Source organism: Caballeronia arationis, assembly GCF_001544975.2.
Classification (GTDB): Bacteria; Pseudomonadota; Gammaproteobacteria; order Burkholderiales; family Burkholderiaceae; genus Caballeronia; species Caballeronia arationis.
The window spans coordinates 1-50905 of the sequence record NZ_FCOG02000047.1 but is presented as its reverse complement, the minus strand read 5'-3'; the positions used below and the strand labels follow the sequence as shown (position 1 = coordinate 50905).

46 protein-coding genes and 1 pseudogene are annotated in these 50905 nt (G+C 63.9%); 17 read left to right on the top strand and 30 right to left on the bottom strand.

Translation table 11 applies throughout. The features are described from left to right. Positions 1-349 precede the first annotated feature (349 nt). The gene (locus AWB81_RS24525) at positions 350-1975 is read left to right on the top strand and encodes an NAD(P)/FAD-dependent oxidoreductase (protein ID WP_062639141.1); all 1626 of its coding nucleotides are present in this window, start codon (positions 350-352) and stop codon (positions 1973-1975) included. A 181-nt stretch (positions 1976-2156) separates the two neighbouring features. On the opposite strand, the gene AWB81_RS24520 is transcribed toward AWB81_RS24525, so the two are convergent. The 3 genes from AWB81_RS24520 to AWB81_RS24510 form a co-directional block, all read right to left on the bottom strand. Further along, on the bottom strand, positions 2157-3698 hold the full coding sequence (locus tag AWB81_RS24520) for a D-arabinonate dehydratase (protein WP_062639140.1): 1542 nt from the start codon (positions 3696-3698) through the stop codon (positions 2157-2159). A 5-nt stretch (positions 3699-3703) separates the two neighbouring features. Further along, positions 3704-4996, bottom strand: coding sequence for an MFS transporter (locus tag AWB81_RS24515; protein WP_062639139.1), 1293 nt, complete (start codon positions 4994-4996; stop codon positions 3704-3706). Between the two features lie 120 nt (positions 4997-5116). Beyond that, entirely contained in the window at positions 5117-6235 is a 1119-nt protein-coding gene (locus tag AWB81_RS24510; protein WP_062639138.1) for a mannitol dehydrogenase family protein, read from the bottom strand. Positions 6236-6433: 198 nt separating this feature from the next. Here AWB81_RS24510 and AWB81_RS24505 point away from each other — a divergent pair, with 198 nt between their 5' ends. Further along, entirely contained in the window at positions 6434-7135 is a 702-nt protein-coding gene (locus AWB81_RS24505; protein ID WP_062639137.1) for a FadR/GntR family transcriptional regulator, read from the top strand. A gap of 60 nt (positions 7136-7195) precedes the next feature. On the opposite strand, the gene AWB81_RS24500 is transcribed toward AWB81_RS24505, so the two are convergent. Beyond that, positions 7196-7516, bottom strand: a complete 321-nt coding sequence (locus AWB81_RS24500; RefSeq protein WP_062639146.1) for a hypothetical protein — start codon at positions 7514-7516, stop codon at positions 7196-7198. Positions 7517-7959: 443 nt separating this feature from the next. On the opposite strand from AWB81_RS24500, the gene AWB81_RS24495 reads away from it, so the two are divergent. Continuing rightward, a complete protein-coding gene (locus AWB81_RS24495; protein ID WP_062639136.1) occupies positions 7960-8829 on the top strand; it encodes a class I SAM-dependent methyltransferase in 870 nt (289 codons plus the stop codon). Positions 8830-8835: 6 nt separating this feature from the next. Here AWB81_RS24495 and AWB81_RS24490 read toward each other — a convergent pair whose 3' ends face one another. Together AWB81_RS24490 and AWB81_RS24485 are read right to left on the bottom strand one after the other, a co-directional pair. After that, positions 8836-9393 (bottom strand): DUF1415 domain-containing protein, encoded by a 558-nt coding sequence (locus AWB81_RS24490; RefSeq protein WP_062639135.1) that lies wholly within the window; start codon positions 9391-9393, stop codon positions 8836-8838. After that, on the bottom strand, positions 9390-10070 hold the full coding sequence (locus tag AWB81_RS24485) for a TetR/AcrR family transcriptional regulator (RefSeq protein WP_235025894.1): 681 nt from the start codon (positions 10068-10070) through the stop codon (positions 9390-9392). The genes AWB81_RS24490 and AWB81_RS24485 overlap by 4 nt, the downstream gene beginning before the upstream one ends. Before the next feature lie 97 nt (positions 10071-10167). Between AWB81_RS24485 and AWB81_RS24480 the strand changes: the two genes are divergently transcribed. After that, entirely contained in the window at positions 10168-11451 is a 1284-nt protein-coding gene (locus AWB81_RS24480) for an MFS transporter (RefSeq protein WP_062639133.1), read from the top strand. A 126-nt stretch (positions 11452-11577) separates the two neighbouring features. Beyond that, positions 11578-12171, top strand: coding sequence for a nitroreductase family protein (locus AWB81_RS24475; protein WP_062639132.1), 594 nt, complete (start codon positions 11578-11580; stop codon positions 12169-12171). Positions 12172-12187: 16 nt separating this feature from the next. Here AWB81_RS24475 and AWB81_RS24470 read toward each other — a convergent pair whose 3' ends face one another. Beyond that, on the bottom strand, positions 12188-13693 hold the full coding sequence (locus tag AWB81_RS24470) for an MFS transporter (protein ID WP_235025893.1): 1506 nt from the start codon (positions 13691-13693) through the stop codon (positions 12188-12190). A gap of 202 nt (positions 13694-13895) precedes the next feature. Between AWB81_RS24470 and AWB81_RS24465 the strand changes: the two genes are divergently transcribed. After that, positions 13896-15146: an Hsp70 family protein gene (locus AWB81_RS24465; protein WP_062639131.1), complete on the top strand. Its 1251-nt coding sequence runs from the start codon at positions 13896-13898 to the stop codon at positions 15144-15146. A 97-nt stretch (positions 15147-15243) separates the two neighbouring features. Here AWB81_RS24465 and AWB81_RS24460 read toward each other — a convergent pair whose 3' ends face one another. After that, on the bottom strand, positions 15244-15447 hold the full coding sequence (locus AWB81_RS24460; RefSeq protein ID WP_035936159.1) for a cold-shock protein: 204 nt from the start codon (positions 15445-15447) through the stop codon (positions 15244-15246). Between the two features lie 441 nt (positions 15448-15888). Between AWB81_RS24460 and AWB81_RS24455 the strand changes: the two are divergent. Continuing rightward, positions 15889-17467, top strand: a pseudogene (locus AWB81_RS24455) (APC family permease). A gap of 74 nt (positions 17468-17541) precedes the next feature. Here AWB81_RS24455 and AWB81_RS24450 read toward each other — a convergent pair. The 7 genes from AWB81_RS24450 to AWB81_RS24420 all read right to left on the bottom strand — a co-directional run bounded on the left by AWB81_RS24450 (position 17542) and on the right by AWB81_RS24420 (position 23598). Next, positions 17542-18327, bottom strand: coding sequence for a DODA-type extradiol aromatic ring-opening family dioxygenase (locus tag AWB81_RS24450; RefSeq protein WP_062639130.1), 786 nt, complete (start codon positions 18325-18327; stop codon positions 17542-17544). A gap of 94 nt (positions 18328-18421) precedes the next feature. Further along, positions 18422-19021 carry a UbiX family flavin prenyltransferase gene (locus AWB81_RS24445; RefSeq protein WP_062639129.1) on the bottom strand — a complete coding sequence of 200 codons (600 nt, stop codon included), beginning with the start codon at positions 19019-19021 and terminating at the stop codon, positions 18422-18424. A gap of 13 nt (positions 19022-19034) precedes the next feature. Beyond that, on the bottom strand, positions 19035-19346 hold the full coding sequence (gene grxD / locus AWB81_RS24440) for a Grx4 family monothiol glutaredoxin (protein ID WP_062639128.1): 312 nt from the start codon (positions 19344-19346) through the stop codon (positions 19035-19037). Positions 19347-19455: 109 nt separating this feature from the next. Further along, a complete protein-coding gene (gene prmC, locus AWB81_RS24435; protein WP_062639127.1) occupies positions 19456-20292 on the bottom strand; it encodes a peptide chain release factor N(5)-glutamine methyltransferase in 837 nt (278 codons plus the stop codon). Beyond that, positions 20289-21371 carry a peptide chain release factor 1 gene (gene prfA / locus AWB81_RS24430; RefSeq protein ID WP_062639126.1) on the bottom strand — a complete coding sequence of 361 codons (1083 nt, stop codon included), beginning with the start codon at positions 21369-21371 and terminating at the stop codon, positions 20289-20291. The genes prmC and prfA overlap by 4 nt, the downstream gene beginning before the upstream one ends. Positions 21372-21470: 99 nt before the next feature. Continuing rightward, positions 21471-22793: a glutamyl-tRNA reductase gene (hemA, locus tag AWB81_RS24425; protein WP_062639125.1), complete on the bottom strand. Its 1323-nt coding sequence runs from the start codon at positions 22791-22793 to the stop codon at positions 21471-21473. 40 nt (positions 22794-22833) lie between these two features. Next, positions 22834-23598, bottom strand: coding sequence for a response regulator transcription factor (locus AWB81_RS24420; RefSeq protein WP_087135171.1), 765 nt, complete (start codon positions 23596-23598; stop codon positions 22834-22836). Positions 23599-23804: 206 nt separating this feature from the next. Here AWB81_RS24420 and AWB81_RS24415 point away from each other — a divergent pair, with 206 nt between their 5' ends. From AWB81_RS24415 to AWB81_RS24405, 3 genes are all read left to right on the top strand, one after another. Beyond that, positions 23805-24074: a hypothetical protein gene (locus AWB81_RS24415; RefSeq protein WP_062639124.1), complete on the top strand. Its 270-nt coding sequence runs from the start codon at positions 23805-23807 to the stop codon at positions 24072-24074. 106 nt (positions 24075-24180) lie between these two features. Beyond that, entirely contained in the window at positions 24181-26001 is a 1821-nt protein-coding gene (locus AWB81_RS24410; RefSeq protein WP_062639123.1) for an aminopeptidase P family protein, read from the top strand. Positions 26002-26018: 17 nt separating this feature from the next. Next, positions 26019-26642 carry an HAD family hydrolase gene (locus tag AWB81_RS24405; RefSeq protein WP_062639122.1) on the top strand — a complete coding sequence of 208 codons (624 nt, stop codon included), beginning with the start codon at positions 26019-26021 and terminating at the stop codon, positions 26640-26642. A gap of 13 nt (positions 26643-26655) precedes the next feature. Here the strand turns inward: AWB81_RS24405 and AWB81_RS24400 are convergent, their stop codons facing one another. The 3 genes from AWB81_RS24400 to ychF form a co-directional block, all read right to left on the bottom strand. Then, positions 26656-27783, bottom strand: coding sequence for a DUF748 domain-containing protein (locus tag AWB81_RS24400; RefSeq protein ID WP_062639121.1), 1128 nt, complete (start codon positions 27781-27783; stop codon positions 26656-26658). A 181-nt stretch (positions 27784-27964) separates the two neighbouring features. Continuing rightward, the gene (gene ettA, locus AWB81_RS24395; RefSeq protein WP_062639120.1) at positions 27965-29632 is read right to left on the bottom strand and encodes an energy-dependent translational throttle protein EttA; all 1668 of its coding nucleotides are present in this window, start codon (positions 29630-29632) and stop codon (positions 27965-27967) included. Between the two features lie 461 nt (positions 29633-30093). After that, on the bottom strand, positions 30094-31188 hold the full coding sequence (gene ychF, locus AWB81_RS24385) for a redox-regulated ATPase YchF (protein ID WP_062639119.1): 1095 nt from the start codon (positions 31186-31188) through the stop codon (positions 30094-30096). A gap of 241 nt (positions 31189-31429) precedes the next feature. Here ychF and AWB81_RS24380 point away from each other — a divergent pair, with 241 nt between their 5' ends. The 4 genes from AWB81_RS24380 to AWB81_RS24365 all read left to right on the top strand — a co-directional run bounded on the left by AWB81_RS24380 (position 31430) and on the right by AWB81_RS24365 (position 36046). Then, positions 31430-32602: a UbiH/UbiF family hydroxylase gene (locus AWB81_RS24380; protein WP_062639144.1), complete on the top strand. Its 1173-nt coding sequence runs from the start codon at positions 31430-31432 to the stop codon at positions 32600-32602. 55 nt (positions 32603-32657) lie between these two features. Continuing rightward, positions 32658-33386 (top strand): DsbC family protein, encoded by a 729-nt coding sequence (locus AWB81_RS24375; protein ID WP_062639118.1) that lies wholly within the window; start codon positions 32658-32660, stop codon positions 33384-33386. A gap of 110 nt (positions 33387-33496) precedes the next feature. Next, positions 33497-35296, top strand: coding sequence for a M61 family metallopeptidase (locus AWB81_RS24370; RefSeq protein ID WP_062639143.1), 1800 nt, complete (start codon positions 33497-33499; stop codon positions 35294-35296). Between the two features lie 153 nt (positions 35297-35449). Further along, positions 35450-36046 (top strand): FMN-dependent NADH-azoreductase, encoded by a 597-nt coding sequence (locus AWB81_RS24365; RefSeq protein ID WP_062639117.1) that lies wholly within the window; start codon positions 35450-35452, stop codon positions 36044-36046. Between the two features lie 79 nt (positions 36047-36125). Here the strand turns inward: AWB81_RS24365 and AWB81_RS24360 are convergent, their stop codons facing one another. The 8 genes from AWB81_RS24360 to rpe form a co-directional block, all read right to left on the bottom strand. Then, positions 36126-36887: a uracil-DNA glycosylase gene (locus tag AWB81_RS24360; protein ID WP_062639116.1), complete on the bottom strand. Its 762-nt coding sequence runs from the start codon at positions 36885-36887 to the stop codon at positions 36126-36128. Next, positions 36884-37540, bottom strand: a complete 657-nt coding sequence (locus AWB81_RS24355) for a CYTH domain-containing protein (protein WP_062639115.1) — start codon at positions 37538-37540, stop codon at positions 36884-36886. The genes AWB81_RS24360 and AWB81_RS24355 overlap by 4 nt, the downstream gene beginning before the upstream one ends. 17 nt (positions 37541-37557) lie before the next feature. Continuing rightward, complete coding sequence (gene trpC, locus AWB81_RS24350; protein WP_062639114.1) at positions 37558-38343, bottom strand: indole-3-glycerol phosphate synthase TrpC; 786 nt, start codon at positions 38341-38343, stop codon at positions 37558-37560. 14 nt (positions 38344-38357) lie between these two features. Beyond that, on the bottom strand, positions 38358-39389 hold the full coding sequence (trpD, locus tag AWB81_RS24345; protein ID WP_062639142.1) for an anthranilate phosphoribosyltransferase: 1032 nt from the start codon (positions 39387-39389) through the stop codon (positions 38358-38360). A gap of 14 nt (positions 39390-39403) precedes the next feature. Further along, the gene (locus AWB81_RS24340) at positions 39404-39988 is read right to left on the bottom strand and encodes an aminodeoxychorismate/anthranilate synthase component II (protein WP_062639113.1); all 585 of its coding nucleotides are present in this window, start codon (positions 39986-39988) and stop codon (positions 39404-39406) included. Positions 39989-40001: 13 nt separating this feature from the next. Then, positions 40002-41498 (bottom strand): anthranilate synthase component I, encoded by a 1497-nt coding sequence (gene trpE / locus AWB81_RS24335; protein ID WP_062639112.1) that lies wholly within the window; start codon positions 41496-41498, stop codon positions 40002-40004. A 395-nt stretch (positions 41499-41893) separates the two neighbouring features. Next, entirely contained in the window at positions 41894-42634 is a 741-nt protein-coding gene (locus AWB81_RS24330; protein ID WP_062639111.1) for a phosphoglycolate phosphatase, read from the bottom strand. After that, positions 42631-43317, bottom strand: a complete 687-nt coding sequence (gene rpe / locus AWB81_RS24325; RefSeq protein ID WP_062639110.1) for a ribulose-phosphate 3-epimerase — start codon at positions 43315-43317, stop codon at positions 42631-42633. The genes AWB81_RS24330 and rpe overlap by 4 nt, the downstream gene beginning before the upstream one ends. Before the next feature lie 211 nt (positions 43318-43528). On the opposite strand from rpe, the gene apaG reads away from it, so the two are divergent. Both apaG and mltA read left to right on the top strand, forming a co-directional pair. Continuing rightward, positions 43529-43903 carry a Co2+/Mg2+ efflux facilitator ApaG/CorD gene (apaG, locus tag AWB81_RS24320; RefSeq protein WP_062639109.1) on the top strand — a complete coding sequence of 125 codons (375 nt, stop codon included), beginning with the start codon at positions 43529-43531 and terminating at the stop codon, positions 43901-43903. A gap of 71 nt (positions 43904-43974) precedes the next feature. After that, entirely contained in the window at positions 43975-45231 is a 1257-nt protein-coding gene (mltA, locus tag AWB81_RS24315) for a murein transglycosylase A (RefSeq protein ID WP_200822543.1), read from the top strand. 57 nt (positions 45232-45288) lie between these two features. Here the strand turns inward: mltA and paaK are convergent, their stop codons facing one another. The 4 genes from paaK to paaN form a co-directional block, all read right to left on the bottom strand. After that, positions 45289-46590 carry a phenylacetate--CoA ligase PaaK gene (paaK, locus tag AWB81_RS24310; protein ID WP_062639107.1) on the bottom strand — a complete coding sequence of 434 codons (1302 nt, stop codon included), beginning with the start codon at positions 46588-46590 and terminating at the stop codon, positions 45289-45291. Between the two features lie 70 nt (positions 46591-46660). After that, the gene (gene paaI / locus AWB81_RS24305; RefSeq protein ID WP_235025895.1) at positions 46661-47047 is read right to left on the bottom strand and encodes a hydroxyphenylacetyl-CoA thioesterase PaaI; all 387 of its coding nucleotides are present in this window, start codon (positions 47045-47047) and stop codon (positions 46661-46663) included. A gap of 54 nt (positions 47048-47101) precedes the next feature. Beyond that, positions 47102-47893: a 2-(1,2-epoxy-1,2-dihydrophenyl)acetyl-CoA isomerase PaaG gene (gene paaG, locus AWB81_RS24300; protein ID WP_062639105.1), complete on the bottom strand. Its 792-nt coding sequence runs from the start codon at positions 47891-47893 to the stop codon at positions 47102-47104. Between the two features lie 115 nt (positions 47894-48008). Further along, on the bottom strand, positions 48009-49718 hold the full coding sequence (gene paaN / locus AWB81_RS24295; RefSeq protein ID WP_062639104.1) for a phenylacetic acid degradation protein PaaN: 1710 nt from the start codon (positions 49716-49718) through the stop codon (positions 48009-48011). A gap of 144 nt (positions 49719-49862) precedes the next feature. Between paaN and AWB81_RS24290 the strand changes: the two genes are divergently transcribed. Beyond that, on the top strand, positions 49863-50639 hold the full coding sequence (locus tag AWB81_RS24290; protein ID WP_062639103.1) for an enoyl-CoA hydratase: 777 nt from the start codon (positions 49863-49865) through the stop codon (positions 50637-50639). Positions 50640-50905 lie beyond the last annotated feature (266 nt).

The following is a 50905-nucleotide window of genomic DNA, read 5'->3' as shown; positions in this document are numbered from 1 at the left end:
TCCTCATGCAGCAAAACAAAAACCCCACCCCCCAAAGGTGGGGTTTTTGCGTTCAGTTCAGCGTCTCAAACGGACTCCATCGCACTGAGCGCGTACCAAGCGTCTGTCCTGCATAGACACATCTGTCGCCTCGGGCCGACGCGCTCCACAACGAATACGGCCCATTGTTTCGGTAATCCTGGGGTCGTTCACGAAAGGTCGCGCCGCGATAACGCCGCCGGCGGCGGTCTCAAAGACCGGACGGACCCCGCAATGGAGCGTTCTCCGGCCTGCCTTGCGCTGCTCCAACGCCAAACGCATTAAAATCGGGCGCAGGCCGACTCTCCGCGGCCGTCGAATACAGGTTCTCATGCTACGTTTAAGCGAAGTCAAACTCCCGCTCGATCACGTCGAGGCTGATCTTGAAGCCGCGATTCGCTCGCGCCTGAAGACGAGCGGCGTGCCGGCAGGCGATCTCGTTCGCTACACCGTGTTTCGCCGCGCGCACGATGCGCGCAAGCGTTCGGACATCAAGCTCACCTATATCATCGACGTCGAAGTGAAGGACGAAGCGTCCGTGAAACGACGTCTCGACGCGCATCCGCATTGCAGCGTGACGCCCGACATGGCGTACCACTTCGTCGCGAAGGCGCCGGAGAAGTCGGATTTGCCGCGGCCCGTCGTGGTCGGCATGGGGCCGTGCGGGCTGTTCGCAGGTCTGATCCTTGCGCAGATGGGCTTCCGGCCGATCATCCTCGAGCGCGGGAAGGCCGTGCGCGAACGCACCAAGGACACTTGGGGCCTTTGGCGCAAGAACGTGCTGAATCCGGAATCGAATGTGCAGTTTGGCGAAGGCGGCGCCGGCACCTTCTCCGACGGAAAGCTCTACAGCCAGATCAAGGATCCGAAGCACTACGGCCGCAAAGTACTCGACGAATTCGTCAAGGCCGGCGCGCCCGAGGACATCCTGTATCTCAGTCGTCCGCACATCGGCACCTTCAGGCTCGTGAGCATGGTCGAGAAGATGCGCGCGACCATCCATCAACTCGGCGGCGAAGTGCGCTTCGAGAGCCGGGTCGAGGATATCGAGATCGAGCAGGGCAAGGTACGCGCACTCCGCCTTGCAAACGGCGAGACGCTGCGCTGCGATCATGTCGTGCTCGCGGTTGGCCATAGCGCGCGCGATACCTTCCAGATGCTGCACGATCGCGGCGTCTACATGGAAGCAAAGCCATTTTCGCTCGGTTTTCGCATCGAGCATCCGCAGGGCGTCATCGATCGGGCACGCTTCGGCAAGTTCGCCGGACACGAGTTGCTGGGCGCCGCGGACTACAAGGTCGTGCATCACTGCAGCAACGGCCGCGCGGTCTACAGCTTCTGCATGTGCCCGGGCGGCACCGTCGTCGCGGCGACTTCCGAGCCCGGCCGCGTCGTGACTAATGGCATGAGCCAGTACTCGCGCAACGAGCGCAATGCGAACGCGGGAATCGTCGTCGGCATTACGCCGGACGATTTTCCCGGCGGCCCGCTCGCGGGCATCGCCTTCCAGCGCAAGTGGGAGGAGCGCGCGTTCGAACTCGGTGGCGGCGATTACTGCGCGCCCGGGCAACTGGTCGGAGACTTCATCGCGGGTAGGCCTTCGACGTCGCTAGGTTCGGTCGAGCCGTCCTACAAGCCCGGCGTGCGTCCGACCGATCTCAGCACCGCGCTGCCGGACTACGTGATCGAAGCGATTCGCGAAGCGCTGCCGCAACTCGACCGGAAGATTCCCGGTTTCGCGATGCACGACGCGGTGCTCACGGGTGTCGAAACGCGCACGTCATCGCCGATTCGGGTGCGTCGCAAGGACGATTATCAGAGCGTCAATATCGACGGCCTGTATCCGGCGGGCGAGGGCGCGGGTTATGCCGGCGGGATCTACTCGGCGGCGATCGATGGCATCGAGGTTGCCGAGGCGCTCGCGCTGAACATGGTCGGGCAGCAGGCGGCGGTTTGAGGTCCAAGACAAGCACGGCCTGATTCAAATCCTCGCGCTACTTCGAGAGGTTCGTCGCCGGACAGATGGTCACCGAAAGACCAAAGGCGCAAAGTCGGGCACTTGGCCCCCGCCATTCGACAATAAAAAAACGCGCCGACCAAAACCAGTCCGCGCGTCTTCACGATCGGCATCACGTCGATCAGGTCACCACACCCACCTGCCAGGGCACGAACTCGTTCTGTCCATATCCATGCAGTTCGCTCTTGGAGGGCACGCCTGAAGCGCAGTCGAGCATCATCCGGAAAATCGCTTCGCCGAGCTCCTCGATGGAAGCCGTTCCGTCGATCACGCCGCCGCAGTTGATATCGATATCGTCTTCCTGCCGGTCCCAGAGCGCCGTGTTCGTCGCGAGCTTCAACGACGGCGACGGCGCGCAGCCATAAGCCGATCCGCGTCCCGTCGTGAAGCAGATCAGGTTCGCACCGGAGGCCACCTGTCCGGTCGCGGACATCGGATCGTAGCCGGGCGAGTCCATGAACACGAAGCCCTTCGCATCGATGCGCTGCGCATATTCGTAGACCTCGACCAGATTCGTGGTGCCACCTTTCGCCACTGCGCCGAGCGATTTTTCGAGGATCGTCGTGAGCCCGCCGACCTTGTTGCCCGCCGACGGATTGTTGTCCATCGCCGCGCCGTTGCGCGCGCAATAGTCTTCCCACCAGGCGATGCGCGCGAGCAGCTTCTCGCCGACTTCGCGGCTCACCGCGCGACGCGTCAGCAGATGCTCTGCGCCGTAAACTTCGGGCGTCTCGGAGAGAATCGCCGTGCCGCCGTGCCGCACGAGCCGGTCGACTGCGGCGCCCAGCGCGGGATTCGCCGAAATGCCGGAATAGCCGTCCGATCCGCCGCATTGCAGTCCGACCACGATATGCGACGCCGGCAGCGGCTCGCGCGCGACGCGGTTGGCATCGGCGAGCATCTCCTTGACCATCGCGATGCCGCGCTCGATCGTCTTCTTCGAGCCGCCGCTGTCCTGAATCGTGAAGCTCCTCAGGCGCTCGCCCTCCGTGAGCCCGCTCGATTCGAGCACGCCTGCGATCTGGTTCGTCTCGCAGCCGAGGCCGACGAAAAGCACCGAATGGAAGTTCGGATGCACCGCGTAGCCTGCGAGCGTGCGCCGCAGGATCGCGAGGCCTTCGCCCTGCATGTCGATGCCGCAGCCGAGTCCATGCGTCAGCGCGATCACGCCGTCGACGTTCGGATAGTCGGCGAGCACTTCCGGATGCACGTCGCGCCGGAAATAGTCGGCGATCGCGCGCGCGACGGTGGCCGAGCAGTTCACGCTCGTCAGCACGCCGATGAAGTTGCGCGTTGCCACACGCCCGTCGTCGCGCCTGATTCCCATGAACGTCGCGGGCGTCGCGACGAATTCGGTCGGATGGCGGTCCACGCCGAACTCATGCTCGCGAGCGAACTCGGCCATGCCGAGGTTCTGCACGTGCACGTGATGCCCGCGCGCAATCGCCTCGCGCGCCACGCCGATGATCTGGTTGTAGCGCTTGACCGGTTCGCCTTTCGCGATGTCGCGCGTCGCGATCTTGTGGCCCGGCGGAATCAGCCCGGTCACGACGAGGTCTTCCGACGCGATGCGCGCGCCGGACATCAACTGGCGCGTCGCGATCACGACGTCGTCGTTGGGATGAAGCCGTATCACGGCATGATCGGTGGCAGTGGTGGACATGATGTTTATACGGTTGAGGGCGCACGGCGCCCGGTGACGGACGTCGAATCGTCGTCGTCCTTGGTGGTGAGCGGTTCGATCTTGCCGACGATCACGAGATAGCTGAACGCGCCGAGGAAGCAGAAGCCGCCCGCGACACACAGCGGAATCGTGAACGAGCCTTTCGTCATCTCGACCATGAAGCCGGTGAACGTCGTGATGACGATGCCCGCGAGGTTCGAGGCGAAGTTCTGGATGCCGCCGATCGATGCGACGTGATCGGGCGTCGGCGCGACGTCGCCGGGCAGCGACCAGATGCTGGCGGCCGCGAAGGCGAGGCTGCCATACGCGATACCGAAGAATCCGAGCATCAGGTAGATGTTGGTCGTGAACGCGGAGAGCGTGATGATCGACGAAAGCAGCATGCCACCGACCATGCAGGTCTTGCGCGCAGCGGTGAGGCTCCAGCCGCGGCGATAGAGCGAGTCGGACACGAAGCCGCCAAGCCAGCCGCCGGGAATCGAGATGAGCGCCGGAATCATGCCGAGCGTGCCGAGCGACTTCAGCGAGAAGCCGTGCGTCTGCACGAGATAGCTCGGGAACCAGGTGATGAAGAAGTAGATCACGAAGTTCAGGCAGAAGAAGCCGAGCATCATGCCCCACAGCGTGCGGTACCTGAAGAGCGAGCCCCACGTAACCTTGTTCTTCGGGGCGGCCTTGACTTGCGGCACCGCGTCGACGGAACCCGTGAGGTCGCCGCGCGACGGATTCCGGTAGATCAGGAACCAGCCGAGAATCCACACGGCGCCGAGGGCGCCGGTGATGACGAACGACGCTTCCCAGCCGAACGAACTGATGATGAGCGCGACGACTGGAATCGAGAGCGCGGAGCCGACGCGCGAGCCGCTATCGAAGATGCTGGTTGCGAGTGCGCGTTGCTCCGGCTTGAACCATTGCGAAACGAGCTTCGCGCACGACGGATACGCGCCCGCTTCGCCGACGCCGAGCATGAGGCGGCAGCCGAACATGCCCGCGACGCTTGTGGCGGTCGCGGTGAGCGCGGTGAAGAGCGACCACCAGCCAACTGCCAGCGGCAGCGCGATGCGCGCGCCGACGCGATCCACGAACCAGCCGAAGGGCATTTGCATGAGCGCGTAGGTCCAGAAGAAGCCGCTCATCACGAGGCCCATTTCAGCCGGGCCGATGCCGAGCGCCTTTTCGATCTGCGGTGCCGCGACCGCGAGATTCGCGCGGTCGATGTAATTTACCGCGATCGCCAGAAAACATAGAAATATCACTACCCAACGCATCTTGCGCATCGTCAGTCTCCTCCAAGGGGCGGAATGCCAGTAGTCGGACCTGCGCCGCGATGACGATGTCGCGGGCGGGATCGTTTGCAGCCGTGCGCGGCCCGCTTCTCGCGGCGAGCCTGCGCACTGTTACGCGAGCGCCGCGCGCAGCCCAGGCTGCTCGAGCGTCAGATTCAGTTCACGCGCGAGTTCGATGACCGGACGCAGGCGCCGCTCTTTCTTCTCTTCGTGATTGCGGGCGATGTCCGCGAGCCGGTGCACGAGGAACGGATTCTCGAAGCGGTCGCGCACGTCGGCGAGATAGGCGCGCGCGGTGTCGTGCTGGCCGAGCGCATCGAAGACGGGGAGCACTTCGTTCTCCCACACGGCTTCGAGCGCGTCGCGACAGGTGGCGTCGCGCATCGCGTCGAGCACGATCATCTCGGGCGCTCCGCCTTGTTTGACCCACGACTCGACGAGCAACGTGTGGCCGAGATTCAGCAGCATCAGCTTGAGGCGCTCGAAATGCGCGAGATCGTCGGTGACGACGATGTCTTCGTGTTCGCACGGCAGCGTCATGCCCGGCTTGCGCTCGATGGCCCAAAGCGCGTACGGTTCCGCAATTGCGCCAACCGGATGGATCGGCTCCGACACGATGCGGTCCACCAGCGAATTCACCCAGATGCAGCGCTCGGTGAGGTAATCGATGAACGCGTCGTCGGCGTGCCAGCTGCGCGCGACGCCCGTCACCAGATCGCGCAGCGTGTCGCCGTTATGCGAAATCAGCTCGCACGGCAGCAGCGTGATCGACTCGCCGCCCGCGCAGTAGCGCTCGTGCAGCAACACCGCGAGCTTCGCCGCGAAGCCGCGCGGCGTACGCTGTCCTTCGAGCAGCTCTGCGGTGTCGTCGTCGAAAAGGGCGTAGCCGGTGTCGGCGGTATTGGAGACGATCGTCTGCACGTCGCGCGCCACGCGCTCGCGCAGGATCTGCCAGTCGTCGTCCGCGTGCAGCGCCTCGCTGATCGCGTCGCATTCGACCGTCATGTCGACCGTTTCGCCGTGACGCCGGCCGCGTATGCGCACCGGATAGCGACCACTTGCGCGCAACGCGTCGATGCGCGCACGGCTCTCGGCGCTGGCAGTCGTCTGCACGACGGTGATCTTGCCGAGTGCGCGCGACGGCTCGCGCCGCGCGGCCTGCGCGACGAAGAAATCGACGTGCGCTTGCAGAAATCGGCTCGTGCCGAATTGCAGAATGGGATTGCTCATCGCTGATCCGCCGAGTTCGTATGTGGGGCTAGAATGAAGCTGTGTTTTGGCCTTACCGGATCGCATGTTAGTGTCAATAAAACGAACTGGTCAAGCCACTTGTAAGTGATCAGCGAAGGGCGGTTGCGGCCCGTGCCGCCCGTCAACGCTTCCGCTGATTACAATCCACGTTTTCCCGAGCCTTCGAGGAGCCACCACGTGAGCGTGAAACCCGGCGAGACGCGCCGTCTCTATCTGCAGATCGCGGACAAACTGCGCGACCTGATCGAGCAGCAGGGATTCGCGCCGAACGGCCGCTTGCCGTCCGAGCGCGAGCTGGCGCAGACGCTCGGGGTGTCGCGGCCGTCGGTGCGGGAAGCGCTGGTTGCGCTCGAACTGGAAGGGCGCGTGGAAATCCGCATGGGGTCGGGCGTGTACATCTGCGCGACGCCGGGCACGGTCGCCGCGCGGAAAGTCGATGCCGAACTCGGGGAAAGCCCGCAGGAGATCATGACGGCGCGCCTCGTGATCGAGGGCGCGATCGCCGCGAGCGTGGCGTCATTCGCCAAGCCGAAGGCGCTCAAGGCGCTTCGCGCGCTTTACGAAACGATGGCGCGCGAAGTGGCGAACGGCCAGGTGCCGATGGCCGCCGACCGCGCGTTCCATCTGGCGATCGCACAGCTATCCGGCAACGACGTGCTGGTGAGAACGGTCGCGAGTCTTTTCGACGAGCGGCACAGTCCGTTGTCATCGACGCTAAGAGGGCATTTCGAGGGAGAAGATACGTGGGCCGCGGCACTCGCGGAGCATCGGGAGATTCTGGAAGCGCTGGAAGAACATGACGCCGTTCAGGCCCAGGCTGCGATGCAACGGCATATGAAGGCCTCGTGCGCACGCCTGATGACGCGTCGCAAGGGGTGAGCGGCCCGCTCGGGAAAACGGGCCGCCAGGTCGAGCCGGTTCAGTTCGATGTCGCCTGGGTCAGCCGGGGTAGGCTTCGTCGACCTTCAGGCCCGCGAGCTTGAAGATCACGCGCAGGGTCTGCGGCGCTATCTCGCGCCGCGAGGCAAGCGTGGTCAAAACGAAATCCATCACCTTGGCGTACTTGAGCATCGTCAGGCACGATTCGATGTCGGTGCTGCCGTCACGCATCGATTCCGCGAGACGCAACATTTCCACCGATATCTCTCGGGCCATCTCGAGTTCTAGTTGCTGCTTTTCTGTCCAAGCAGGCATCGCGGTCAGCGCCGCGAGCATTTCCTGAAACTGCTTTTCGGCTTTCTTGTCCGGGATCGCGTCCATCGCCGTCCTCTCATGTTCATGGCGTACGAGTCGCATCGTCGCGCTATGCGTTAGGTATTTCGCAACAAACCTCTCGCGGATGACGACGTCGAAATCGTCGAGCGGCGCGGTTTGCCACCAGCTTGTCGGTCCTGCATGCACAGGCGCCTTGCAGCACGCCACGCGCGGTTTCGTCGTTTCAACTGGCCTCAATTGTCCGACGATGCACAAAGTGTTCCATCCCCCAGTCCTGGCCGGCACCGGCGGACGGAACGAGAGCGTCTGTGCGCTTTTAGGTAAACTTCCTCTTTTGCAACCACCGAACGAGCGGTTAGCGCACATAGCCGCCAACTTGTTCCACTTGATCCAGCGTTGCGTGTTGCTCAGTGCGGCTCGCTGCGGGTTATCCCGCCCACTCACCTCCCGAATTCACATCGGCGTTCATACGGTAAGGCAACATCACGATGGCCAAGAAGTCCTCCGCGTCCGCGACCGGCCCAGCCGACGCATCCACCAAACACGACATCCGTCCCGGCCAGTCCATCGAACTGCTGAAGGAACTGCACATCCTCACGCGCGACGGCAAGATGAATCAGGACAGCCGACGCAAACTGAAGCAGGTCTACCATCTGTTCCAGTTCATCGAGCCGCTGCTTGCCGATGTCCACACACGTGAGGGCGCGGTCACCCTTGCCGACCACGGTGCCGGCAAGTCTTATCTGGGCTTCATTCTCTACGATCTGTTCTTCAAGACTCTGCGGGATCGGTCACATATCTACGGCATTGAGACGCGTGAAGATCTTGTGACAAAATCGCAGGAATTGGCTAAAAGACTGGGTTTTGAGGGAATGTCTTTTCTGAATCTGTCGGTGGCCGAATCGATTACGTCTGATCAGTTGCCTGAATCGATCGATATCGTCACCGCGCTTCATGCCTGCAACACGGCCACCGACGACGCAATCCATTTCGCCCTGCAGAAGAAAGCGAAGTACATCGTGGTCGTGCCGTGCTGTCAGGCGGAGGTAGCCACGGTGCTTCGCAAGCACAAGGGGCACTCGCTGTCGAAAAATGTGCTCACCGAAATGTGGCGTCATCCGCTGCACACGCGCGAGTTCGGCAGCCAGATCACGAACGTGCTGCGCTGCCTGCAACTCGAGTCGCATGGCTATCAGGTGAGCGTGACGGAACTCGTCGGCTGGGAGCACTCGATGAAGAACGAATTGATCATCGCCCAGTTCAAGGATCTGCCGCGCGGCAGGCCCGCGCAGCGACTGTCGGATGTGCTCGAAACGCTCGGCCTCGAAGCGTTGAGCGAGCGTTTCTTTACGCACTGAAGTCCGTCAGGACTGCTGGTTCATCCAGTCCTTCCAGCCTTCGTGGCCGAGCCGCCGCAGCGTGTCCATGTTGCGTTCATAGATGTCGGCGGCATCGGGAAAGGCCTCGACCGCGCGCTCGATGCTCGCTTCGCGCAGCACATGGAAGATCGGAAACGGCGCACGGTTTGTATAGTTTTCAATGTCGTCGGGGCCGGTACCTTCGAATCGATAAGCTGGATGAAAGCTTGCGATCTGCACGACCCCTGTCAATCCCATTTGCTCCAGCAAGCGGTCTGCAAAAAAAAGTGCGTCGTTGTACTCGATGAAATCGGCCAGCGCGTGGGGCACGATCAGAAGGGTCGTATCGATGCGTTGCGGGTCGCTTTCTTCGAGCATGCGCAGTTCGTTCGACAGGTCGACAACTGCGTCCTCCAGCGTGCGCGCCTCGCTCACGACATAGCGGATCTGGTCCTTCACGTGCACGCTCTTCGCGAACGGGCACAGGTTCAGGCCGATCACGGCGCGTGTCAGCCAGTGCTGCGTGGCCGCGACGACGTCGTCGCGGGTACTGCGTTCGATCATGGCGATTCCTTGCGATGGGTCTGGCATGCGGCGTCGACGACGAGCGCCGCGATGCGCGGTGCCGCGAGCATCGGTCCGCTGCCGGGGCCATAAGTCTGGCTCGTCGCGTAGACGCCGTCCACCAGGAGTGCGAGCGAATCGGCGAGTTCGACGGCGTTCGCTGCTCCCGCCGCCGTCGCGATTTCGACGAGCCGGCACATCAGATACTGCTTGTTGCGCGTGACGGCCTGACGCGCCGGATGCGCCGGGTCGGAAAATTCGCACGCCACGTTCACGAACGGACAGCCGCGATAATCCGGCGCCGACGCGCGCCTGATCAGATCTTCGATAGCCTGCACCAGTTGCTTCGCCGGTTCGTCCGGATGTTTCGCGAAGCTCGCCTCGATGCGCCGCCGGAACCGTTCGTCCATCCGGTTCAGATACGCGACGACCAATTCCTCTTTCGACGAGAATTGCCGGTACAGGCTCATCTTGTTGACGCCCGCGCGCTCGACCACCGCGTCCACGCCGATCGCGCGGATGCCTTCGCGGTAAAAGAGGTCCTGCGCGGCGTCGAGCAGTTGCTCCTGCGCGGTGGCGCCGTCCGTGCGGGTGGCCTTTCCGGCGGCACGCTTTCCTGCTTCAACCGATGCGCGTGTCAAAGTCATCTCCTCGAATGACGACAGGATACTTGACATGTTACCGATCGGTAACTAAGCTCGCAACACTATTGTGACCGGTGGGTAACGACAAATTGCCGCACGGTACGACATCGATCAGAAAACTGGAGCAGCGATGAATTGGGTAGCGAGGCGGTTCGAGGGCCGAGTGCATTACGGGTGGGTGGTGGTCGGCGTGGTGTTTTTCGTGCTGCTCGCCGCGGCGGGCACGCGCGCGACGCCGAGTGTGATGATGCTGCCGCTCGAACATCAGTTCGGCTGGAGCCGCGGCACGATCTCCCTCGCCATCTCGATCAATCTGGCGTTATACGGCCTTGCCGGGCCGTTCGCGGCGGCAGCCATGCAGCGGTTCGGCGTGCGTCCGACGCTCCTCGTCGCGCTCGCCACGCTGGCGGCGGGCGTCGGATTGTCGTCGATGATGACTTCGCCCTGGCAGATGGTCGCGATCTGGGGCGTGCTGGTCGGCGGGGCGACAGGCGTCGCGGCTCTGACGCTCTCGGCGACGATCGTGAACCGCTGGTTCACGACTCATCGAGGCCTCGCGATGGGCGTCCTCACGGCGAGCTCGGCCACCGGCCAGCTCGTCTTCCTGCCGGTTCTGGCGGCCATTTCGGAGCGCTTCGGCTGGCGGCCGGTCGTGTTGATCGTGGCTGGCGCGGCGCTTCTCGTCATCCCGCTCGTCGCGTGGCTGCTGCCCGAGCGGCCCGCGAGTCTCGCGCTTCGTCCGATCGGCGAAACGGCCGAGCAGCCGCCGGCATCGACAGCGCCGCCTAAAAATCCGATCAAGGTCGCGTTCAGCACGCTCGGCTCCGCCAGCAAGACGCGCGATTTCTGGCTGCTGTTTTTCAGCTTCTTCATCTGCGGCGCAAGCACGAATGGTTATGTCGGCACCCACTTGATCGCGATGTGCGCCGACTACGGCATGACGCAGGTGCAAGGCGCGTCGCTGCTCGCGGCGATGGGCATCTTCGACCTGTTCGGCACGACGCTCTCGGGCTGGCTTTCCGACCGTTTCAACGCGCGTTATCTGCTCTTCTGGTACTACGGGCTGCGCGGACTGTCGCTGATCTACCTGCCGTATGCGTTCGGCATCGACTTCTTCGGCCTGCCGCTCTTTGCCGTCTTTTACGGCCTCGACTGGATTGCGACCGTGCCGCCGACCGTGCGCCTCGCCACCGACGTGTACGGCAAGGAATCGGCGCCGATCGTGTTCGGCTGGGTGGTCGCGGGGCATCAGCTGGGCGCGGCATTCGCGGCGCTCGGCGGCGGCATGCTGCGTTCGAGCCTCGGCACCTACACCGTCGCGACGATGATCTCCGGCGGCCTTTGCCTGATCGCGTCGTTTCTCGTGCTGCGCATCAACCGGCCGGCAAGGCGCGTGGGCGTTGCGGCGACCTGAAGGTAAACCGGGCTGCGCGGGGACATCCGGCGCGCGGCGGCATCCTTGGTTATCCTTGTTCTTCGCGGCGCTGGTCGAAGCCGGCCGGCGCCGCAGCCATCACGTCAAACGAACAGGGATTCATCCATGACCGCAAAGAAAGCTCCGACCGAAGTCGACATCCACGAATTGATCGCCGGCCGCTGGAGCCCGCGCGCGTATTCCGACCAGCCGGTGACGCGCGAACAGTTGCATCAGGTGCTGGAGGCCGCACGCTGGGCGCCGTCGTCGAGCAACCTGCAGCCGTGGCGCTTCGTCACGTTCGACCGCAATCGCGACGAAGCCGCGTTCAAACGGGCATTCGACACCCTCGTGCCCTTCAATCAGGGCTGGAACGCCAACGTGCCGGTGCTGATCTGCGTCGCGGCCCAGACGGTCACGGCGAAGGGCGACGTGAACCGCAGCGCGCTCTACGACACGGGCGCGGCCGCGATGGCGCTCGTCCTGCAGGCGCACGCGCTCGGGCTTGCTGCGCACCAGATGGGCGGCTTCGACGGCCCCGCGTTCCGCGAGAAGTTCGCGGTGCCGGAGGACGTTCAGGTGATCGCGATGATCTCGATCGGCCACTACGGCGACGCCAGCACGCTCGACGACAAGCTGCGCGAACGCGAAGCGGCGCCGCGCTCGCGCGTTCCGTTGGCCGACATCGCGTTCGACGGCGCGTGGGGCAAGGCATTCTGACCAAGGACGCGATGCGCTAATCGTCGGCCACTGACGAAAGCGGCCGCGCCACGTCCTCCAGCGACTTGCGCTCGGCCGCGACACCCCAGATCCCCGCGACGACCGCCGCCGCGATCATCAGCGCCGAGCCGATCAGATAGCCGGCGAAGACCGCGCTGCGCTCGTGCGTATCGATGAGATACCCGAACAGCGTCGGTCCGATGATGCCGCCGAGCGCCGTGCCGAACGCGTAGAACACGGCAATCGCGAGCGCGCGTATTTCGAGCGGGAAAGTCTCGCTGACGGTGAGATACGCCGAACTCGCCGCCGACGACGCGAAGAAAAAGATCACCATCCACGAGACGGTTTGCGTCGTCACGGTCAGCATGCCGTGCGAGAACATATAGCCGGAGATCGTGAGCAGCACGCCCGAGATCGCGTAGGTGAAGGCGATCATGCGGCGCCGGCCGAGCACGTCGAACAGCTTGCCGAGCATGATCGGTCCGAGGAAATTGCCCGCCGCGAAGGGCAGCACGTACCAGCCGATATGATCGCCCGGCACGCCGTAGAAATCGGTCAGCACGAGTGCGTAGGTGAAGAAGATCGCGTTGTAGAAGAACGCCTGGGCCGTCATCAGCGTGAGGCCGACGAGCGAACGCTGCAGATGCGCGCGAAACAGCGTATCGACGACTTCGCTCAGTTTCGTGTGCTCGCGCGCGTGCAGTCGCAGCAGTCTGACCGGCGTGTCGGGCAAACTCACGCCGTGTTCGCGAAAACGCGCCTCGATCCCTTCGACGATTTCTTTCGCCTCCTCCGCGCGATTGTGCGTGATCAGCCAGCGCGGACTCTCGGGCACCCACATGCGCATCAGCAGAATCCCGAGCCCGAGCACCGCTCCGATCAGAAAGCATGCGCGCCAGCCCCAGTCGGGCGGCAGCAGGGCCGGATCGAGCAAGACAAGCGATCCCGCCGCGCCAATGCCCGCGCCAATCCAGAACGTGCCGTTGATCGCAAGATCGGTCCAGCCGCGCACGCGAGCGGGTGTGAATTCCTGGATCGTCGAATTGATCGCCGTGTATTCGCCGCCGATACCCGCGCCCGTCAGGAAGCGAAACAGCACGAAAGTGGCGAGATTCCACGAGAACGCGGTGGCCGCCGTCGCCGCGACGTAGAGAAAAAGCGTGATGAAGAAGAGCTTGCGCCGCCCGAGGCGGTCAGTCAGCCAGCCGAAGCCGAGCGCGCCCAGCACCGCGCCCGCGATATACGCACTGCCCGCAATACCGACGTCCGCGTTCGAGAACTGCAGCACGTGGCTCGTCTTGAGCGCGCTCGCGACCGCGCCCGCCAGCGTCACTTCGAGCCCATCGAGCAGCCACGTGATGCCTAGCGCGAGTACGATCAGCGTGTGGAAGCGGCCCCACGGCAGCCGGTCGAGCCGCGCCGGCAAGTCGGTCTCGATGATCGACGTCGGCTCTCCCTTGACGATGTCGGTTCGGGTCGGCTCGCGGTGGATCGAATCATGCTCCGTTGGAATCTGCGTCATTGCGTGGATGTCGCCGTCTCGATGTTGTAGGAAGAAAGTCGCCGGCATCACTGCCGCGCGAGCACAAATTACCGGCCATTCGAGCAAGTTCTGTTCCGCCGGCGCGGATTTATGCGCATCGGTTGATGGCTTCCCCGGATCGTGATAAAAACGCGCTCCACTTTTTGTTTGCGACGACGGCTTTTGCCGCGCCGCTACGTCCATGACCTATTGCGCGATCGATTTCGGCACGTCGAATTCCGCCGTCGCACTGCCCGCTGGCGAATCGATCCGGCTGGCGCCGGTCGAAGGCGAGGCGCTGACGCTGCCCACCGCTGTCTTCTTCAACACCGACGAGGATAACCAGTCCTACGGGCGCGCGGCGCTCGAGGCGTACATCGACGGCTTCGACGGCCGCCTGATGCGCTCGATGAAGAGCATCCTCGGTTCTCCGCTGGCCGACCAGAGCACGGATCTCGGCGACGGCTCGGCCATCAAGTACACCGACGTCATCACGCTCTTCCTGCAGCACCTGAAGCAGAAGGCGCAAGTGCTCGCCGCAGAGCCTCTGGCGCGCGCGGTGCTGGGCCGCCCGGTCTTCTTCGTCGACGACGACCCGCGCGCGGACCACCTGGCGCAAAAGCAGCTCGAAGCGTGCGCGCACGCGGTCGGACTGCGCGAGATCCACTTCCAGTACGAGCCTATCGCCGCCGCTTTCGACTATGAAGCGCGGCTCACGCGCGAGGAACTCGTGCTGGTGGCGGACATCGGCGGCGGTACGTCGGACTTTTCGCTCGTGCGCGTCGGACCCGAGCGCGCGAAGCTGCTGGACCGCAAGAGCGACGTGCTCGCGCATTACGGCGTGCACGTCGCGGGCACGGACTTCGACCGGCGTGTCGAACTCTCGACCATCCTGCGCGAGCTCGGCTACCAGTCGCTCGATCCGGAGGGGCGCGAAGTGCCGAATCGCGTGTATTTCGACCTCGCGACGTGGCATCTGATCAACACCGTGTACGGGCCGAAGCGCGTCGGCGAATTGCAGCTGATGCGCCATCTCTACACGGAGCCGCGTCACCATCAGCGGCTGATGCGTGTCGTGGACCGGCGGCTCGGCCACGCGCTCACCGCGCACGCCGAAGAGGCGAAGATCGACGTCGCGGCGGGTGGCGTGACCGAAATCGACATGGAAGAGGTGGAAGAAGCGCTGCGCATCGCCTTCGACGAACCGCAACTGATCGAAGCGGGCCGGGACGAGATGCGCAGGATCGTCGAGGCGGCGCAGGAGACGGTTCGTCGCGCTGGCATCGATGCTGGCGGCGTCGGCGCCGTTTATTTCACGGGCGGCTCGACCGGGCTGAAGTTTTTGTCCGATTCGCTCGCGGCAGCGTTCCCGGATGCACAGCCGGTTTTCGGCGACCGGCTCGCCAGCGTGGCGACGGGACTCGGCATTTATGCGCAACGCGTTTTTGCCTGAGGATTAATTTGGCGCACACGAATTAATCCGCGCCACAAAATAAAAAACCCCGCCGAGGCGGGGTTTTTCTTACGCAATCTGGGCGAATCCAGCAGGCTTAGGCCGGCTTGATGTTCGCAGCTTGCTTGCCCTTCGGGCCAGTCTTCACTTCGAAGGTAACCTTTTGGTTTTCCTGAAGCGTCTTGAAGCCTTCCACGCGGATTTCCGAGAAATGCGCGAACAGATCTTCGCCGCCGCCGTCCGGCGTGATGAATCCAAAGCCCTTTGCGTCATTGAACCACTTGACGGTACCGGTTTCCATGTTACTTGTTCCTGAAGAAGTTGAATAAGGCCGAAGCCCGGGTGTGCATGAAAATCAAGGAAGGGGCAATGGGACCAACCGGAGTACCGTGATGGCGAACTACGAAAGACCAATTCACTCGCCACTTGAAATCCTGCAAGAAGCTTTATACGGCGAAACAATCGGAAGGTCAATAAATCCGACCGCAACGAAGGGGCTTTTTTGAGATTGTGCGGGAGCCGGCTTACGAAACTTGCATTTTCGGTCAACTTTGTATCCACTCACGCATTTTTTTTGCGGTTTCAGTGGGTTTCTCCTCTGCATTGTGCAGGTGCAACCGTTAAACTACGCGACTTTTGACGGGTTGCACCAGTCGCCGGATTTCTTTCGGATGCCCGGCTGGTGAGGCTTTCAGCCGGGTAACGAAACCCGGCGAAAGCTTTACGAGATGAGGAGAATCAAGTGACGAGTTCTATTCAACGGAACATTGGCCCGATCGCGCGCTGCTGCTGACCGGGCTCGGTTCCATCATCGGCTCGGGCTGGCTTTTCGGCGCCTGGCGTGCCGCCGGCAGCGATCGTCGCGTGGGTGATCGGCGCCGTGGTCATTCTGGCGATTGCGCTGACCTACGCCGAGCTTGGCGCGATGTTTCCCGAATCCGGCGGATGGTGCGCTATGCGCGCTATTCACACGGCGCACTCGTCGGATTCATCAGCGCGTGGGCGAACTGGATCGCGATTGTCTCGGTGATTCCGATCGAAGCCGAAGCGTCCATTCAATATAGAGCACGTGGCCCTATGAATGGGCTCATTCGCTCTTCGTGAACGGATCGCTGACGACGCTCGGGCTGATCCTGTCGGCGCTGCTCGTCATCGTGTATTTCCTGCTGAACTACTGGGGCGTCAGGGTCTTCGCTCGCGCCAATTCGGCGATTACCGTCTTCAAGTTCCTCATTCCCGGCGCGAAGATCGCAGGTCTCATGTTCTCCGGCTTCCATTCGGAGAATTTCGGCACGGCGTCGACGTTCGCGCCCTTCGGATGGTCGTCGGTGCTGACGGCGGTCGCGACGAGCGGCATCGTATTCAGTTTCAACGGCTTTCAGAGCCCCGTGAATCTGGCAGGCGAGGCGCGCAATCCGACCAGAAGCGTGCCGTTTGCGATCATTGGCTCGATCCTGCTCGCGCTCGTGATCTATGTGCTGCTGCAGGTGGCATATATCGGCGCGGTGTCGCCGGCCGGCGTGGCGCAGGGCTGGCACCATTTCAATTTCGCGTCGCCGTTCGCCGAGCTCGCGCTCGCGCTGAACCTCAACTGGCTCGCGATCCTGCTCTACATCGACGCGTTCGTCAGCCCGAGCGGCACCGGCACGACCTACATGGCGACCACCACGCGTATGATCTATGCGATGCAGCGCAACAACACGATGCCTAAAGTCTTCGGCATCGTGCATCCGTTCTACGGCGTGCCGCGCCCGGCGATGTGGTTCAACCTCGGCGTTGCCTTCGTGTTCCTGTTCTTTTTCCGCGGCTGGAGTTCGCTCGCGGCAGTGATTTCGGTCGCGACGGTGATTTCCTACCTGACTGGTCCGGTGAGCCTGATGGCGCTGCGCCGTTGCGCAACGGACCTCGACCGGCCGCTGAAGATCCCCGGCATGAGCCTGATCGCGCCGTTCGCGTTCGTGTGCGCGTCGCTCGTGCTGTATTGGGCCAAGTGGCCGCTGACGGGCGAAATCATTCTCCTGATGGTCGTCGCGTTGCCGGTGTATTTCTACTTTCAGGGCAAGATCGGTTTCGACGGCTGGGGCCATGGCCTGAAGGCGGCGTGGTGGTTGATCGCATATCTGCCGACGATGGCGGCGATCTCGCTGATCGGCAGCAAGGAGTTCGGCGGACGCGGACTGCTGCCCTATGGCTGGGACATGGCGGCGGTCGCGGTGCTCGCGCTGGTCTTTTACTACTGGGGCGTGCACACGGGCTATCGCAGCGACTATCTCGGCGAACGCGAAAGCCGCGACGACATTCTTCACGAAGTCGGCGCTTGAAGCATCGAGCGCGCCTTAAAGAAGAAACCCGCCTGAGCGGGTTTCTTTCGTTTACGCGGCTCTGCGAGGCCGGTTCAAGCGTCGCCGAACACGTAATTCGTCATCGCGAGCGTCTTCTGGAACGTGCCGAGCGACTGGATACCGAGGGAGAAATCGTCGCTTGCCGCGCCGAGCGCGCTGAAAACGGGCAGCAGATGCTCGTCCGTCGGATGCATGAGCACCGCGTGCGGCGCGCGACGCCGGTAATCGAGGAGCGCGTCGATGTCGCGTTCCGCTAGACGTGCCTCGAACCAGTCGGTGAATTCGGTCACGCGCGGGTCCGCGTCCTCCGGGCGCGCGCCGAAGTCGGCCGCGCGCAGGTTATGCGTGATCTGTCCCGATCCGACGATCATCACGCCCTCGTCGCGCAATGCACGCAGCGCCCGGCCGACGCGATAGTGATGCGCGGCGTCGAGGCGCGGCTGGATCGACAACTGCGCGACGGGCACGTCGGCTTCCGGGAACATCAGAAGGAGCGGCACCCAGGCGCCGTGGTCGAGTCCGTGGTCCGCAGTCGCGGCGGGAACGCCGTTCGCGTTGAGCAGCTCGGCCGCGCGCGCGCCCAGTTCAGGCGCGCCCGGCGCCGGATAGCGCAGTTCGTACAGCGCGGGCGGAAAGCCGTAAAAGTCATGGATGGTCTCGGGGCGAGTTGCGATGCTCGCCAACGGCTGCATCGTGCCCCAATGCGCCGACAGCATCAAAATCGCGCGCGGGCGCGGCAGTCTGTCGGCGAGCGTAGCGAACTCGGCGGACGGCATCGATGGATCGATCGGCAGCGTCGGTGCGCCGTGGGAGATGAAAACGCTAGGAAGTCGGGCCATTGCAGCAAACCTCAAAAGGGATTGCTATCAATATAGGCTTTGCTTGAGAGTAGATAAACGGCGGCAGCGGCAACGAATTGTGTCGCCGCTGTTATCAATCCGTCTCGCCACGCATGCCGCGCCACGCAGCGGAAAGCGGCGCCCGCAGCGCGAACATGTCGATGACCCGCTCCACGGTGTGATCGACCATTTCGTCGATCGATTGCGGCCGATGATAGAACGCTGGCAGCGGCGGGAAAATGACGCCGCCCATTTCCGTGACCGCGGTCATGTTGCGCAAATGCGCGAGGTTGAACGGCGTTTCGCGCACGAGCAGCACCAGTCGCCGACGCTCCTTAAGGACGACGTCGGCGGCGCGGGTGATGAGATTGTCCGACAGGCCGTGCGCGATGCTGGCGAGCGTCTTCATCGAGCACGGCGCGACGATCATTCCGTCGGTCGAGAACGAGCCCGACGCGATACTCGCCCCGACGTCGCGAACGCTGTGCACGACATCGGCGAGCGCGTGGACTTCGGCTTTGTCGAGTTGCAGTTCGTGCTGGATGTTGAGCCAGCCGGCCGTCGAAACGAGCAGGTGCGTTTCAACCGAACCGAGACGCCGGAGCGTCTCGAGCGTACGAATGCCGTAGATGGCGCCCGTTGCCCCGGTAATGGCGACGATCAGGCGTCGCGGCACGGCAGCGGGCGCGTTCACTGGGGAGCGAGACTCAGGCGGCGGCGAACAGTTGCTGCAATTCGCCCGACTGATACATCTCCATCATGATGTCCGAGCCGCCGATGAACTCGCCGTTCACGTAGAGCTGCGGAATGGTCGGCCAGTTCGAGAATTCCTTGATGCCCTGGCGGATGCCTTCGTCATCGAGCACGTTGACGGTCGTGATGTTGTCGACGCCACATGCTTTTAGCACCTGAATCGCGCGGCCGGAGAAGCCGCACATCGGAAACTGCGCCGTGCCTTTCATGAAAAGGACGACCGGGTTTTGATCGACGATCTGCTTGATGCGTTCTTGCGTTTCCATGGCGTTCCTGCGGGACGTTTTGTACTGAGGGTTTATCGTGCGAATCTGCGGAATTAGATTGAAATGATAGCGGATTTCGTTCACACGGGTTGAGACGGCCGACCCTGCTTCAGGCCGTAAAAATCCCGCCGCTGATGCGCTCGATGCCGGCGATGTCGGTTTTCGAATGCACGCCGGTGAAGCCGCGTGCGGTCAGCAGCGCGCGGACTTCGGCCGCCTGGTCGTAGCCGTGTTCGAGCCAGAGCGCGCCGTTCGGCACGAGAAGAAACGGCGCGGCCTGAACGATCGCGCGGATCGCAGAGAGGCCGTCGGCTTCGTCGGTGAGCGCACCGCGCGGCTCGAAACGCAGGTCGCCCTGATGGAGATGCGGATCGTCGTCGGCGATATAGGGCGGGTTGCTGACGATCGCGTGAAAGCGCAGCGACGGATCGAGCGCCTCTGTCCAGTCGCTTTGCGTGAACGTGAGCGTGCCGCCCGCGCGCGCTGCATCGAGCAGCTTCACCGCGTTGCGCTCCGCAACGCCCAGCGCCGCTTCCGACCGGTCCACCGCCCGCACGTGCGCATCGTCGCGCGCGGACGCAATCGCGATGGCAATCGCGCCGCTGCCCGTGCCGAGATCGAGCACGCGCGGCGCGGCGATGGCCTCGATTGCCGCCAGCGCGGTTTCGACCAGTAATTCAGTTTCGGGACGCGGGATCAACACGTCCGGCGTCACCTCGAATTCGAGCCCGAAAAACTCGCGCACCCCCACGAGTTGCGCGATCGGCTCGCCGTCAGCCCGGCGCGCTTCGAGCGCCCGGTAGCGCTCGACCGCGGCGGAATCGAGCGGTTCGGAATCGCGCGTGATGAGCTCCGTGCGCCGCCAGCCGAGCACGTGCGTGAGCAACACGCGCGTTTCCAGTGACGGCAGCGGCGAGCCGCGCAGCAATTCGGCGACTGTCGTCACTCGGCGTCACCCAGCGCCGCGAGCAATTCCGCCTGATGTTCGCTCACGAGCGCGCCGATCAGTTCGTCGAGATCGCCGTCCATGATCGCGTCGAGCTTGTAGAGCGTCAGGTTGATCCGGTGATCGGTCATCCGCCCCTGCGGGAAGTTGTAGGTGCGAATCCGCTCCGAGCGGTCGCCCGAGCCGATCAGGCTCTTGCGCGTCGCGGCTTCCTTCGCGTGCTGCTCGTGAGCCTGTTTGTCCATGATTCGCGCGGCGAGCACCTTCAGCGCGCGATCCTTGTTCTTGTGCTGCGAGCGGTCGTCCTGACATTCGACGACGATCCCCGTCGGCAGGTGTGTCACGCGCACGGCCGAATCGGTCTTGTTGATGTGCTGGCCGCCCGCTCCGGACGCGCGGAACGTGTCGATGCGCAGGTCGGCCGGATTGATCACGACTTCGCTGATTTCATCGGCTTCCGGCATGACCGCGACCGTGCACGCCGACGTGTGGATGCGCCCTTGCGTTTCGGTCGCCGGCACGCGCTGCACGCGGTGTCCGCCCGATTCGAACTTGAGCCGCGAATACGCGCCCTGGCCCGCGATCCGCACGATCACTTCCTTGTAGCCGCCGAGATCGGATTCGCTTTCCGACATCGTCTCGACCGACCAGCGGTTGCGCTCCGCATAGCGCAGATACATGCGCAGCAGGTCGCCCGCGAACAGCGCGGACTCGTCGCCGCCCGTGCCCGCGCGGATTTCGATGAAGATGTTGCGCTCGTCGTTCGGGTCTTTCGGCAGCAGCATCGTCTGCAGATCGCTTTCGATTTGCGTCATCCGCGAACGCGCTTCGCCGATTTCATCTTCAGCGAAATCGCGCATCGACGGATCGGCGAGCAGTTCATGCGCGGTCGCTTCGTCGCTGAGCGCCTGACGCCAGAGCCCGTATTGCTCGACAATCGGACCGATCTCCGCGTGCTCGCGCGTGAGCTTGCGATACTGATCCATGTCGGACGTCGCGTCCTCGTGGCTCAACAGACCATTGAGATCGGCCAGCCGTCTTGCGAGCTGGTCGAGCTTGCTTTGCATGCTCGTTTTCATCGGGCGGGAGTGGAGCGGGGCTCCGCTGAAATGATGCTGGAAAGGAAGCGTCCGCGCGTGAGAGCCACGGAGCAACAGGAAAATGCAGGGAAAAGGGCGCTAAAGGCCGGAGTTGCCCGAAGAACCGGAGCCGGATGGATCGGGAAGCGTGCCGCCGTGCTTGTAGAAGCCGCCCATCAGGTCGATGAGTTGGTCGCGGTCTTCGCGGCTCGCGCGGTTCAGCGCGTGCGTCGGGCCGTGAATCAGCTTGTTGGTAAGCGACTGCGACAGCGCTTCGAGCACCGCCGCGGGATCGTCGCCGCGCGCGAGCATCTTGCGCGCGCGTTCGACTTCGGCGCGGCGAAGCGAGTCGGCTTGCGTGTGCATGTGGCGGATCACCGGCACGATGCTGCGCGCGTCGAGCCACTGCATGAAATTCTGCACGCGTGTTTCGATGATCGCCTCGGCCTGCGCGACCGCAGCCTGACGCGACGCGTTGCCTTCGCGAACGATCGCGCCGAGATCGTCGACGGTGTAAAGGAACACGTCGTTCAGCTGACCGACTTCGGGTTCGATATCACGCGGAACGGCCAGATCGACCATGAAAATCGGGCGATGGCGGCGGGCGCGGACGGCGCGCTCGACCGCGCCCAGGCCGATGATCGGCAGCGTCGACGCCGTGCAAGACACGATGATGTCGAACTCGTGCATCCGCGCGGGCAGGTCGGCGAGGGGAATCGCACGGCCGTTATAGCGGCCCGCGAGCTTTTCGCCGCGCTCGGCGGTGCGGTTCGCGACCACCAGTTCACGCGGATTCTGCGCGGCGAAGTGCGTCGCGCAAAGTTCGATCATCTCTCCCGCGCCGATGAACAGCACGCGCTGGCTGGAAATGTTCTCGAAGATGCGCTGTGCGAGTCGCACGGCGGCCGCGGCCATCGAAACCGATTGCGCCCCGATTTCGGTGGTCGTGCGCACTTCCTTTGCGACCGCGAAAGTTCGCTGGAACAACTGGTTCAGATACGTGCCGAGCGCGCCGGCTTCCGACGCGGTGCGCACGGCGTCCTTCATCTGGCCGACGATCTGCGTTTCGCCGAGCACCATCGAATCGAGGCCCGACGCCACGCGAAACGCGTGCCGCACGGCTTCCGACTGCGGCAGCGCGTAGACGTGCGGCGCGAGTTCGGAAACGGGAAGATTGTGATATTTCGACAGCCAGTGAACCGCCGCGTCGCGGGCGGCCTGGTCGTTGGTGGCGCAGTACAGCTCCGTGCGGTTGCACGTCGAGAGGATGGCCGCCTCGGGCGATCCCTTCGCGCGCGGTCCCAGCCAGATCTCCTTCAGGGCGCCGAGCGCCGGTTTGATCTGTTCGAGCGGAAACGCCACGCGTTCGCGCAGGGCGACTGGCGCAGTGTGGTGATTGATTCCGATCGTGAGGAGCTGCATGTATTGGGCCTAATCTGATGGCCTTGGAGATAGCCCAATATTATAGCGTTTCCCGGATTTGTTCATTTATAGGTGTCATAAGCCCTGGCGCAGGACGCGCCGACAGCTCCGGCGCCAGCAAGTTGGCGGGCTCGACGCGATCCAGCTGGTAGCCGTAGGCGTAGAGCGGCGTCAGCCGGTATCTGTGTTCCGGGCGCAGCTTCAGCTTCGCGCGCAGGCGGCAGGCGTGGGTGTCGAGCGTGCGCGACTGAATGTCGCTGCCGCGTGTCCAGACGATCTCCAGGATATGGCCGCGTGAGATCGGCCGGCCGAGGTTCGAAAACAGCAGATGCGCGAACCGGTATTCCTTCGGCGTGAGCATCGCGCGCTCGCCGCCGAAACACACGCTCAGTTCCGACACGTTGAAGAGATAGCCGCCGAAACGCTCCGGTGTGCTCGGCCGCACGGTATTGCGGCGCGTGACTGCGTCGATGCGAGCGGCCAGTTCGGCGCACCGCACCGGTTTCGCGACGCAATCGTCAGCGCCGGCGCGCAGGCAATCGACGATATCCGCCTCGCCCGGCTTCGCCGCCATCAGGATGACCGGGAGGTGCGCCACGAAAGCGCGCACCCGCGCGATGATCTCGGCGCCGCTCATGTCGCGCGTGGCGACCGCCGAAATCAGCAGATCATACGTTTCGCGTTTGAGCCGCGTCAGGAATACGAGCGGGCTGTGGAAGAAACGGCAAAAGTGGCCGTCGGCCGACAAAGCCGCACCGATCAGGTCGGCGTGCTGTTCGTCCGGGTCGATAATGGCGATTCGCATGGATTGGACGCCGCGCGCAGGGCCGAGTGACCGGGAGCCGGAACGCGCGAGAGGCCGCGAGCTTGCCATCACCAACCTGGCCCCCTTAAACTCATCCGCTGCGCCCGAGCGCGTTGCTACCTATAGTTGACGAGACCGAAAATGCTAGTAGAACGACCATTGGCAACCCATACGGTTTCTCTGAATTCGGCCGGAACGCCACGCTGATGGGCTGGATCGGCACGGTTTTCCTGGGCGCGGTGATCGGTCTCGCGGGCTGGTGGCTGCATCCGCTGCGGCGCGCCGGGCGCGGCCGGTCGACGGCGGGGCGCGTATGGACGGCGCTCGGCGCGGGCATCCTCGCGGCGGTCGTCGCGCGCATGCTGGGGAATGTCGTCGGCGCCTATCATGACGGCGATACACTCGAATGGCTCGCGTGTTCTCTCTTTGCGCTCGTCGTCGTGACCGTGACGATTGGTCTTGCCGCGCGGCGCTGAACTCTTAATCTCGATGCGCGTCACGAGCGGCGCGTCGGCATCCCGGACCGTCCATCGGCGGCCCATTCAAGCTTTCACGCTTTTAAAGCATCAGGCAGGTGACTCCATGAACGATCGATTCGATTCCCCCGACGCAGCGACTATCTCCCAGCGCATCGAACTGCTGCGCGGCGCGATGGCGCGCGAAAACCTCGCCGCGGTGCTGATTCCGTCGGCGGACCCGCATTTGTCCGAGTACCTGCCCGAGCGCTGGCAGGGGCGGCAGTGGCTTTCGGGCTTTACGGGCTCGGTCGGCACGCTCGTCGTGACGGCGGATTTCGCGGGCGTGTGGGTCGACAGCCGCTACTGGACGCAGGCCGAAGCGCAGCTCGCCGGCACCGGCATCCAGCTGATGAAGATGATGGGCGGACAGCAGACCGCCCCGCACGTCGACTGGCTCGCGCAGAACGTGCCGTCGGGCGCGACGGTGGCGGTCGATGGCACCGTGCTCGGCGTCGCGGCGGCGCGCGCGCTCAGCGAGGCGCTGACCGCGCGCGGCATCGTGCTGCGCACCGACCTCGATCTGCTCGATGCCGTATGGCCCGCGCGGCCGGGCCTGCCCGATGGCGGCGTGTATGAGCACGTCGCGCCGCACGCGAGCGTCGCGCGCCCGGAGAAGCTGGCCGAAGTGCGTCGCGCGATGCGGGACAAGGGCGCGCAGTGGCACTTCGTCTCGACGCTCGACGATCTCGCCTGGCTCTTCAACCTGCGCGGCGCCGACGTCAGCTACAACCCGGTGTTCGTCGCGCACGCGCTGATCGGTCTCGACGATGCCGTGCTTTACGTCGCCGATGGCAAGGTGCCCGCCGCGCTCGCCGAATCGCTTGCGCGCGAGAACGTGCGCGTCGAGCCGTATGCGCGCGTGGCGGATGCGCTCGCCGCGCTCCCCGCTGGCTCCACGCTTCTGATCGACCCGCGCCGCATCACGTTCGGCTTGCTGGAAAAGGTGCCGTCGACCGTGAAAACCGTAGAGTCGGTGAATCCGTCGACGTTCGCGAAGTCGCGCAAAACGGCCGCGGAGGCCGCGCACATCCGCGCGACGATGGAGCAGGACGGCGCCGCGCTCGCCGAATTCTTCGCGTGGTTCGAAGACGCGCTAGGCCGCGAACGCATCACGGAACTGACCATCGACGAGAAGCTGACGGCTGCGCGCGCGCGTCGTCCCGGTTTCGTGACGCTGAGTTTCGCGACGATCGCCGGCTTCAATGCGAACGGCGCGATGCCGCATTACCGAGCGACCGAGGCGTCGCATTCGGTGATCGAAGGCAACGGGCTTCTCCTGATCGACTCGGGCGGCCAGTACCTGAGCGGCACGACCGACATCACGCGCGTCGTGCCCATCGGCACGGTCAGCGCGGAGCACAAGCGCGATTTCACCATCGTTCTGAAGGGCACGATGGCGCTTTCACGCGCGAAGTTCCCGCGCGGCATCCGCTCGCCGATGCTCGATTCGATCGCGCGCGCGCCGATCTGGGAAGCGGGCGCCGACTATGGGCACGGCACAGGGCACGGCGTCGGCTACTTCCTGAACGTGCACGAGGGCCCGCAGGTCATCTCGCACTACGCGCCCGCCGAGCCGTGGACCGCGATGGAAGAAGGCATGATCACGTCGATCGAACCGGGCATCTATCGGCCGGGCAAGTGGGGCATCCGCATCGAAAACCTGGTGCTGAACCAGCCCGCCGGGAAGACCGAATTCGGCGATTTCCTGGAATTCGAAACCCTCACGCTGTGCCCGATCGACACGCGCTGCATCGACTTGTCACTCCTGCGCGACGACGAACGCGCGTGGCTCAACGCGTATCACGCGACGGTACGCGAACGCGTGTCGCCGCATGTTTCCGGCGCCGCGAAGGCGTGGCTCGAAACCCGCACCCAGCCGGTCTGAACCAGGAGCTCTGACGCATGGCGATCAAGGCAGTGGTGTTCGACTTCGGCGGCGTGCTGATCGACTGGAAACGCGAGTATGTGTACAGCCGCCTGATTCCCGACGAAACCGAGCGGCGCTGGTTTCTCGACCACGTCTGCAAGATGGAGTGGGTGGTGCAGCAGGACGGCGGTCAGACGATCGCCGAGGGCACCGCCGAACTGATCGCGAAGTATCCGGAGCACGAGGCGCTGATCCGCGCGTTCTACGAGCGCTGGCCCGAGATGCTGGGCGGCGTGCTGGCGGACGGCGTCGCGCTGGTCGATGCGCTCGACGCGGTGCACGTCCCGCTGTTCGGACTGACGAACTGGTCGGCAGAGACGTTTCCGTACGCGTGGGAGAACTATCCCGTGCTGCGGCGGTTTCGCGAGGTGGTCGTTTCGGGGCGCGTGGGCGTCGTGAAACCCGATCCGGCGATCTTCGCGCTGATGCGCGCCGAAATCGAGTGGCATCTTCCAGATGTCGAGCCGCACGAACTCGTTTTTATCGACGACAACCTTCACAACGCCGAAGCCGCGACCGCGCTCGGCTGGCACGGCGTGCATCACACGACCGCCGCGCAGACTGGGGCGAAATTGCGTGAGCTGGGACTGCCGGTCTAGGGCGCGGTTTTAGCTATTTCGGCTCGAACAGGTTTTTCAGCGCGTTGCCGATGCCCTTTACCGTTTCGCCGGCGCCTTTCGCCACACCTTCCGCGCTCACGCCGAGCGCCTTCGCGAAGCCGGCCGCGAGCTTCTTCGACAGGCTCTCGTTGAGCGAAAACTTGGGGTCGCGCAGATTGCCGTCGAGCACGAAGTCGAGCTTGATCTGCTCGCGCCGGTCTTTCAGCGCGGCGATCGCGGCCTTGGTTGGAATCGACATGAAAGTGTCGAGCGGATTGCCGCCTTCGCTCAGTTGCAAATGGTTCAGCACCAACGTTCCCGGCGCGTGGATGCGGTAGTCCTTCACGGTGGCGTCGAGCGTGAGATCGATCGTGCCGCCCGTCACCGTCGATTTCGCGCCGGCCTTCTTCAGCAGGTAGGGATCGAGCGTCGCGATGTCGACGCTGCGCAGCGTCGAGCGCGTCTGCGAGTCCTTCGTCGCGATCACCATCCATCCATTGAAACTCACCGCGCCCGTGTGCGACGGGCCCTTGATCGAACCGGTCATCGCGAGCGTCGTGCGGTCCGTGAGAGCAGGAAGATGAATGTGATCGATACTGGCGCGCGCGTCGCTAATCAAGACGCGGTACGGTGGCATCTGCACCGATCCATCGAAGAACTCCATCGATCCGCGTTCGAACGAGACGTGATCGATCAGCTTTTCTTCGTTCGCGTGTCTGGTCGCTTTGTCGTTCTTTTTCGCGTCGGCCGTGCTCGCCGTTTGCCTCAGGTCCGGCAGCAGGCGCACGCGCCCGTCGGCGGCGCGATAGATCGAAAGATAGTAGTTGTCGACGCTCACATTGCGCAGATGCACGCGGTTGTTCAGCACGTCGCGCATATCGAGATCGAGCACGATGCGCTCGGCGCGCATCGCGTCGGGTGTGGGCCAGTCCGACGGGCCGCGCAGGCGCACGCGCGAGAGCGTGATGTGTGAGAGGCCGACGTCGATTTCTTCCACCGAGCCGAGCGGACCGAGCGTCTCGATGATGCGCTCTTTCATCGCGTGGACGACGAAGAACCATCCGCCCACCGCGACGACCGCGAACGCGACGAGAATGCCGGCCACCCAGATTCCCGCCCGCCGCGCCTTCGATCCCGCCATCACGCATGTCTCCAATGTGTAGACGAGAGTTGGCACTTCAGTGCCTTGCTCTCGTCCCATGCAACATGGTTGCTTGCGTCGCGAGACGCGACGCCTGCGCTAGACGGTCGCGATTTTCGTGCCTGTTGTCGGTGCGCACGCGCGCATTGGGCGTGCGCTTTTGCTCAGACAAAACAACGGGTTAGCGCGTGATCGGCTTGTAGCGCAGACGCTTCGGCTTGGCCGCCTCTTCGCCCAGGCGATTGCGCTTCTCGGCCTCGTATTCCTGATAGTTGCCGTCGAAGAACGTCACTTGCGAGTCGCCTTCGAACGCGATGATGTGCGTCGCGATACGGTCGAGGAACCAGCGATCGTGCGAGATCACCATCACCGAGCCTGCGAATTCGAGCAGCGCGTCTTCGAGCGCGCGCAGCGTTTCGACGTCGAGATCGTTCGACGGCTCGTCGAGGAGCAGGACGTTGCCGCCCGCGATCAGCGTCTTCGCGAGATGCAGCCGTCCGCGCTCGCCGCCCGACAGGTTGCCGACGTTTTTCTGCTGGTCGCCGCCCTTGAAGTTGAAGCGGCCGATATACGCACGCGACGGCGTTTCGTACTTGCCGACCGTCAGGACGTCGGCGCCGCCGGAGATTTCCTCGAACACGGTCTTGGTGCCGTCGAGCGCGTCGCGGCTCTGGTCGACGTACGCGAGGTTGACGGTCGGGCCCTTCACGATTTCGCCCGAATCCGGTTGTTCGCGGTCGGTCAGCATGCGGAAGAGCGTGGATTTACCCGCGCCGTTCGGCCCGATGATCCCGACGATCGCGCCCGCCGGGATCTTCATGCTCAGGTTGTCGATCAGGAGGCGATCGCCGTATGCCTTGCTGACGTTCTTGAATTCGATGACCTCGTTGCCGAGCCGGTCGCCGACCGGGATGAAGATTTCCTGCGTTTCGTTGCGCTTCTGGTATTCCTGGCTGTTGAGTTCCTCGAAACGCGCGATACGCGCCTTCGATTTCGCCTGACGGCCCTTCGGGTTCTGGCGCACCCATTCCAGTTCCTTCTTGAGCGCCTTCTGACGCGCCGATTCCGTCGCTTCTTCCTGCTTCAGCCGGTCCTGTTTCTGGTCGAGCCAACTGCTGTAGTTGCCCTTCCACGGAATGCCGTGGCCGCGGTCGAGTTCGAGAATCCATTCGGCGGCGTTATCGAGGAAGTAGCGATCGTGCGTCACCGCCACGACCGTGCCCGGATAGCGCGTGAGGAACTGTTCGAGCCAGTCGACGGATTCGGCGTCGAGGTGGTTGGTCGGTTCGTCGAGGAGCAGCATGTCGGGCTTTTGCAGAAGCAGCTTGCACAGCGCGACACGGCGCTTCTCGCCGCCCGACAGGTGCTCGATCTTCGCGTCCCAGGCGGGCAGGCGCAGCGCGTCGGCGGCGACTTCGAGCTGCTGTTCGGGCGAACCGCCGTCGCTCGTCGCGAGGATCGCTTCGTACTTGGCCTGCTCGGCGGCGAGGGCGTCGAAGTCGGCGTCGGGTTCGGCGTAGGCGGCGTAGATTTCGTCGAGCTTCTTCTGCGCGCTGAAGACATCGCCGAGGCCTTCCTCGACGGCTTCGCGCACGGTCTTCTGCGGATCGAGCTGCGGCTCCTGCGGCAGGTAGCCGATGTTGAGATTGGGCATCGGCGTGGCTTCGCCTTCGATGTCCTTATCGACGCCGGCCATGATGCGGATCAGCGTCGATTTGCCCGAGCCGTTCAGGCCGAGCAGACCGATCTTCGCGCCCGGGAAGAACGAGAGGGAGATGTCTTTCAGGATCTGGCGTTTCGGCGACACGATCTTGCCGACGCGGTTCATGGTGAAGACGTATTGGGCCATGGGTTTCGTGTGAAGTTGGTTGCCTGGACATGCACGAGCTTCGCCGGGAAGGCGGGCGATCGGGTTCGTGCAGATGCGATGTTCGATTGTGTTGCGTCAGGCGCCGATGGCAGTGGGCGCCGCACATTCCCGGAGGCGCGCGAGCGGTGCGCGTGCGGGAGGAGGTGTCATTGTACTTCGTGGGGCGCGAGCGGCCCGCGCGCTATTCCCAGGCGGCGACGCCGCCGTGACGCAAGCATGTGCCGCTGTGATGCTGGCTGAAGCCCTGCTTTGGGCAGAAGTCTCGGCATTTTTGTTTTTTGAGCGTGTCCAGACGCGCACGATCGGCTCAAGGTTCCGTATCAGATGTTGCGCGCTGCTTTTGTCGTGATCGCGACCTGAACGAAGCATCAAAAAAAACGGAGCCCCTTTATCCGGGACTCCGCTTTCTTTGACAAGCGCGCGCGACAGTTCTTTACGCTTCAACCATTGAACAAGAAGTTCATGACATCCCCGTCATGAACGACATATTCCTTTCCTTCCGCTCGCATCTTCCCGGCTTCCTTCGCACCGTGCTCACCCCTATAGCTAATGTAATCGTCGAAAGCGATCGTCTGCGCGCGGATAAACCCGCGTTCAAAGTCAGTATGAATCGCGCCGGCCGCCTGCGGCGCCGTATCGCCGATATGAATCGTCCACGCGCGCACTTCCTTCACGCCCGCCGTGAAATACGTCTGCAAACCGAGCAGCTTGAAACCCGCGCGAATCACGCGGTTCAAACCTGGCTCTTCCATTCCGATATCCGCGAGAAATTCCATCTTGTCGGCATCATCGAGATCGGCGATTTCCGCCTCGATCGCTGCGCATACGGCAACGACCGGCGCATTTTCCGAATCGGCGTGTTTGCGAACCGCGTCCAGATACGGATTGTTCTCAAATCCGTCTTCCTTCACGTTCGCGACGTACATCGTCGGCTTCGACGTGATCAGGCAGAACGGCTTGAGGATCGCACGTTCGTCGTCGGAGAAATCGAGCGCGCGGACGGGCTTCGCCTGTTCCAGCTGCACGCGCACCCGTTCCAGCACCGCGACGAGCTTCGCCGCTTCCTTGTCGTTGCCGGATTTCGCGGCCTTCGAATAGCGCGTGAGCGACTTTTCGACCGTCGCCAGATCGGCGAGCGCGAGTTCGGTGTTGATGACTTCGATGTCGTCGAGCGGATCGATCTTGTTCGCGACGTGGATCACGTTCTCGTCTTCGAAGCAGCGCACGACGTGCGTGATCGCATCCGTCTCGCGGATGTTCGCGAGGAACTGGTTGCCGAGCCCTTCGCCCTTGCTCGCGCCGGCGACGAGGCCGGCGATATCGACAAACTCGACCACCGCCGGCAGGATGCGCTCCGGCTTGACGATGTCGGCGAGCTTTTGCAGCCGCGCGTCCGGCACTTCGACCACGCCTACATTCGGCTCGATCGTGCAGAACGGATAGTTTTCGGCGGCAATCCCCGCCTTGGTCAGTGCATTGAAAAGAGTGGACTTGCCGACGTTAGGCAAGCCGACGATGCCGCATTGGAGGCTCATGGGATCCTTCGAACTGGTGAAACGGCGCGGGCCGCGTGGGTTTCGCTGGGCTTTGCGGCTGCTCGGGCGGCCCGGCGGCTGCCACAGAGAGCGCAAAACGGGCGGCCACGTCGCGCGGCCGGACAAACCGCTATTGTACCGCCGTGCCCCGCTCGGCTGGGCGCAGCGGCCCGCTCGCACCGCCAACCCGCACCCCGGCCTGCCGCAAATCCTTCGCAACCCCCGCGGCTATAATGGCCGCATGACTTCCCATCCCCAGACTTTCCACGCGGTGGTCGTCGGCGGCGGGCTCGTCGGCAAGACGGCGGCGCTCGCGCTGACCCAGTCCGGCCTGCGCACCGCGCTCGTCGCCGCTCCCGCCGCGCCGCTGCCCGCCGGCGCGATCTTCGATTCGCGCATCTACGCGCTGTCGTCGAGTTCAGAGACGCTGCTCGAACGGCTGCGCGTCTGGCAGGCGCTCGACCGCTCGCGCCTGGGGCCCGTGTTCGACATGCGCGTCTTCGGCGACGCCCACGCGGAACTGCATTTCTCCGCGTTCCAGGCGTCGGTGCCGCAGCTTGCGTGGATCGTGGAGTCGTCGCTGATCGAGACTTCGCTCGATACCGCGTTGCGCTTCCAGCCGAATCTCTCGTGGTTCGAGTCGCGCGGGCAGGGCATGACCGTCCACGACGATGCCGCGCACGTCACGCTGTCGAGCGGCGAAACGCTGGAGACGGACCTGATCGTCGGCGCGGATGGCGCGCATTCGTGGGTCCGCGCGCAAATGAGCTCGAAGGCGACGCGGCGCGATTACCGGCAGACGGGCGTCGTCGCGAACTTCAAGACCGAAAAGCCGCATGGCGAGACTGCCTACCAGTGGTTCAAGGACTCGGAAATCATCGCGCTCCTCCCGCTGCCGGGCGATCACGTTTCGCTCGTCTGGTCGGCGCGCACCGAACACGCCGATGAACTCCTGAAGCTCGACCCGGCGCAACTCACGGCAGAGGTCGAGCGGGTTACGCAGAACATGCTCGGCGCGCTCGAATGCGTCACGCCCGCGCAGGGCTTTCCGCTCGCGCTGCAATCTGTCGACCGGCTGGTCGCGCCGCGCGTGGCGCTCGTCGGCGACGCAGCGCATCTGATTCATCCGCTCGCCGGACAGGGCATGAACCTCGGCCTGCGCGATGTCGCGGCGCTCGCGGAAGTCATCGCGAACAAGGAGCCGTTCCGCGATCTCGGCGATCCGGTGCTGTTGCGCCGTTACGAGCGCGCGCGTCGCGAAGATATCCAGAAGCTCGTGATCGCCACCGACGGCTTGCAGAAACTCTTCTCCGTACCCGGCACGTTCGCGCGGGCGGTGCGCAACACGGGCATGGCGCTCGTCGGGGCGCAGCCGTTCGTGAAGCGCTGGCTGGTGTCGGCGGCACTCGGATAATCACCGGCGCGAGCCCGCCGCTCGCCCGACCTACGCAGAAATCACAGGAATTCGCATGAAAAACTCTCTTCGTTCGGCCGCCGTCGCTGCCGCCATGCTCGGCGCGATCTTCGGGATCGGCTGCTCGGCGCAGGCCGACCAGACTACCGACAAGCTCAAGTCCACGCTGCAAGAGCGCATGGGCGATGCCACGATCAAGAGCGTCGAGAAATCGCCGATTCCGGGGCTCTACGAGGTGAACCTCGGCGCGCAGATCGTCTATTCCGATGCAACCGGCAACTACGTGCTGCTCGGCGATCTCGTCGATACGCGCTCGCGCACCAATCTGACCGAGGCGCGCCTCGCGGAAACCAACAAGATCGACTTCGCGAAGCTGCCGTTCGAGAACGCGGTGAAAGTGGTGAAGGGCAATGGCAGCCGCAAGATCGCCGTGTTCTCAGATCCGAACTGCCCGTACTGCAAGCAGCTCGAAACAACGCTGAAGGGCGTCGACAACGTGACGGTCTACACCTTCCTGTATCCGGTGCTTTCGCCGGATTCGACGGTGAAGTCGAAGTCGATCTGGTGCGCGAAGGACCGCGCGGTGGCGTGGGAAAGCTGGATGCTCGACCACAAGACGCCGGCGCTCGCGAGTTGCGACACCGCCGCGATCGACAAGAACCTGAAGCTCGGCCAGTCGATGAACGTGACCGGGACGCCGACCGTCTTCCTCGCCGATGGCCGCCGCCTGCCGGGCGCGGTGCCGGCAGACCGGCTGGAAAAGGAACTGTCGGCGGTTCGCTGAGTTCCGCGAGCATTCCGACGAGAGGCGCGACGAGCGCCTCTTCTGATTTCTGGCCTATGACAAGGCCCGGCGTGTCTCGAAAGCGCCGCAAGAAGAACAAGGACAGCACCATGAATCCGATCCAGTACACCATCGTTCCGAAGAATCCCGCTGCGCATCTCTTCGAGGTGACGCTGACCGTCGCCGCGCCCGATCCCGCCGGGCAGCGCTTCATGCTGCCGGTGTGGATTCCGGGCAGTTACATGATCCGCGAGTTCGCGCGCAACATCGTGACCTTGCAGGCGTTCAACGCGGCGGGCCGCAAGATCGCGATCGAGAAAGTAGACAAGCATGCGTGGCAAGCCGCGCCGCACGACGGCCCGATCACGCTCCGCTACGAGGTGTACGGCTGGGACATGTCGGTGCGGGCGGCGCATCTCGACGACACGGTCGGCTTCTTCAACGGCACGAGTGTGTTTCTGGCGGTCGAAGGTCAGGCGGACGCGCCGTGCGTCGTCGACATTCAGGCGCCGCAGGGTGCGGCGTATCGCAACTGGCGGGTCGCGACGGCGTTGCCGGAAGCGCGCGGCACTATGCGCTACAGCTTCGGCGCGTATCAGGCGCAAAACTATGACGAGCTGATCGACCATCCGGTGACGCTCGGTGAATTCGCGCTCGGCAGTTTCAGCGCGCATGGCGTGAAGCACGAGATCGTGATTTCGGGCCGCGTCGTCGGCCTCGACATGAACCGGCTCGCGGTGGACCTGAAGCGCGTCTGCGAGGCGCAGATCGCGCTCTTCGAGCCGCGCACGAAGAAGGCGCCGGTCGATCGCTATGTGTTCATGACGGTCGCCGTCAGCGACGGTTATGGCGGACTGGAGCATCGCGCGTCGACGGCGCTGATCTGCAATCGCGGCGATCTGCCGGTAGTCGGCCGCGCCGAGATGACCGACGGCTATCGCACGTATCTGGGTCTTTGCAGCCACGAGTACTTCCACACCTGGAACGTGAAGCGCATCAAGCCGGCGGCGTTCGCGCCGTATGATTTGTCGCAGGAGAATTACACGTCGCTGCTGTGGCTCTTCGAGGGCTTTACGTCCTATTACGACGACTTGATGCTCGTGCGCAGCGGCCTCATCAGCCCGAGCGACTATTTTTCGCTCGTCGGCAAGACGATCGGCGGCGTGCTGCGCAGCAGCGGGCGCCTCAAGCAGACCGTCGCGGAAAGCTCGTTCGACGCGTGGGTGAAGTACTACCGCGCCGACGAAAATTCGCCGAACGCGATCGTCAGCTATTACCAGAAAGGGTCGCTCGTCGCGCTCGCGTTCGATCTCTCGATCCGCGCCCAAACGGGCAACCGCAAATCGCTGGACGACGTCATGCGCCTGCTCTGGCAACGCTATGGGCGCGATTTCTATAACGGAAAGCTGCGCGGCATCGAGGAATCGGACGTCGAGGCGCTCTTCGCCGAAGCAACGGGCGCCGATCTGCGCAAGCTCTTCCGCGAAGGCGTGCACGGCACGCGCGACCTGCCGCTCGACGCGCTCTTCGAGCCATTCGGCGTCGCGCTCGCGCCCGAGCCGGCGACCAACGGCACGGCCGGCAAGCCGTCGCTCGGCGCGCGGGTGCGCGGCGGCGCGGATTGCGTGCTGGCGGTCGTGCATGACGGCAGCGCGGCGCAGAAGGCGGGTCTGTCGGCCGGCGACGTGCTGGTTGCAATCGACGGCCTGCGCGTCACCGGATCCAACCTCGACGCGCTGCTTGCGCGCTATTTGCCCGGCGCGAAGGTCGAAGTGCACGCGTTCCGCCGCGACGAACTGCGCCGCACGGAAGTGAAACTCGACGCGCCCGAAGTCACGCGCTACACACTGACCGCGAGCGATGGCCGCGGTCCGGGCAAGCAATGGCGGGAGCGCTGGCTGAAAGGCTGAGCCTGCGGAAGCCGACTCGAAAGGCGGATTGTTCTACCAGTGCAACAATCCGTCATGAGCGCGCAGCTTGTTCCGGTCGTCCGAAAAACGAAGAATGCATCCTGTCCGAGCGCAAACGGCGCCCGAAACCCAAACGTAGGAACAGGAGCCATCATGACGACCATTCTGCAAATCAATTCCGCTGCCCGTTCGCAAGGCGCCCAATCGACGCTGCTCGCCGACGAACTGACTGCAAAGCTGCAACAAGCGAATCCGGGCGCTGCGACCGTCGTGCGCAGCCTGCTCGCCGACAACCTGCCGCACCTCGACGACGCCACGCTCGGCGCGTTCTTCACGCCCGCCGACAAGCGTACCGCCGAGCAAGCCGCGATCAACACGAAAAGCGAGGCGCTGATCGCCGAACTGCAAGCGGCGGACATCGTCGTGATCGCCGCACCGCTTTACAACTTCGGCATTTCGTCGCAACTGAAGACGTACTTCGACTGGATCGCGCGCGCTGGCATCACGTTCCAGTACACCGCGAACGGCCCGGAAGGTCTGGTCAAGGGCAAGAAGGTTTTCGTCGTGTCGGCCCGCGGCGGCAAGTACGCCGGTACGCCGCACGATTCGCAGACGCCGTACCTCAAGTCGTTCCTCGGCTTCCTCGGCATGACCGACGTGAACTTCATCTACGCCGAAGGCCTGGCGATGGGACCGGAAGTCGCGGGCGCCGCGCTGGCGAGCGCACGTGAGGCGATCGCTGCTGTGTAATTGTCTTGATGTAGTCGCGATGTAAAAAACCCGCCGGGTCTTCGGACTGCGGCGGGTTTTGCTTTTCAGGCGCGAAAAATCAGGCGATCAGTTGCGGATCGTCGGGCAGACGCCAGTCGATCGGTGTGCGACCGTGCTTTTCGAGGTATTCGTTCGCCATCGGAAAATGCCTGCAGCCGAGAAATCCGCGATGCGCCGACAGCGGCGAAGGATGCGGCGCCTCCAGCACGCAATGCGCCTTGCCCGTGCCCGCGATCAGCGCGCGCTTCGCCTGCGCGTGCGCGCCCCACAGCATGAAGACGAGGCCGTCGTGCCGCATCGCGAGTTCGTGGATGAGCGTGTCGGTGCATTGCTCCCAGCCGCGTTTGGCATGACTGCCGGCCTTGTCGCGCTCGACCGTCAGCGACGTGTTCAGCAGCAGCACGCCTTGCTTCGCCCACGAATCGAGGCAGCCGTGCTTCGGCGCTTCGAAACCGAGGCTCGCGTTGATTTCCTTGAAGATATTGCGCAGCGACGGCGGCGGCCGTACCGGCGACGGCACCGAAAACGCGAGCCCGTGCGCCTGCGGCGCGCCGCGATCTTCGCCGTGGTACGGGTCCTGACCGAGGATCACGACTTTTACGTCTTCCGGACTCGTCAGACGCAGCGCGCGAAACACATCGGCGGGATAGACGGTTTTGCCGGCGGCGCGCTCCGCATCGACGAACGCGCAGAGCGTCGCATATTTGCTGCTTTCGATGAACGGCTTCAGGTGCCGGCGCCAGTCGGCGGGCAGGGCGTCGAACTGGCTTTCCAGCGTGGCCGTCGTTTGAGGGACGTCGAAGAGCGTGGCCTGGTTCATTTCGCGGTGCCCGTCGAGTCATCCGGTTTCTGCGCGCGCAGCCGGTAGCCGCGCTCCGCCTTGCTGACGTCGTCCGGCTCCAGATCGGGGAACGCACCGCGCAGTTCTGCCGAGAGCGTCGAAAGCGCGCTTTCATCGCCGGATTTCAGTTCCAGCTCGACTTCGCTGATCGCAGTCTTGCGCGTTTTGCCGTCGACTTCGGCGCTCACGGCGCCCAGATCCAGCGCTGCCTCGATCTTCGCGCCGTCGTGCTCGATATCCCAGTAGATGCGCGTGAAGTCGGTCCGGAACACGGCAATCAGGTCCGGCGCCGCTTCGCGCAATGCGTCGCGCGCGTGCTCGTCTCCACACGCGGTGAGGATCGCGTCGACGTCGAGCGCTTCGCCCGCGACCGGCATTTCCCACTCGAAGCGGCTATGCAATCCGGCCTTCGACTGGCCGACCGTCTTGTACGTCTGCAGCCACTGTTCCGGCGTGCGCCGCAGGCGCAGCGCGCTCTTCGCCTTCGCGAGCAGGAGTTCGGGCGTGTCGAAATAGACGTTGGCGAGTGCGATCGTCGTGCCGTCCCGGCCGGTGCGCTCGCTGAAAAAGCGCGCGACGTCGTTGTGCTGCGACGCCGGCAACGCCAGCTTGATCTCTCGTTCGATGCTCAAAGTGCCGTCCGCGAAAGTTAGAAGAACATGCGCGCGAGTTCGGCGCCCGGGTCGTCGGCGCGCATGAACGCCTCACCGACGAGGAAGGTGTGCACGTCCATCGCGCGCAGCCGCTCGACATCGACGCGGCTCAGGATGCCCGATTCCGTCACGACGATCCGGTCGTCGGGAATCGCTTCGAGCATGCCGATGGTGGTTTCGATCGAGGTCTCGAACGTGCGCAGGTTGCGGTTGTTGATGCCGATCAGCGGCGTCTTGAGCGTGAGCGACTGGCGCAGTTCCTCCGCGTCGTGCACTTCGACGAGCACCGCGAGCCCGAGCGAATGCGCGTAGGCTTCGAGGTCCTGCATCTTCGAGAGTTCGAGCGCCGCCGCGATCAGCAGGATGCAGTCGGCGCCCATCGCGCGCGCTTCCATGATCTGATACGGATCGATGATGAAGTCCTTGCGCAGCACGGGCAGGCTGCACGCGGCGCGCGCTTCTTCCAGATACGCAACGCTGCCCTTGAAGAACTGCACGTCGGTCAGCACGGAAAGGCACGCGGCGCCGCCTTTTTCGTACGACCGGGCGATGTCGGCGGGCACGAAGTGCTCGCGCAGCACACCCTTCGACGGGCTCGCCTTCTTCACCTCGGCGATGATTGCCGGCTTGTGTTCGGCGTGCTTCGCCCGCAAGGCACCGACGAAATCGCGATGATCGCGCGCGCTCGCCTCCAGCCGCAGTTCCTCGAGCGGCGCGCTCGCTTCCGCTGCGAGGATTTCTTCGCGTTTGACCGCGATGATGCGGTCGAGAATGTCGCTCATGGTTTTTGATCCCGTTACTTTTTGAATTGCTGCGTGAAGCGCACGAGTTCATCGACTTTCTCGCGCGCGGCGCCGCTCGCGATCGCCTCGCGCGCGACCTGCATGCCGTCGGCGATCGATTCGACGATGTTCGCCGCATAGAGCGCCGTGCCCGCGTTCAGCGTGACGATCTCGCGCGCGACGCCCGGCTTGTCGTTCAGCGCGCCGAGCAGCATCGTCTTCGATTCCTGCGCGTCTTCCACTTTCAGCGTTCGGTTCGACACCATCTGCAAGCCGAAGTCCTCCGGATGAATCTCGTACTCGCGCACTTCGCCGTCGCGCAACTCGCCGACCTTCGTCGCCGCGCCGAGCGACACTTCGTCCATGCCGTCCTTGCCATAGACAACCAGCACGTGTTTCGCGCCCAGACGCTGCATCACGCGCACCTGGATGCCGACGAGGTCCTCGTGGAACACGCCCTGCAACTGGTTCGGCGCGCCGGCCGGATTCGTCAGCGGCCCGAGGATGTTGAAGATCGTCCGCACGCCGAGTTCGCGGCGCACCGGCGCGATGTTCTTCATTGCGGGATGATGGTTCGGCGCGAACATGAAGCCCATGTTCGTTTCGGCAATCGATGCCGCCACTTGTTCCGGCGTCAGGTCGATGTTCACGCCGAGCGCTTCGAGTACGTCCGCGCTGCCCGACTTGCTCGACACGCCTCGGTTGCCGTGCTTCGCAACCTTGGCGCCCGCGGCGGCGGCGACGAACATCGTCGCGGTGGAGATGTTGAAGGTGTGCGAGCCGTCGCCGCCCGTGCCTACGATATCGACGAAATTCGAGTTGTCCTCGACTTCGACGTGATTCGCGAACTCGCGCATCACGGTGGCGGCGGCGGCGATCTCGCCGATGGTTTCCTTCTTCACGCGCAAGCCGGTGATGATCGCGGCAGCCATGACGGGCGACATCTCGCCGCGCATGATCATGCGCATCAGATGCAGCATTTCGTCGTGGAAAATCTCGCGATGCTCGATCGTGCGCTGAAGTGCTTCTTGCGGAGTTATGGTCATGGTCGACTCGCTGATCACGCGCGTTTGCCTTTCGCCGGGCTCTTCACGAAATTTTCGAGCAGCGCGTGGCCGTGCTCGGACAGAATCGATTCGGGGTGGAACTGCACGCCTTCCACCGCCAGTTCCTTGTGGCGCACGCCCATGATCTCGCCGTCGGGCGTCCACGCCGACACTTCGAGGCAATCCGGCAGCGATTCGCGCTCGATCGCGAGCGAGTGATAGCGCGTCACCTTGAAATGCTTCGGCAGGTCGGCGAACACGCCCTTGCAGTCGGTTTCGATCTCGCTCACCTTGCCGTGCATGATGGTCTGCGCGCGCACGACGCGCCCGCCGAACGCCTCGCCGATCGCCTGATGGCCGAGGCAGACGCCGAGAATCGGCAGCTTGCCGGAAAATTCGCGCAATACGTCGAGCGTGATGCCCGCATGCTGCGGATTGCTCGGCCCCGGCGACAGGCAGATGCGCTCCGGATTGAGCTTCGCGATGCCGTCGAGGGTGATTTCGTCGTTGCGGTAGGTCTGTACGTCTTCGCCGAGTTCGCCGAAGTACTGGACCAGGTTGTAGGTGAACGAGTCGTAATTGTCGATCATCAAAAGCATGGTCGTTTCTCCGTCAGAAGTCGCTGTCGAGGCCGTCCTGCACCTGCTCGGCGGCGCGCAGCACGGCGCGCGCCTTGTTTTCGGTCTCTTGCCATTCGGATTCGGGCACCGAATCCGCGACGACACCCGCCGCCGCCTGCACATACAGATTGCCCTTGTGGATGAGGCCGGTGCGGATCGCGATCGCCAGATCCATCTCGCCGCTGAACGACAGATAACCGACTGCGCCGCCATACAGCCCGCGCTTGACCGGTTCCAGTTCGTCGATGAGCTCCATCGCCCGCACTTTCGGTGCGCCCGAGAGCGTGCCGGCGGGGAAGGTCGCGCGCAGTACGTCGTAGTTCGTCATGCCGGGCTTGAGCTTGCCTTCGACCGAGCTGACGATGTGCTGAACGTGCGAATACTTTTCGATCACCATCTTGTCGGTCACCGCGACGGAACCCGTCTGCGCGATGCGGCCGACGTCGTTGCGCGCGAGGTCGATCAGCATCACGTGTTCGGCGACTTCCTTGGGGTCGTTCAGCAGTTCGGTGGCGAGCTCGGCGTCGCGCTCGGGCGTATTGCCGCGCGGTCGGGTGCCTGCGAGCGGACGGATCGTGACGATCTGGTCGTCGGCGCGCTTTTCCTGGCGCACCAGAATCTCCGGCGACGCCCCGACGACATGAAACTCACCGCCGAAGTTGTAGTAATACATGTACGGCGACGGGTTCAGCGAGCGCAGCGCGCGATAGAGCGACAGCGGGTTGTCGCGGAACGGCTTGATGAGCCGCTGGCCGACCTGCACCTGCATCAGTTCGCCGGCGGCGATATATTCCTTCGCGCGGCGAACGGCGTTCAGGTAATCCTCTTTCCCGAACTCGCGATACGTTTCCGTGCGCAGGCTCGCCGACGTCACGGGCGGCTGGACTGTCGTCCTGAGACGCGCGCGCAGTTCGCGCAGGCGCTGCTTCGCTTTGGCGTAGGCTTCGGGCGCGGACGGATCGGCGTAAACGATCAGGTACAGCTTGCCCGCGAGATTGTCGATGACGGCGACTTCCTCCGTCAGCAGTAATTGGATGTCGGGCAGGCCGAGGTCGTCGGGCGGCGCGGTGTTCGCGAGCTTTTTCTCGATGTAGCGCACCGCGTCATAGCCGAAGTAGCCCGCGAGACCGCCGCAAAACCGCGGTAAACCGGGACGCTGCGCCACTTTGAAGCGCTTCTGGAATTGCTCGATGAACGCGAGCGGATCGCCTTCATCGGTCTCGATCACCTTGCCGTCGCGCACCACTTCAGACACGCCGTTGCCCGCGCGGACCATCGTGCGCGCCGGCAGGCCGATGAACGAATAACGCCCGAAGCGCTCGCCGCCCACCACCGATTCCAGCAGGAACGAGTTCGCGCCGCTGCGTTCGGCCTGAGCGAGCTTGAGATAAAGGGAGAGCGGTGTTTCGAGGTCGGCGAGCGCTTCGGCGATGAGCGGAATGCGGTTGAAGCCTTCGTTCGCCAGCGATTGGAATTCGAGTTCGGTCATTTTGCGATCCTTGTCGTGTCGCGCGTTCTGGAGTTATACGCGGCATCGGGCACAAACTGGGGCGCTGCGGGAGGATTTTCCGCGCGTCGTCGAACTCGCTGCCGCCACATGCGCCGGCGTTCGCCCGGGTAGCGCCACGCGTCGACAGGACGACGTGCGGCGCGACCCAAAGCTCGACCAGCGAATGATGCGACTAGGGGCAGTCCTCGAGCAAACTCGAGGCATGGCAATTCAGCGGGATCGACGCGCGGATGCGCAGCGAAACAAAAAACGGATGCTGAAGTGAAAGCTTCAGCGTACCTCAGGCGAGGTCAGCGCGACCAGCGACGCCAGGGCCAGGCTCCCCGGTCGATGCTGCTCAGACTCCGTTTTTTGTTCAGAAACATGAGGGTGGACTATTCAGTCGGTGTGGGTGCGGACGGCGCCAGGGTAGCGGCGATCGCCTGCGCTGCAGCATGCAGCGTGGAAACTATACCATCGGATTTTACTGTTTGCACAGCCTTGCCGTGGTTATAGCCGTAGGGCACCGTGAGCGTCGCCATGCCGGCCGCGCGGCCCGCGAGCGCGTCGTTCTCCGAATCGCCGACGGCGACCGTTTCGCGCGGCAACACGTCGAGCCGCTCGCACGCGGTGAGCATCGGCAGCGGGTCGGGCTTCTTCTGCGCGAGCGAGTCGCCGCCAAGCACCACCTTGAAATAGCCGACGAGCCCGAAATGCGTCAGCAATTCGACCGCGAAGCGGTGCGGCTTGTTGGTCACGCACGCGAGCGCGATGCCGAGTTCGCGCATCGCTTCGAGCCCTTCCCTGACCTGCGGGAAGAGCGTCGAATGGCGGCCGTTGATCTTCGCGTATTCGCTCTGATAGATGGCGATGGCGTCGTCGAATTGCGCGGCTGCCTGCGACGGCGAGAAGCGCACCGCGAGCACGCTGCGGATCAGGTTCTCCGAACCCTTGCCGACGTAGCCGACCACTTCGTCACGCTGGGTCGGCGGCGCGCCGATGCGCCCAAGCATCGCGTTCAGGGCCGCGACGAAGTCGTCGGCGGTGTCGACCATCGTGCCGTCGAGATCGATGATCGCGGCGCGAATCGGCTTGTTGGTGAACGCGGGCAGGGTTGCCACGGCGATGTCGCTCATTGTTTCGCTCCTTTCGCGAGTTCTGCACGCATTTCGTCGATCACTTTCCGGTAGTCGTCCTTGCCGAAGATCGCCGAGCCAGCGACGAACGTGTCCGCGCCGGCCGCCGCGATCTCGGCGATATTGTCGACCTTCACGCCACCGTCGATTTCCAGATGAATTTCGCGGCCGGTGCGCTCGCGGTAAGCGTCGATGCGCGCGCGCGCTTCCCGCAGCTTGACGAGCGCCTCGGGAATGAACGACTGCCCGCCGAAGCCCGGATTCACCGACATGATCAGCACCAGATCGAGGCGATCCATCACGTGATCGAGATAATTGAGCGGCGTGGCCGGATTGAACACGAGGCCCGCCTTGCAGCCGTGATCGCGGATCAGCGAGAGCGTCCGGTCGATGTGATCCGAACCTTCCGGGTGAAAACTGATCACATTGGCGCCGGCTTTCGCGAAGTCCGGCACGATGCGATCGACCGGGCGCACCATCAGGTGCACGTCGATCGGCACGTCGACATGCGGGCGGATTGCCTCGCATACCAGCGGCCCGATCGTCAGGTTCGGCACGTAATGGTTGTCCATTACGTCGAAGTGGATCCAGTCGGCGCCCGCCGCAACGACGTTGCGGACTTCCTCGCCGAGTTTGGCGAAGTCGGCGGAGAGGATGCTTGGTGCGATGCGAAATTGCGTCATGGCGTGGGCCGGTGGCAAGCGGAAAGGCGTCATTTTACCGCGACACCGCGCGTTGGGCGCCTGTCCGATCGGTCATTGCGGCGGCAAATCTGGCGGCCGCTGCGTGTTGCGGCGAGAGGCTGCATCAAGCAGAATGCGTCACCAAGCGGTGCAAGATGTTTTTCGCCGTCCTGCGCCGGGCGCCCGTATCGAATGTCGAATTGGAAAAACGATGGCCCAGTATGAATTCAGCGTGTCTGTCGCGACGCGCTACCTGCCCGAACAATCCGACCCGGACAGCCACCAGTACGCCTTTGCCTACACGCTGACGATCCGCAACACGGGTGAAGTGACGGCGCAATTGATCTCGCGCCACTGGATCATCACGGACAGCGACGATCGCGTGCAGGAAGTGAAGGGACTCGGCGTGGTCGGGCATCAGCCGCTTCTGCCGCCCGGCGAGCAGTTCGAATACACGAGCTGGGCCGTGATCGCGACGCCCGTCGGCACGATGCGCGGCGAGTATTTCTGCGTGGCGGAAGACGGCGAGCGCTTCGAGGCGCCGGTCGCGGAGTTCGCGCTGCACATGCCTCGCACGCTGCACTAAAACTGAATCAGCGGTTTTTCGCCGAATCGTTGGCCCGGTTTTTCTTCTTGCCCGACGCCGTCCATACGACGATAAAGATCAGCAGGGACAGCGCTGCGAGCGACTCGAGCGCAAAAATCAGCATTGGATATTCGTCGAACAGATCAGACATGGCGGTTCCCATCAAGAACGAACATTGTATGCGTTTCATGCGGCCGGCCACCGGCGTGACGGTCCGGGCGGCTTCGTGGGTGGCTTCGATTGCGGCGGCGGTGATGCTCGCGTCGTGCGGCGGCGGCGGAGCGATCAAGACGGGCAGCGGGGTGTCGTCGGCAGGCACGCCAATTGTGACGGGGCAGCGCGCGGCGTCGCGCCTGACCGCGGTGAGCTGGCAGCAGGTGCCGGGCTGGGAGGACGATTCGCTGATAGGCGCGACGGCCGCGCTGCGCCAGAACTGCAACCGTCTCGCGCAGCAGGCGTCGTGGCGCAAGGCGTGCGCGGCTGCCCAGCGGCTCGACGATCTCGACATGTCAGCCGCTCGCGATTTCTTCGAAACCTATTTCACACCCTTCCAGCTGGCCAATACGGACGGAACGCTCGACGGTCTCGTGACCGGATATTACGAGCCGCTCCTGCGCGGCGCGCGCACGCGTCACGGGCCGTACCAATACGCGTTGTATCGCTGGCCGTATCGCTACAAACCGGGCGCCCAGCTCCCGGCGCGCGCGCAGCTCGAAGCATCGGGCGTGCTGAACGGCAACGAACTCGTCTGGGTCGACGATCCGATCGAAGCGTTTTTCCTGCAAGTGCAGGGTTCGGGACGCGTCGTGATGGAAGACGGCAGCGTGATGCGCGTCGGCTTCGGCGGGACGAACAATCAGCCTTACCGGTCGGTCGGCCGCGAGTTGCTCGATCGCCGCGAACTTACGCCCGCGCAGGCGACGATGCAGGGCATCAAGGCGTGGGCGAAGGCGAACCCGGCGCGGGTCGATGCGCTGCTCGACGTCAATCCGCGCTTCGTGTTCTTCCGCGAGATGCCGTCGAACGACGCGCTCGCGGCGCAAACGGGCGACGGGCCGGTTGGCGCGCTGGGCGTGCCGCTTACGCCCGAACGTTCGATCGCGGTCGATCCTTCCGCAATTCCGCTCGGCACGCCGGTCTTCCTGCAGACGACGCGGCCGCTCAGCAATTCGCCGATGAATCGCCTCGTGTTCGCGCAGGACACGGGCAGCGCGATCAAGGGCGGGGTGCGCGCCGACTACTTCTGGGGACTCGGCGACGACGCCGGCGATCTCGCCGGGCGCATGAAGCAGGGCGGCCGGATGTGGCTGCTGCTGCCGAACTCATAAGCGAGTCGTCGAAGCGCTCGCGTTCCACGTCGTCCGCGAGCGCCTTCTCTTTGGCAATTACGCCGGGTTGCGGCGATCCACCACTCGCCGCGCCTTGCCGACCGACCGTTCGATTCCGTTCACCCCCAGCACGTTCACGATCGCGGTAACCCCGATCAGCGCCTTGATGTCATAGGCGAGTGCAACCTTCGCGCTATCGAGCGCGGCGTGATCGGGCGCCGATTCCGCACACGGCTCGACATTGAGCGTCATCACGTCGAGCGGACCTTCCTTCGTCAGGATGATCTGATAGTGCGGCGCGAGCACGGCGCGCTTCAACAGCAACTCTTCGATCTGCGTCGGGAACACGTTCACGCCGCGAATGATCATCATGTCGTCCGAGCGGCCGGTGATCTTTTCCATGCGACGCATCGTGCGCGCGGTGCCGGGCAACAGACGCGTGAGATCGCGCGTGCGATAGCGGATGATCGGCAGCGCTTCCTTGGTCAGCGACGTGAACACGAGTTCGCCGAATTCGCCGTCGGGCAGCACTTCTCCCGTTTCCGGATCGATGATCTCGGGGTAGAAATGGTCTTCCCAGATCGTCGGGCCGTCTTGCGTTTCCACGCATTCCGACGCGACGCCCGGGCCCATCACTTCGGACAGTCCATAGATGTCGACCGCGCTGATCCCCATGCGCTTCTGGATCGCGGAACGCATGTCGTTAGTCCACGGTTCCGCGCCGAAGATGCCGATGCGCAGCGACGAACTCGCCGGATCGATGCCCTGGCGCTCCAGCTCGTCCGCGATCGACAGCATGTAGCTAGGCGTGACCATGATGATGTCAGGCCGGAAATCCTGGATAAGCTGAACCTGCTTCTCGGTCTGTCCGCCGCCGAACGGGATCACGGTCAGGCCGGCCCGTTCCGCGCCGTAGTGCGCGCCAAGACCACCGGTGAAGAGTCCGTAGCCATAGCTCACGTGCACCTTGTCGCCGCGCCGGGCGCCGGCCGCGCGGATCGAGCGGGCGACGAGGTTGGCCCAGGTATCGATGTCTTTTGCCGTGTAGCCGACGACCGTCGGCTTGCCCGTCGTTCCAGACGACGCGTGAATGCGCGAAACCTGCTCCTGCGGCACGGCGAACATGCCGAACGGATAGTTGTCGCGCAGGTCCTTCTTCGTCGTGAACGGAAAGCGCGCCAGATCGGCGAGCGATTTCAGGTCGTCCGGATGCACGCCTGCTTCGTCGAACTTGCGCCGATACACTGGCGAATTCTGATAGGCATGCTTAAGGGACCATTTCAGGCGATCGAGTTGCAGCGCGGCGAGTTCGTCGCGGCTCGCCTTTTCAATCGGCTCGAGCGGCAGCGGGGTAGTCATCGGGTGTCTCCTTCATGTCGGTGTGTGTCACAGTCGGGTCATTCGGCGGTCGCACGACGGGATTGCGCCTTCAGACTGGAATTACGGTGCCCTTGATCTGCGCGGACTTGCCGCGGAACATCGCGACAGTTTCGCCTTCGCGGTTCGTCACGCGAATGTCGTAGATTCCGGTGCGGCCGTTGAGCGTCTGCTCGATGCCTTCTGCCGTCAGGCGGTCGCCGCCCTTGACGGCCCGCAGGAACTCGATCGAGCAGCCGGCCGCGACCGTGCTGATGTTGTACGAATTGCAGGCGAACGCGAACGTCGAATCCGCGAGGGTAAAGATGAGGCCGCCGTGGCAGATGTCGTGTCCGTTCAGGAAGTCCGGGCGCACATTCATTTGCAGGCGCGCATAGCCCGGACGTACTTCGAGAATCTCGATGCCGAGCGCGCGGGTGCACGCGTCGGCTTCGTACATGGATTGGGCGGTTGCTTCGGCGAGTTGTTGCGGCGTCACAGGTTTCTCCTCGAATTACAGGCCTTCGAAGCGCGGTGCGCGCTTTTCCTTGAATGCAGCGACGCCCTCGGCGTAGTCGTACGAAGCGCCGAGGTCCCGCTGCCAGTCGCGTTCGAGATCGAGTTGGTGGTCGAGCGTGTTGTTCGCGCTTGCGCGGATTGCGCGCTTGATCGCCGTGATCGCACTGGCTGGCTGCTGGGCGAGTTGCGCCGCGAGCTGCCCGGCGGCGGCCTGCAGTTCCTGATCGTCCACGACCTTCCAGACGATGCCCCAGGCCTCGGCCTTTTCCGCGCCGAGTTTCTCGCCGGTGAGCGCGAGCCCGAGCGCGCGAGCCTCGCCGACGCGTCGCGGCAGCAACCACGTGCCGCCCGAATCCGGCACGAGGCCGATCTTCACGAATGCCTGAATGAAGCTCGCCGACCGGGCCGCGATGACTAGATCGCACGCCATCGCGAGGTTCGCGCCAGCGCCGGCGGCCGTGCCGTTGACCGCGGCGATGATTGGCAGCGACATGGCCTGAAGACGTCGCACGAGCGGATTGAAGTACTCGTCGATCAGGTCGCCGAGGTCGGTCATGGAATCCGGCGTGAAGTCGAGATCCGCGAGATCCTGACCGGCACAAAAGCCGCGCCCCGCACCTGTGATGACGAGCGCGCGCGCGTTGCTCGCCTCGATTTCCGTGAGCGCGTGGCTTAGCTCCGCGTGCATCGCCCGGGTAAAGCTGTTCAGCTTGTCCGGCCGGTTGAGCGTGAGCGTGGCGACGCGTGAATCGCCGTCGATGTGAAGCAGGATCGATTTTTCGGACATGGTGTCTCCTCCAGTCTCCGAACCAAACATGCCAGTTCCAGCGCCGATACTAGCCGCCAGTCCGGGCACTTTCCATTCGGCCGAATGGCATACGCCATCGGCACTGCAATTTGGCTTATGCCTTCTGGCCGACTTCCGCGGGCGCGGCCTTCGGTGCAACATGTACTCGGCTCTGAACGACGCGGAAGCGGTTTGCGACGAACGCGGCGTCCGCGAGCGCGGCGTTCGCTGCCGGATTCGCGCCCGTGCCGTGGAAGTCCGAGAACGCAGCCGACTGGTTGACGAAGACGCCGCCCGTCAGGTTGATCGACAGCGCGACGCCGCCCTCGATCGCGGCTTCCTGCGCAGCGTCAAGGATCGCGTCGTCCGTGCTGTAGATGGAAAGCGTGAGCGCGCCGTGCTCGGCCGCGATGGAGCCGGCGAGTTCGAGCGATTGCGCCGTGGAATCCGTCGCGATCACGAACGAGACCGGCCCGAACCATTCCTTGGTGAACTGGGGGGCGTCGGTGCGGGCGTCGAGCTTCAGCATCAGCGGGGAGCGGACGCGGGCGTCGGGGAAGGCGGGATGCACGAGCGTCTGGCTATCGGCCAGCACAACGCCCAGCTTGCGCGCTTCCTCGATGCGCTGGATCACGCCATCGTTCTGGATCGCGCCTGTAAGTTCGACGGCGCGCGCCGGGTCGGAGGCGAGCTTTTCGACCGCGCCCGCGAGCGATTTCGCGACGTCGTCGAAGGAAAGCGTGCCTTCGCTCGTGCGAATGCCGTCGCGCGGCACGTAGATGTTTTGCGGCGCCGTGCACATCTGGCCGGAGTAGAGAGCCAGCGAGAACGCGATGTTGCGCGCGGCGGCCTTCATGTCGTCGACGGAATCGATCACGATCTGATTGACGCCGGCTTTTTCGGTATAGACCTGCGCCTGATGCGCGTTGTGCTCGAGCCAGGTGCCGTTTTGCGTGCTGCCGGTGAAGTCGATCAGCTTGATTTGCGGGCGCAGGGCGAGGTCCTGCACGAGCGGACCGTCGTTCGGCTCGGTTGCGAGCAGGGTCACGACGTTCGGATCGAAGCCGGCTTCGCGCAGCACGTCGCGGGCGATGCGCACGGTGACGGCGAGCGGCAGAATCGCGCCCGGGTGCGGCTTGACGATTACTGCGTTGCCCGTCGCCAGGTCGGCAAAGAGGCCCGGATAGCCGTTCCAGGTCGGGAAAGTGCAGCAGCCGAGCACGAGGCCGGTGCCGCGCGGAACGATGTTGAAGCGCTTTTGCATCGCGAGCGGCGGGTTTTTGCCCTGCGGCTTTTCCCAATGCGCTTCTGCGGGAATGCGGCGAAGCTGATCCCACGCGTAAACGACGGCTTCGAGCGCGCGGTCCTGCGCGTGTGGGCCGCCGGCCTGGAAGGCCATCATGAAGGCCTGGCCGGTCGTATGCATCACGCTATAGCCGATTTCAAAGCTCGCGCGGTTCAGACGCAACAGGACTTCGAGGCTCACGCCGACCCACGCTTCAGGGCCCGCTGCACGCCAATCCTTCTGCGCCGCAGCCGCGGCGGCAAGAAGCGCGTCGGGGGCGGCCTTCGGGTAGCGGATGTTGAGCGCGATGCCGAAGGGCGACTGCTCGCTGCCAACCGTTTCGCCAGTCGACGGCTGGTCGAGTTCGAACGTGCGGTTCAGGTGGCTTTTGAAGGCTGCCTCGCCGTCTGCGTTAGCGGTTTCCCCGTACACTTTGGGGCTCGGCATCTCGGCGAACGGGCTCCAGTAGCCGCGCGTTTCGATGGCTGCGAGCGCTTTGTCGAGCGTCGCCTGGTGCTTCGTGAATAGCGGATGTGTCATGGTGGCAAAGGGAAAAGAAAAACGTGGGCGGCGGCAAGTCGATTAATTAACCGACCGGTTGGTTTGCCAATGTTAGCATTATTGAGATGCGCGCGAAAAGCGTTTTCGCGGCGGATCGAACGTGGACGCTGATAGGAGGAATGGATGGCTTACGAGAATATCTTGACCGAGACACGGGGACGGGTTGGCGTGATCACCCTCAACCGGCCGAAGGCACTCAACGCACTGAACGACGCCCTGATGGACGAGTTGGGTGCCGCGCTGAAGCAGTTCGACGCGGACGACGACATCGGCGCGATCGTCCTGACCGGCAGCGAGAAGGCGTTTGCGGCCGGCGCGGACATCGGCATGATGGCCACCTATTCCTATATGGACGTCTACAAGGGCGACTACATCACGCGCAACTGGGAGACTATCCGCTCGATCCGCAAGCCGATCATCGCCGCCGTCTCGGGCTTCGCGCTGGGTGGCGGCTGTGAACTGGCGATGATGTGCGACATTGTCATCGCCGCTGACACCGCGAAGTTTGGACAGCCGGAGATCAAGCTGGGCGTCATTCCGGGCGCCGGCGGCACGCAGCGACTGCCGCGGGCGGTATCGAAGGCCAAGGCGATGGACTTGTGCCTGACCGCACGCTTCATGGACGCCAACGAGGCTGAGCGCGCGGGCCTCGTGTCGCGCGTCGTGCCGGCGGATCGTTGTCTTGAGGAGGCCGTCGATGCTGCGACGGTCATCGCGAGCTTCTCGCTGCCCGCGGTGATGATGGCGAAGGAATCGGTCAATCGCGCTTATGAAACGACGCTCGCGGAGGGCGTCCATTTCGAGCGTCGCCTGTTCCATTCGCTGTTCGCGACTGAGGATCAAAAGGAAGGAATGGCCGCGTTCGTAGAGAAGCGTAAGCCGGTATTCAAGCATCGTTAAAATTCTTTGAAAAAGCGCTTGCGCAACGCGCAGGTGGGCACTAGAATTCCGTTCCTTCGCTGCTCGATGAGTGGCGAGGGACGCGGGAAGGAAGCGCGGTACGTGAGCCGCAGAGCCTTGCAGGACGGGCGATGCGACGAGGTTGGCGGGTTCGGTAGTTAAAAAAATCTGTTGACGAAAAGCGAAACGTTCTTCATAATCTCGTTTCTCTGCTGCTGATGCAGCGACGCAGAACGGAAGCGGTGGTGGCGGTAGTTGAGCTGCTG

Bases quoted from the DNA above. Each gene is read 5' to 3' on its own strand.
- AWB81_RS24525 (WP_062639141.1), top strand. From the start codon at position 350: ATGCTACGTTTAAGCGAAGTCAAACTCCCGCTCGATCACGTCGAGGCT.
- AWB81_RS24520 (WP_062639140.1), bottom strand. From the start codon at position 3,698: ATGTCCACCACTGCCACCGATCATGCCGTGATACGGCTTCATCCCAAC.
- AWB81_RS24515 (WP_062639139.1), bottom strand. From the start codon at position 4,996: ATGCGCAAGATGCGTTGGGTAGTGATATTTCTATGTTTTCTGGCGATC.
- AWB81_RS24510 (WP_062639138.1), bottom strand. From the start codon at position 6,235: ATGAGCAATCCCATTCTGCAATTCGGCACGAGCCGATTTCTGCAAGCG.
- AWB81_RS24500 (WP_062639146.1), bottom strand. From the start codon at position 7,516: ATGGACGCGATCCCGGACAAGAAAGCCGAAAAGCAGTTTCAGGAAATG.
- AWB81_RS24495 (WP_062639136.1), top strand. From the start codon at position 7,960: ATGGCCAAGAAGTCCTCCGCGTCCGCGACCGGCCCAGCCGACGCATCC.
- AWB81_RS24490 (WP_062639135.1), bottom strand. From the start codon at position 9,393: ATGATCGAACGCAGTACCCGCGACGACGTCGTCGCGGCCACGCAGCAC.
- AWB81_RS24485 (WP_235025894.1), bottom strand. From the start codon at position 10,070: ATGTCAAGTATCCTGTCGTCATTCGAGGAGATGACTTTGACACGCGCA.
- AWB81_RS24480 (WP_062639133.1), top strand. From the start codon at position 10,168: ATGAATTGGGTAGCGAGGCGGTTCGAGGGCCGAGTGCATTACGGGTGG.
- AWB81_RS24475 (WP_062639132.1), top strand. From the start codon at position 11,578: ATGACCGCAAAGAAAGCTCCGACCGAAGTCGACATCCACGAATTGATC.
- AWB81_RS24470 (WP_235025893.1), bottom strand. From the start codon at position 13,693: ATGACGCAGATTCCAACGGAGCATGATTCGATCCACCGCGAGCCGACC.
- AWB81_RS24465 (WP_062639131.1), top strand. From the start codon at position 13,896: ATGACCTATTGCGCGATCGATTTCGGCACGTCGAATTCCGCCGTCGCA.
- AWB81_RS24460 (WP_035936159.1), bottom strand. From the start codon at position 15,447: ATGGAAACCGGTACCGTCAAGTGGTTCAATGACGCAAAGGGCTTTGGA.
- AWB81_RS24450 (WP_062639130.1), bottom strand. From the start codon at position 18,327: ATGGCCCGACTTCCTAGCGTTTTCATCTCCCACGGCGCACCGACGCTG.
- grxD (WP_062639128.1), bottom strand. From the start codon at position 19,346: ATGGAAACGCAAGAACGCATCAAGCAGATCGTCGATCAAAACCCGGTC.
- prfA (WP_062639126.1), bottom strand. From the start codon at position 21,371: ATGAAAACGAGCATGCAAAGCAAGCTCGACCAGCTCGCAAGACGGCTG.
- hemA (WP_062639125.1), bottom strand. From the start codon at position 22,793: ATGCAGCTCCTCACGATCGGAATCAATCACCACACTGCGCCAGTCGCC.
- AWB81_RS24420 (WP_087135171.1), bottom strand. From the start codon at position 23,598: ATGCGAATCGCCATTATCGACCCGGACGAACAGCACGCCGACCTGATC.
- AWB81_RS24415 (WP_062639124.1), top strand. From the start codon at position 23,805: ATGGGCTGGATCGGCACGGTTTTCCTGGGCGCGGTGATCGGTCTCGCG.
- AWB81_RS24410 (WP_062639123.1), top strand. From the start codon at position 24,181: ATGAACGATCGATTCGATTCCCCCGACGCAGCGACTATCTCCCAGCGC.
- AWB81_RS24405 (WP_062639122.1), top strand. From the start codon at position 26,019: ATGGCGATCAAGGCAGTGGTGTTCGACTTCGGCGGCGTGCTGATCGAC.
- AWB81_RS24400 (WP_062639121.1), bottom strand. From the start codon at position 27,783: ATGGCGGGATCGAAGGCGCGGCGGGCGGGAATCTGGGTGGCCGGCATT.
- ettA (WP_062639120.1), bottom strand. From the start codon at position 29,632: ATGGCCCAATACGTCTTCACCATGAACCGCGTCGGCAAGATCGTGTCG.
- ychF (WP_062639119.1), bottom strand. From the start codon at position 31,188: ATGAGCCTCCAATGCGGCATCGTCGGCTTGCCTAACGTCGGCAAGTCC.
- AWB81_RS24380 (WP_062639144.1), top strand. From the start codon at position 31,430: ATGACTTCCCATCCCCAGACTTTCCACGCGGTGGTCGTCGGCGGCGGG.
- AWB81_RS24375 (WP_062639118.1), top strand. From the start codon at position 32,658: ATGAAAAACTCTCTTCGTTCGGCCGCCGTCGCTGCCGCCATGCTCGGC.
- AWB81_RS24370 (WP_062639143.1), top strand. From the start codon at position 33,497: ATGAATCCGATCCAGTACACCATCGTTCCGAAGAATCCCGCTGCGCAT.
- AWB81_RS24365 (WP_062639117.1), top strand. From the start codon at position 35,450: ATGACGACCATTCTGCAAATCAATTCCGCTGCCCGTTCGCAAGGCGCC.
- AWB81_RS24360 (WP_062639116.1), bottom strand. From the start codon at position 36,887: ATGAACCAGGCCACGCTCTTCGACGTCCCTCAAACGACGGCCACGCTG.
- trpC (WP_062639114.1), bottom strand. From the start codon at position 38,343: ATGAGCGACATTCTCGACCGCATCATCGCGGTCAAACGCGAAGAAATC.
- trpD (WP_062639142.1), bottom strand. From the start codon at position 39,389: ATGACCATAACTCCGCAAGAAGCACTTCAGCGCACGATCGAGCATCGC.
- AWB81_RS24340 (WP_062639113.1), bottom strand. From the start codon at position 39,988: ATGCTTTTGATGATCGACAATTACGACTCGTTCACCTACAACCTGGTC.
- trpE (WP_062639112.1), bottom strand. From the start codon at position 41,498: ATGACCGAACTCGAATTCCAATCGCTGGCGAACGAAGGCTTCAACCGC.
- AWB81_RS24330 (WP_062639111.1), bottom strand. From the start codon at position 42,634: ATGAGCGACATCGCCGTGGCAACCCTGCCCGCGTTCACCAACAAGCCG.
- rpe (WP_062639110.1), bottom strand. From the start codon at position 43,317: ATGACGCAATTTCGCATCGCACCAAGCATCCTCTCCGCCGACTTCGCC.
- apaG (WP_062639109.1), top strand. From the start codon at position 43,529: ATGGCCCAGTATGAATTCAGCGTGTCTGTCGCGACGCGCTACCTGCCC.
- paaK (WP_062639107.1), bottom strand. From the start codon at position 46,590: ATGACTACCCCGCTGCCGCTCGAGCCGATTGAAAAGGCGAGCCGCGAC.
- paaI (WP_235025895.1), bottom strand. From the start codon at position 47,047: ATGTACGAAGCCGACGCGTGCACCCGCGCGCTCGGCATCGAGATTCTC.
- paaG (WP_062639105.1), bottom strand. From the start codon at position 47,893: ATGTCCGAAAAATCGATCCTGCTTCACATCGACGGCGATTCACGCGTC.
- paaN (WP_062639104.1), bottom strand. From the start codon at position 49,718: ATGACACATCCGCTATTCACGAAGCACCAGGCGACGCTCGACAAAGCG.
- AWB81_RS24290 (WP_062639103.1), top strand. From the start codon at position 49,863: ATGGCTTACGAGAATATCTTGACCGAGACACGGGGACGGGTTGGCGTG.